Origin of the sequence: Streptomyces laurentii, from assembly GCF_040635425.1 — a bacterium.
Classification (GTDB): Bacteria; Actinomycetota; Actinomycetes; order Streptomycetales; family Streptomycetaceae; genus Streptomyces; species Streptomyces laurentii.
In genome coordinates this window covers 1-48,731 of sequence record NZ_JBEYHT010000059.1, presented here as the reverse complement: position 1 = coordinate 48,731, position 48,731 = coordinate 1, and the positions used below count along the sequence as shown (strand labels likewise).

Annotated in this window: 46 protein-coding genes; 26 read left to right on the top strand and 20 right to left on the bottom strand. The window is 72.4% G+C overall.

Going from position 1 to position 48,731, the window contains the following annotated elements:
• The 4 genes from ABZ693_RS28925 to mca form a co-directional block, all read right to left on the bottom strand.
• The coding region (locus ABZ693_RS28925) for a thioredoxin domain-containing protein (protein ID WP_359883181.1) at window positions 1-1,915 on the bottom strand (1,915 nt) is incomplete at its 3' end.
• A gap of 161 nt (window positions 1,916-2,076) precedes the next feature.
• Window positions 2,077-2,469, bottom strand: a complete 393-nt coding sequence (locus ABZ693_RS28920; protein WP_359883178.1) for a rodlin — start codon at window positions 2,467-2,469, stop codon at window positions 2,077-2,079.
• 409 nt (window positions 2,470-2,878) lie between these two features.
• Window positions 2,879-3,130: a hypothetical protein gene (locus ABZ693_RS28915; protein ID WP_359883175.1), complete on the bottom strand. Its 252-nt coding sequence runs from the start codon at window positions 3,128-3,130 to the stop codon at window positions 2,879-2,881.
• The gene (gene mca, locus ABZ693_RS28910) at window positions 3,123-4,004 is read right to left on the bottom strand and encodes a mycothiol conjugate amidase Mca (protein WP_359883172.1); all 882 of its coding nucleotides are present in this window, start codon (window positions 4,002-4,004) and stop codon (window positions 3,123-3,125) included. The genes ABZ693_RS28915 and mca overlap by 8 nt, the downstream gene beginning before the upstream one ends.
• A 95-nt stretch (window positions 4,005-4,099) precedes the next feature.
• Here mca and ABZ693_RS28905 point away from each other — a divergent pair, with 95 nt between their 5' ends.
• The 4 genes from ABZ693_RS28905 (at window position 4,100) to ABZ693_RS28890 (ending at window position 10,265) form a co-directional block, all read left to right on the top strand.
• Window positions 4,100-4,501 carry a DUF4307 domain-containing protein gene (locus ABZ693_RS28905; RefSeq protein ID WP_359883170.1) on the top strand — a complete coding sequence of 134 codons (402 nt, stop codon included), beginning with the start codon at window positions 4,100-4,102 and terminating at the stop codon, window positions 4,499-4,501.
• A 218-nt stretch (window positions 4,502-4,719) separates the two neighbouring features.
• A complete protein-coding gene (greA, locus tag ABZ693_RS28900; protein WP_359883168.1) occupies window positions 4,720-5,217 on the top strand; it encodes a transcription elongation factor GreA in 498 nt (165 codons plus the stop codon).
• A gap of 228 nt (window positions 5,218-5,445) precedes the next feature.
• Window positions 5,446-7,872, top strand: coding sequence for a protein kinase domain-containing protein (locus tag ABZ693_RS28895; RefSeq protein WP_359883166.1), 2,427 nt, complete (start codon window positions 5,446-5,448; stop codon window positions 7,870-7,872).
• Window positions 7,873-7,901: 29 nt separating this feature from the next.
• Window positions 7,902-10,265, top strand: a complete 2,364-nt coding sequence (locus ABZ693_RS28890) for a protein kinase domain-containing protein (protein WP_359883164.1) — start codon at window positions 7,902-7,904, stop codon at window positions 10,263-10,265.
• Window positions 10,266-10,289: 24 nt separating this feature from the next.
• Here ABZ693_RS28890 and ABZ693_RS28885 read toward each other — a convergent pair whose 3' ends face one another.
• The 3 genes from ABZ693_RS28885 to ilvA all read right to left on the bottom strand — a co-directional run bounded on the left by ABZ693_RS28885 (window position 10,290) and on the right by ilvA (window position 13,824).
• Entirely contained in the window at window positions 10,290-11,147 is an 858-nt protein-coding gene (locus ABZ693_RS28885) for an ABC transporter permease (RefSeq protein ID WP_359883162.1), read from the bottom strand.
• On the bottom strand, window positions 11,144-12,235 hold the full coding sequence (locus ABZ693_RS28880) for an ATP-binding cassette domain-containing protein (RefSeq protein ID WP_359883159.1): 1,092 nt from the start codon (window positions 12,233-12,235) through the stop codon (window positions 11,144-11,146). The genes ABZ693_RS28885 and ABZ693_RS28880 overlap by 4 nt, the downstream gene beginning before the upstream one ends.
• 263 nt (window positions 12,236-12,498) lie before the next feature.
• Window positions 12,499-13,824 (bottom strand): threonine ammonia-lyase, encoded by a 1,326-nt coding sequence (ilvA, locus tag ABZ693_RS28875; RefSeq protein WP_359883156.1) that lies wholly within the window; start codon window positions 13,822-13,824, stop codon window positions 12,499-12,501.
• A gap of 157 nt (window positions 13,825-13,981) precedes the next feature.
• Between ilvA and ABZ693_RS28870 the strand changes: the two genes are divergently transcribed.
• The 3 genes from ABZ693_RS28870 to ABZ693_RS28860 all read left to right on the top strand — a co-directional run bounded on the left by ABZ693_RS28870 (window position 13,982) and on the right by ABZ693_RS28860 (window position 15,394).
• Window positions 13,982-14,500, top strand: coding sequence for a MarR family winged helix-turn-helix transcriptional regulator (locus ABZ693_RS28870; protein ID WP_359883153.1), 519 nt, complete (start codon window positions 13,982-13,984; stop codon window positions 14,498-14,500).
• Window positions 14,501-14,765: 265 nt separating this feature from the next.
• The gene (locus ABZ693_RS28865; protein ID WP_359883151.1) at window positions 14,766-15,146 is read left to right on the top strand and encodes a sigma factor-like helix-turn-helix DNA-binding protein; all 381 of its coding nucleotides are present in this window, start codon (window positions 14,766-14,768) and stop codon (window positions 15,144-15,146) included.
• Window positions 15,143-15,394: a hypothetical protein gene (locus ABZ693_RS28860; protein ID WP_359883149.1), complete on the top strand. Its 252-nt coding sequence runs from the start codon at window positions 15,143-15,145 to the stop codon at window positions 15,392-15,394. The genes ABZ693_RS28865 and ABZ693_RS28860 overlap by 4 nt, the downstream gene beginning before the upstream one ends.
• Window positions 15,395-15,552: 158 nt before the next feature.
• Here ABZ693_RS28860 and ABZ693_RS28855 read toward each other — a convergent pair whose 3' ends face one another.
• A complete protein-coding gene (locus tag ABZ693_RS28855) occupies window positions 15,553-16,707 on the bottom strand; it encodes a cystathionine gamma-synthase (protein WP_359883146.1) in 1,155 nt (384 codons plus the stop codon).
• Between the two features lie 71 nt (window positions 16,708-16,778).
• Between ABZ693_RS28855 and ABZ693_RS28850 the strand changes: the two genes are divergently transcribed.
• Both ABZ693_RS28850 and msrA read left to right on the top strand, forming a co-directional pair.
• Window positions 16,779-17,897, top strand: coding sequence for a hypothetical protein (locus tag ABZ693_RS28850; RefSeq protein ID WP_359883143.1), 1,119 nt, complete (start codon window positions 16,779-16,781; stop codon window positions 17,895-17,897).
• Between the two features lie 126 nt (window positions 17,898-18,023).
• Window positions 18,024-18,692, top strand: a complete 669-nt coding sequence (gene msrA, locus ABZ693_RS28845) for a peptide-methionine (S)-S-oxide reductase MsrA (protein ID WP_359883141.1) — start codon at window positions 18,024-18,026, stop codon at window positions 18,690-18,692.
• 459 nt (window positions 18,693-19,151) lie between these two features.
• Here msrA and ABZ693_RS28840 read toward each other — a convergent pair whose 3' ends face one another.
• Entirely contained in the window at window positions 19,152-20,417 is a 1,266-nt protein-coding gene (locus ABZ693_RS28840; RefSeq protein ID WP_359883140.1) for a L,D-transpeptidase, read from the bottom strand.
• 282 nt (window positions 20,418-20,699) lie between these two features.
• On the bottom strand, window positions 20,700-21,110 hold the full coding sequence (locus tag ABZ693_RS28835; RefSeq protein ID WP_359883137.1) for a hypothetical protein: 411 nt from the start codon (window positions 21,108-21,110) through the stop codon (window positions 20,700-20,702).
• A gap of 109 nt (window positions 21,111-21,219) precedes the next feature.
• On the opposite strand from ABZ693_RS28835, the gene ABZ693_RS28830 reads away from it, so the two are divergent.
• The gene (locus ABZ693_RS28830; RefSeq protein WP_359883135.1) at window positions 21,220-21,537 is read left to right on the top strand and encodes a hypothetical protein; all 318 of its coding nucleotides are present in this window, start codon (window positions 21,220-21,222) and stop codon (window positions 21,535-21,537) included.
• 308 nt (window positions 21,538-21,845) lie between these two features.
• Here ABZ693_RS28830 and hutH read toward each other — a convergent pair whose 3' ends face one another.
• The gene (gene hutH / locus ABZ693_RS28825; RefSeq protein ID WP_359883187.1) at window positions 21,846-23,387 is read right to left on the bottom strand and encodes a histidine ammonia-lyase; all 1,542 of its coding nucleotides are present in this window, start codon (window positions 23,385-23,387) and stop codon (window positions 21,846-21,848) included.
• A 415-nt stretch (window positions 23,388-23,802) separates the two neighbouring features.
• Between hutH and ABZ693_RS28820 the strand changes: the two genes are divergently transcribed.
• From ABZ693_RS28820 to ABZ693_RS28805, 4 genes are all read left to right on the top strand, one after another.
• Window positions 23,803-24,150, top strand: a complete 348-nt coding sequence (locus tag ABZ693_RS28820; protein ID WP_359883184.1) for a VOC family protein — start codon at window positions 23,803-23,805, stop codon at window positions 24,148-24,150.
• 194 nt (window positions 24,151-24,344) lie between these two features.
• Window positions 24,345-24,815 (top strand): hypothetical protein, encoded by a 471-nt coding sequence (locus ABZ693_RS28815; RefSeq protein ID WP_359883132.1) that lies wholly within the window; start codon window positions 24,345-24,347, stop codon window positions 24,813-24,815.
• Between the two features lie 8 nt (window positions 24,816-24,823).
• Window positions 24,824-26,338 carry a hypothetical protein gene (locus ABZ693_RS28810; protein ID WP_359883129.1) on the top strand — a complete coding sequence of 505 codons (1,515 nt, stop codon included), beginning with the start codon at window positions 24,824-24,826 and terminating at the stop codon, window positions 26,336-26,338.
• Window positions 26,331-27,023 (top strand): hypothetical protein, encoded by a 693-nt coding sequence (locus ABZ693_RS28805; protein WP_359883127.1) that lies wholly within the window; start codon window positions 26,331-26,333, stop codon window positions 27,021-27,023. The genes ABZ693_RS28810 and ABZ693_RS28805 overlap by 8 nt, the downstream gene beginning before the upstream one ends.
• An 18-nt stretch (window positions 27,024-27,041) precedes the next feature.
• Here ABZ693_RS28805 and ABZ693_RS28800 read toward each other — a convergent pair whose 3' ends face one another.
• Window positions 27,042-27,311, bottom strand: coding sequence for a hypothetical protein (locus tag ABZ693_RS28800; protein ID WP_359883125.1), 270 nt, complete (start codon window positions 27,309-27,311; stop codon window positions 27,042-27,044).
• 244 nt (window positions 27,312-27,555) lie between these two features.
• Here ABZ693_RS28800 and ABZ693_RS28795 point away from each other — a divergent pair, with 244 nt between their 5' ends.
• The gene (locus tag ABZ693_RS28795) at window positions 27,556-28,170 is read left to right on the top strand and encodes an ADP-ribosyltransferase (protein ID WP_359883123.1); all 615 of its coding nucleotides are present in this window, start codon (window positions 27,556-27,558) and stop codon (window positions 28,168-28,170) included.
• A gap of 169 nt (window positions 28,171-28,339) precedes the next feature.
• Window positions 28,340-28,810, top strand: coding sequence for a DUF1877 family protein (locus ABZ693_RS28790; RefSeq protein WP_359883120.1), 471 nt, complete (start codon window positions 28,340-28,342; stop codon window positions 28,808-28,810).
• A gap of 31 nt (window positions 28,811-28,841) precedes the next feature.
• Here the strand turns inward: ABZ693_RS28790 and ABZ693_RS28785 are convergent, their stop codons facing one another.
• The 4 genes from ABZ693_RS28785 to ABZ693_RS28770 form a co-directional block, all read right to left on the bottom strand.
• Entirely contained in the window at window positions 28,842-29,966 is a 1,125-nt protein-coding gene (locus ABZ693_RS28785; protein ID WP_359883118.1) for a GGDEF domain-containing protein, read from the bottom strand.
• 105 nt (window positions 29,967-30,071) lie between these two features.
• Window positions 30,072-30,914 carry an enoyl-CoA hydratase/isomerase family protein gene (locus tag ABZ693_RS28780; protein WP_359883115.1) on the bottom strand — a complete coding sequence of 281 codons (843 nt, stop codon included), beginning with the start codon at window positions 30,912-30,914 and terminating at the stop codon, window positions 30,072-30,074.
• 66 nt (window positions 30,915-30,980) lie between these two features.
• Entirely contained in the window at window positions 30,981-32,129 is a 1,149-nt protein-coding gene (locus ABZ693_RS28775; protein ID WP_359883112.1) for an adenylate/guanylate cyclase domain-containing protein, read from the bottom strand.
• 421 nt (window positions 32,130-32,550) lie between these two features.
• Window positions 32,551-33,405, bottom strand: coding sequence for a biotin--[acetyl-CoA-carboxylase] ligase (locus ABZ693_RS28770; RefSeq protein WP_359883109.1), 855 nt, complete (start codon window positions 33,403-33,405; stop codon window positions 32,551-32,553).
• A 246-nt stretch (window positions 33,406-33,651) separates the two neighbouring features.
• Here ABZ693_RS28770 and ABZ693_RS28765 point away from each other — a divergent pair, with 246 nt between their 5' ends.
• From ABZ693_RS28765 to ABZ693_RS28750, 4 genes are all read left to right on the top strand, one after another.
• Window positions 33,652-35,256: an acyl-CoA carboxylase subunit beta gene (locus ABZ693_RS28765; protein ID WP_359883107.1), complete on the top strand. Its 1,605-nt coding sequence runs from the start codon at window positions 33,652-33,654 to the stop codon at window positions 35,254-35,256.
• Between the two features lie 32 nt (window positions 35,257-35,288).
• The gene (locus ABZ693_RS28760; RefSeq protein ID WP_359883103.1) at window positions 35,289-35,501 is read left to right on the top strand and encodes an acyl-CoA carboxylase subunit epsilon; all 213 of its coding nucleotides are present in this window, start codon (window positions 35,289-35,291) and stop codon (window positions 35,499-35,501) included.
• Between the two features lie 478 nt (window positions 35,502-35,979).
• Window positions 35,980-36,108 carry a morphogenic membrane protein MmpB gene (gene mmpB, locus ABZ693_RS28755; protein ID WP_359883100.1) on the top strand — a complete coding sequence of 43 codons (129 nt, stop codon included), beginning with the start codon at window positions 35,980-35,982 and terminating at the stop codon, window positions 36,106-36,108.
• A gap of 55 nt (window positions 36,109-36,163) precedes the next feature.
• On the top strand, window positions 36,164-36,769 hold the full coding sequence (locus ABZ693_RS28750; protein WP_359883098.1) for a nucleoside triphosphate pyrophosphatase: 606 nt from the start codon (window positions 36,164-36,166) through the stop codon (window positions 36,767-36,769).
• Between the two features lie 24 nt (window positions 36,770-36,793).
• On the opposite strand, the gene ABZ693_RS28745 is transcribed toward ABZ693_RS28750, so the two are convergent.
• The gene (locus tag ABZ693_RS28745; RefSeq protein WP_435842571.1) at window positions 36,794-37,261 is read right to left on the bottom strand and encodes a hypothetical protein; all 468 of its coding nucleotides are present in this window, start codon (window positions 37,259-37,261) and stop codon (window positions 36,794-36,796) included.
• A gap of 406 nt (window positions 37,262-37,667) precedes the next feature.
• Between ABZ693_RS28745 and ABZ693_RS28740 the strand changes: the two genes are divergently transcribed.
• The 3 genes from ABZ693_RS28740 to ABZ693_RS28730 all read left to right on the top strand — a co-directional run bounded on the left by ABZ693_RS28740 (window position 37,668) and on the right by ABZ693_RS28730 (window position 41,272).
• Window positions 37,668-39,422: an ATP-binding protein gene (locus tag ABZ693_RS28740; RefSeq protein ID WP_359883092.1), complete on the top strand. Its 1,755-nt coding sequence runs from the start codon at window positions 37,668-37,670 to the stop codon at window positions 39,420-39,422.
• 166 nt (window positions 39,423-39,588) lie between these two features.
• Window positions 39,589-40,134 (top strand): TetR/AcrR family transcriptional regulator, encoded by a 546-nt coding sequence (locus tag ABZ693_RS28735; protein WP_359883089.1) that lies wholly within the window; start codon window positions 39,589-39,591, stop codon window positions 40,132-40,134.
• Window positions 40,135-40,309: 175 nt separating this feature from the next.
• Window positions 40,310-41,272 carry a S1 family peptidase gene (locus tag ABZ693_RS28730; RefSeq protein WP_359883086.1) on the top strand — a complete coding sequence of 321 codons (963 nt, stop codon included), beginning with the start codon at window positions 40,310-40,312 and terminating at the stop codon, window positions 41,270-41,272.
• A gap of 156 nt (window positions 41,273-41,428) precedes the next feature.
• Here ABZ693_RS28730 and ABZ693_RS28725 read toward each other — a convergent pair whose 3' ends face one another.
• Complete coding sequence (locus tag ABZ693_RS28725) at window positions 41,429-42,421, bottom strand: DeoR/GlpR family DNA-binding transcription regulator (protein WP_435842570.1); 993 nt, start codon at window positions 42,419-42,421, stop codon at window positions 41,429-41,431.
• 245 nt (window positions 42,422-42,666) lie between these two features.
• Entirely contained in the window at window positions 42,667-44,106 is a 1,440-nt protein-coding gene (locus ABZ693_RS28720; protein ID WP_359883081.1) for an NAD(P)H-quinone dehydrogenase, read from the bottom strand.
• 254 nt (window positions 44,107-44,360) lie between these two features.
• On the opposite strand from ABZ693_RS28720, the gene ABZ693_RS28715 reads away from it, so the two are divergent.
• From ABZ693_RS28715 to ABZ693_RS28705, 3 genes are all read left to right on the top strand, one after another.
• Entirely contained in the window at window positions 44,361-44,798 is a 438-nt protein-coding gene (locus ABZ693_RS28715) for a gamma-glutamylcyclotransferase family protein (protein WP_359883078.1), read from the top strand.
• Window positions 44,799-44,991: 193 nt separating this feature from the next.
• Window positions 44,992-45,795, top strand: a complete 804-nt coding sequence (locus ABZ693_RS28710) for a purine-nucleoside phosphorylase (RefSeq protein WP_359883075.1) — start codon at window positions 44,992-44,994, stop codon at window positions 45,793-45,795.
• Window positions 45,796-46,193: 398 nt separating this feature from the next.
• Window positions 46,194-47,846 (top strand): phospho-sugar mutase, encoded by a 1,653-nt coding sequence (locus tag ABZ693_RS28705; RefSeq protein WP_359883072.1) that lies wholly within the window; start codon window positions 46,194-46,196, stop codon window positions 47,844-47,846.
• Window positions 47,847-47,931: 85 nt separating this feature from the next.
• Here the strand turns inward: ABZ693_RS28705 and ABZ693_RS28700 are convergent, their stop codons facing one another.
• Window positions 47,932-48,576, bottom strand: a complete 645-nt coding sequence (locus ABZ693_RS28700) for a PH domain-containing protein (RefSeq protein ID WP_359883070.1) — start codon at window positions 48,574-48,576, stop codon at window positions 47,932-47,934.
• Between the last annotated feature and the right edge of the window lie 155 nt (window positions 48,577-48,731).

Genomic DNA, 48,731 nt, shown 5'->3' with positions numbered 1-48,731 from the left:
AGATCCGGGAGGGCCTGTGGACGAAACTTTCATCCACAGGCTGTGGAAGAAAGTTGCCGGCCCGCAGGGCGGTCCGGCGCAGCTCGCGGAAGTCCTCGTCCTCGGGGTCGCCGACGACGGCGATCTCGCGCGGCCCGTCGCGCAGCGCCTCGGCGGCGGCCAGCCCCCAGCCGATGAACCGGGGCGCGCGCGGCCCCAGCGCCTTGACCACGCCCAGGGCCTCCTCGGCGGCGGCACGGTGCGCGGCCGATCCGGTGTGCGCCGCGTACGTGAGAAGCGCACTGGCCGCCGCGGTCCAGCCGGACGGGGTGGCGTTGTCGGTGGGGTCCTGCGGGCGGCGGATCAGCTTCTCGGCGTCGTGGGCGGTGTCGTAGAGCGCGCCGCCCTCGCCCCGGAACTGGTCCAGGACGATGTCGAGCAGCAGCCCGGCGAACTCCAGCCACACACCCTCGCCGGTCACGGACGCGAGCGCCAGGAAGCCCTCGGCGACGTCGCCGTAGTCCTCCAGGACCCCGGCGTTGGCGCCCACGCGGCCGTCCTTGGAGGTACGGGCGAGACGGGCGCCGTCGTCGAGGTGCAGCCGGACCAGCAGGTCGGCGGCCTCGGTGGCGCGCTCGACCAGGTCGGGGCGGTCGAGCAGGGCACCGGTCTCGGCGAGGGCGGCGATGGCGAGGCCGTTCCAGGCGGCGACGATCTTGTCGTCGCGGCCGGGGCGCGCGCGTTCGGCGCGCGCCGCGAGCAGCCGTTCCCGGATGCCCGCGATCCGCCCGGCGTCGGCGACGCCCGCGTCCTGCGGGAGCTGGAGCACGGAGCTGCCGTGCTCGAAGGTGCCCTCGTCGGTGACGCCGAAGTGGCGGGCGGCGTACGCGGCGTCGTCCTCGCCGAGCACGTCCGCGAGCTGCTCCGGCGTCCACACGTAAAAGGCGCCCTCGACATGCCGGCCGGTGCCGTCGTCCGAGTCGGCGTCGAGCGCGGAGGCGAACCCGCCCTCGGGGGTGCGCAGTTCGCCGACCATGAAGTCGGCGGTCTCCAGGGCGACCCGGCGGGCCAGATCGCTGCCGGTGGTCCGCCACAGGTGCGCGTACACCCGGCACAGCAGCGCGTTGTCGTACAGCATCTTCTCGAAGTGCGGCACGGTCCAGGAGCGGCCCACGGCATAGCGGGCGAAGCCGCCGCCGAGCTGGTCGTAGATGCCGCCGCGGGCCATCGCCTCGCAGGTGTCCGTCACCATCTGCAGGGCGCCCTCGGCGCCGGTGCGGGCGTGGTGGCGGAGCAGGAACTCCAGCGCCATCGACGGCGGGAACTTGGGCGCGCCGCCGAAGCCGCCGTTCCGGGGGTCGTACTCGCGGGTCAGCCCGAGCAGCGCCTGCCCGAGCTCCGCGTCGCCGGGGGCGCCGTCGCCGCCGTACGCGAGGGAGCGCTCCGCGAGATCCTTGACGATCTTCCCGGCGACCTCGCCGACCTCGTCGCGCCGCTCGGTCCACGCCCGGGCCACCCCGTCGAGGACGTCGGTGAACGACGGCATCCCGTGCCGGGCCTCGGGCGGGAAGTAGGTGCCGAAGTAGAACGGCTCGGCGTCCGGGGTCAGGAACACGGTCATGGGCCAGCCGCCCTGCCCGGTGGCGGCCTGCACGGCCTCCATATAGACGGCGTCGACATCGGGCCGCTCCTCGCGGTCGACCTTGACGGCCACGAAGCGCTCGTTGATGAGCGCGGCGGTGGCGTCGTCCGCGAAGGACTCGTCGGCCATCACATGACACCAGTGACAGGAGCTGTACCCGACGCTGAGCAGCACCGGCACGGCACGGCGCCGCGCCTCGGCGAACGCCTCGTCCGACCAGGGCCACCAGTCGACCGGGTTGCCGGCGTGCTGGAGGAGGTAAGGGGACGTCTCATGGGCCAGTCTGTTCGGCATGCTCCCCATCCTCGCGTACGCTCCCCGGCCCCGCCCACGCGCCGCGGAAGCCTGTACGGGTCGACGTGTTGCCGTGTGCGTGGTCGTGTCGGAACGGCGGGCGGCCCCGGCCCCGCGCCGTGTGGGCGTGGGGCCGGGGCCGCCGTGCGGGGGCGTGTGGATCAGCCGCCGATGTTGCCGTTCTGCGCGAGGACCTCGCCCAGGATGTGCGACAGCGCGTCGTCGCCCTTCTGCTGCACGGAGTTCTGGGTGCAGGTCTGGCCCGAGACCGGGTTGCCGAGGAGGTCCTGAGCGGCGACCGGGATGGCGATGACGCCGATCGGCACCTGGGCCTGGAGCTTCTGGATGTCGAAGCAGTTCAGGACGCCGCCGTTGACGAGACCGAAGTTCGGGCTCATGTAGCCACCGGTGGTGTTGGCGCCGATGGACTGCGTGGACGTGTTGCCGATGATGTTGGCGGTGCCGCCGTCGTTTCCGGCCGCCATCGCCGTGGTCGCGGACATGCCGGCGACGGTCGCCGCGACAGCAGCAGTTGCAAGAACCTTCTTGATCACGAGTCTTCCTTCTTGAGCTCGGTGGCCCGGAACTGCTTCGTGGACCGAAGCGTGACTGACTGCTTCGTGGACCGAAGCGTCCTGATCAACTGCCTCAAGAAGGATTGGTTCCGCCGCGTCACTCGGATGCGCTATTCAGCACATGAACGCCACCGGACGGAGACTCGACGGTCAGCCGTTCGGGTGCGGGCCGCGCAGGTCGGGGGCGTACCGCCGCCGGCGTGCGAAGAAACGGCCGGGCGCCCCCGCGCGCCGCGCACGCCTCGTACTCCTCGCACGAGGGTCGCGCGCACCTCGCGTGGCGTCCCGTGCGGACGGCCTGTCGGTACGGACGACCGGCCGTCCGCACGGCAGGCCACGCGGAAGCGGGCCCCGGCGGGTGGTGCCGGGGCCCGGGAAAACGCGGAGGCTACTTCCCCGCCGTCCCGCCGGCCGGAGTGCCGGCCGGAGCGGCGCCCGCCGCGGCCGCGTCCGGCGCCTCGGCGAAGTCGACCTTGCCCATGTGGCGGTTCATCGACTTCATCAGGCCCCAGACCGCGACGGCCAGGACCGCGAAGACGACGAACCCGAGGACGCCGGGAGTCACCTTGCTTTGGTCCAGGTCCTTCGCCGCCAGGGGGACGATCTGGGTCAGTACCAGGTGTGCGCTCATGTCAGTCATTGTCGCGGATGCCCGCGAAGAGGTCGCTCTCGGGGAGGGCGGTGTCGACGAAAGACTTGCTGAGCTCGTATTCCTCCGTCGGCCAGACCTCCTTCTGGATCTCCATGGGCACCCGGAACCATCCGCCGTCGGGGTCGATCTGGGTGCGGTGGGCGATCAGCGCCTGGTCGCGGGTCTCGAAGAAGTCCGCGCACGGCACGAAGGTGGTGAGCGTGCGCTCCTTGCGCTCGAAGTCGTCCCAGCGCTTCAGCCAGTCCCCGTACGGCGACTCCAGGCCCCGGTCGAGCAGCGCCTGGTGCAGGGCCTCGGTGCGCGGGCGGTTGAAGCCCTGGTTGTAGTAGAGCTTCCGCGGCTGGTACGCGGGGCCGAACTCGTCCTCCGGGTACTTCACGGTGTCGACCGCGCCGTCGAAGGCGGCCATCGTGACCTTGTGGGTCATGATGTGGTCGGGGTGCGGGTAGCCGCCGTTCTCGTCGTAGGTGGTGACCACCTGGGGACGGAAGGCGCGGATCTTGCGGACGAGCCGGCCGGCGGCCGCGTCCACGTCCTCCAGCGCGAAGCAGCCCTCGGGCAGCGGCGGCAGCGGGTCGCCCTCCGGCAGACCGGAGTCGACGAATCCCAGCCACTCCTGGCCCACGCCGAGGATCTCGCGCGCCGCGTCCATCTCCTTGCGGCGCACCTCCCGGATGTTCGCCTCGACGTAGGGGTCGCCCTGGAGCTTCGGGTTGAGGATGGAGCCGCGCTCACCGCCCGTGCAGGTCACCACCATGACCTCCACCCCCTCGGACACGTACTTGGCCATGGTCGCCGCGCCCTTGCTCGACTCGTCGTCGGGGTGGGCGTGAACGGCCATCAGTCGCAGCTGCTCAGTCAAGGCTCGATCCTCAGTGATTCGTCGCTTGGGAAGGTCTCTATAGTGACGGAATCGGGGGTGGGAAAATTCCGGCCCCGACGGCGAGAGGAACGATCATGAGCGCGGTGCGAGAGTCGCTGCCCGAGGGGCGCTACGGCCGCTCCGCGGACGAGCGCGCCGACCGCAAGCTCAAGATCGTCGGCTCCGTGCTCGGCGGCCTGATGGTGATCCTGCTCGGCTGGTTCGGCTGGTACTACGTCGTCGGCAGCAAGATCAGCGCCGAGGTGATCCGGTTCCAGGTCACCGGCGAGAACGAGGTCCAGGTCCACCTGGAGATCCGCAAGGACGACGACGTGACCGGCGTCTGCACGGTGCGCTCGCAGTCCGAGGACGGCGCCGAGGTCGGCCGCAAGGACCTCCCCGTCGACGAGCGCGGCACCCGGCTCGACAAGATCTACACGATCCGTACGACCGCGAAGGCGACCAGCGCCGAGCTGCTGGGGTGTACGGCACGGTAGCGGTGGGTAGGGAAGCGGGCGACAGCGAAGCCCCGCCGGTTCACCCCGGTGACCTGGGGTGACGTAAAGCTCGTGGTTTATGTCCTCCCGCTTTTCGCCACTCATTGTTAGGCTCGTGGTTTCGTCCGTTCGAAAGGCGCACGCTTGAAGCAGGAGCTTCGGCGCGCGCCTTCCGTGCAGGGCGAGCTCTTTATTCCCAGTACCTACGAGGAGCACCTGTGACCCAGACCAGCGACAACGTCACCTGGCTCACCCAGGAGGCGTACAACAAGCTCAAGGACGAGCTTGAGTACCTGTCTGGTCCCGCGCGTACCGAGATCGCCACCAAGATCGCCGCTGCGCGCGAGGAAGGCGACCTGCGCGAGAACGGCGGGTACCACGCGGCCAAGGAAGAGCAGGGCAAGCAGGAGCTCCGGGTCCGCCAGCTCACTCAGCTCCTGCAGAACGCCAAGGTCGGCGAGGCCCCGGCGGACGACGGCATCGTCGAGCCCGGCATGGTCGTGACGATCGCGTTCGACGGCGACGAGGACGACACCCTGACGTTCCTGCTCGCCTCCCGTGAGTACGCCAGCGACACCATCGAGACCTACTCGCCGCAGTCCCCGCTCGGCGTGGGCCTCAACGGCAAGAAGGCCGGTGAGGACGCCGAGTACGAGCTGCCGAACGGCAAGATGGCCAAGGTCAAGATCCTCAGCGCCAAGCCGTACACCGGCTGAGCGGCGCTGCCGACGATCGCCTGACCTCGGCCGACAGCGGCCGACAGCGCGGCTGACAGCGGCTGCCGGCGGACGGGCCGGATCCCCCTGGACGGGGGTTCCGGCCCGTTCGCGTACCCCCGGCGAGGCCCGGTCCCGGCCCCCGTCGCGTTCGACATGCCCATGCAATGATCAAGGGCCGGCCGGACATGGGGACCGCCGGACCAGGGACAGGGGGCGACGGGGCTGATGCTGGGACCGCTGCGCGAGGGCGCGCCACGGCGGATCGGACCGTACGAGATCCTGGCGCGGCTCGGCGCCGGCGGCATGGGCGAGGTGTACCTGGGGCGGCGGGACGACCCGGACGCCCCTTCCGGTGCGTACGCCGCCGTCAAGACCGTACGCCGTGACGTGGCGGGCGAGCCCGCCTTCCGCGACCGCTTCCGCCGCGAGATCCAGGTCGCCCGGCTGGTCCGCAGCGCGTACGCCGCCGCGCCCGTCGGCGGGGACGCGGACACCGGACTGCCGTGGCTGGCCACCGCGTACGTCCCCGGGCCGAGCCTGTCCCAGGCCGTCCGGCGCGGCGGCCCGCTGCCGGTCGCCACGGTGCGGGCGCTCGGCGCGCGGATCGCCCGCGCGCTCGCCGATCTGCACGCGGCCGGGGTGCTGCACCGCGACCTCAAGCCCGGCAACGTGATGCTCGCCGTCGACGGGCCGCGCCTGATCGACTTCGGCATCGCGCGGGCGAGCGGCGCCACCACCCTGACCGCGACCGGGATGATGGTCGGCACGCCCGCCTTCATGTCGCCCGAGCACGTGGCGGGCGCGCGGCGGGTGACCGGGGCCTCGGACGTCTTCTGTCTGGGGTCCGTCCTCTGTTACGCGGCGACGGGCGAGGATCCGTTCGGCGACGGGCCGCTGGCGGCCGTCCTCTACCGTGTCTCGCAGGCCGAGGCGGACCTCGAACGGGTGCCGGAGGAGCTGCGCGGGATCGTCGCCGCCTGCCTGGCGCTCGACCCGGCGGACCGGCCGGACCCCGAGCGGCTGGTGGAGCTGCTCGGCGGCGTCGGCGGGCGGATGCCGGCCTGGCCGGAGGCCGTACGGGAGCACATCGGCGCGTACGGGACGGAGCTGGCGCAGCTCGTCGCGGCGGGCGGCCCGCTCCTGGAGGTGCCGGCGGCGCCCGCCCCGGCCGTCCCCGCGCCCGGCCCGCTCGACCCCATCGACCCGCACGCCGCGCCGACCATGGGCCCGGCCGGGGCGCCCGCCCTTCCGCCGGCGCCGCGTCCGAAGCGGCGCGGGCTCATCGCCGCCGTGGTGGCCCTCGCGGTCCTGGGCGGCGGGCTCGGCACGTATCTGCTGTGGCCCGGGGCGCGGCCGGAGCTGATGCCCGCCGAGGCCGACCCCGCCGCGCCCGCCACCGGTCCGCGGGTGCCGGGCGTCGACGACCGGGGGCTGATGGACGCGTCCGGGGTCGTCCCGCAGAACCTCACCCAGCGGCCGGCCGGCTGGAAGCCGTGGCGCGCGAAGCTGACGGCTCCGGCGTTCGGCTGCTCGGCGAACGAGAAGGCGCTGGTGTGCCGGACGACGGACGGGCGCTACGAGGCACTGGACCCGGCGAACGGGAAGCCGCTGTGGCAGGCCGACCTGGTCGAGGACGAGCGGGACGACCGCAGCTTCATCAGCGGCACCGGCGGCCTCTTCATCGCCGGGAGCACGGCACGGCCGGTCGTCCACGACGGGCTCGTCGTCCTGGCCTCCGACGGCCGGATCCAGGTGCGGGACGCGCGCGGCGGCGCGGTCGCCTGGGAGAAGCGGGGCGGGGGCTCGACGGGCGAGGCGAGCCGCCCGATCGTGGCCGACGGCATGGTCTTCACCCTCACCCAGGCTCCCGGGGCCGCCACCCTGGGCCGCGCCGGCCTGGCCGCCTACGCGCTGGCCGACGGCAGGAAGCTGTGGGAGAAGCAGCTCACGAACGACGTGACCGCGAAGGTCGACATGCGGCATTTCGAGCCGCTCGCCTACGCGGCGGGCACGGTGTACGCGCTGAGCGACGGCGGGCTGATCGCGTACGACGCCAGGACCGGCGCCGTACGCGGCCAGGTGGACGACGACGCCCGTGTCTGCGAGGTGGTCAAGGTCCTCGGCACGCGCGCGTACTGCACCGGCATCGTGCGCCAACGCGGGGCGGCGCCGGAGGCCCATCTGCTCGACGCGCCCTCGCTCGCGACCCGGGCGAACCTGCCGGCGCCGGTCGCGGACCTGGACCCGGCCGTGCTCACCGAGCGGACGGCGGCCGGCCTCGACGGCGAGGCGGGCGCGCTGAAGGTCTTCGACCCGCGCGACGGGAAGGAGCTGGGCTCCTTCCCGGTCAAGGCCGCCCCGGCCGGGCTCGCGCAGGCGTTCTCGGCGCCGCTGCTCGCGGGTGACCAGGTGGTGTTCGCCGACTACTCTGCGCTGTACACGGTGCGGCTGGGCAAGGGCGGGAAGCCGGTCGGGCTGCGGACCGCATCCGTCCCAGGGGCACCGGGGGCGCGGGCCGAGAAGAGGCCGGACCCGGTGAACGGGATGGACTATACCGACATGCTGCGCGGCCCGGAGGTGCTGCCGGTCGGCGGGATCGGCTACCTCGTGTACGACCAGGGGGTCGTGACCTCCCTGGAACTCCCCCGGTGACCCCTCTCGGCGGAAAGGCGCACTGACCCATGCTCGAAGCACTGCCCGCCGGGCCGCCCCGGCTCGTCGGCCCGTACCGTCTGCTCGCCCGGCTCGGCGCCGGCGGCATGGGCGAGGTCCATCTGGCCTGCCGGACGGACACGCCGACGGCCGATCCGTACCGGATGGTCGCGGTGAAGACCGTCCGCGAGGACCTGGAGGTCGACGGGGACTTCCGGACCCGTTTCCGGCGCGAGATCACGGCGGCGCGGGCGGTGGACAGCCCGTACGCGGCCCGGCTCGTGGACGCGGACGCCGAGGCGGCCGCGCCGTGGCTGGCGACGGAGTACGTGCCGGGGCCCTCGCTCGCCGAGGCCGTCGTACGGACCGGGGCGCTCCCGGTCGCGGCGGTACGGGCGCTCGGGGCCGCGCTGGCGCGGGCACTCGACGCGGTGCACGGGGCCCAGGTGCTGCACCGGGACCTGAAGCCGGCGAACGTGCTGCTCGGCGCGGGCGGGCCGAAGCTGATCGACTTCGGTATCGCGCAGGCCTTCGAGGCGACGGCGCTGACGTCGACGGGCCTGGTCGTCGGCTCGCCCGGGTTCATGTCGCCGGAGCATCTGGTGGGCAACCGGGCGGTGGTGCCCGCCTCGGACGTGTTCTGTCTGGGGGCGGTGCTGGCGTTCGCGGCGAGCGGGCGGGGGCCGTTCCACGACGACGAGATGGCGGCGGTGGTCTTCCGGATCAGCCGGGCCGAGGCCGACCTGGCGGGCGTGCCGGAGGAGTTGCGGCCGCTCGTGGAACGCTGTCTGCGGCTCGATCCGGCGGAGCGGCCGTCGGCGGCGGAGCTGGTGGGGCTGCTGGGCGGGGACGCGGGGGCGGAGCCCGCTTCGGGTTCCGGGGCGTTCCCGTGGCCGGGCGGGGTGCTGTCGCTGCTCGCGGAGTACGGGGAGGCGGCGCGGCTGGCCGGGGAGGCGGCCTCGTCGGGCGCGGGCGTGGCGGATCTGCCGACGCTGGGGCCCGCCGTGCCGTACTCCCCCACGGCGGTGGGCGCGCGGCCGGTGGGCGCCGCCTCGGAGCCCGAGGCGCGGCGGCGGCCGTGGGGCGCGCTCGTGGCGGGCGCCGTCGCGGTGGCGGTGCTCGCGACGGCGGGTGCGGTGCTGCTGGGCCGGCAGGGCGACCAGGACGGCTCGGGCGGTCAGGGGGCTCGGGGGCCGTCGGCCGGGTCCGGTGCCGGTGCCGGTGCCGGACCCGGTGCCAGTGGGTCGCCCGCGGTGAAGGTGCTGGACCATGTGGTGCTGCCGTACGGCGGGGAAGGGCACCCGGGCGACTTCGGGACGGCGGGCACGGACCGCGCGGCCCGGCCGGCGGGCTGGTCACCGTGGGCGACGAAGACGGATGTGGAGGTGAGCGCCTGCGCGCTCACCCCGAAGACGCTGGTATGTGCCGGGAGCGGCGGCGCGGCGCTCGGCCTGCGGGCGTCGGACGGGAAGAAGCTGTGGTCGGTGGCGCGCCGGACGGCGCCCGAGGACTTCGGGGTGCGGTCGTCGCCGGGCTATCCGGCGGTCGTCGGCGACACCGTGTACGTCACCGGCCGGGACGGGGTGACGGCGTACGGGGCCGACGACGGCAAGGAGCGCGGGAAGGTGGCGGCGCCCGGTCCCGAGTGGGCGCCGAAGGGCTCCGACCTGCTGGACGGTGTCCTCTACTCCGGCTTCCTCCACCGCACCGACGAGACCCGGGGCCTGGCGACCGCCGTGAAGCTGGACGGCAAGGGCGGCGGCACGGAGCTGTGGCGGCGCGAACTCGGCGGCATCCCCGAGCAGGTGGTCGCCGCCCGGGGGCGGGTGTACGTGACGGTCAGCGGGGTCGTACCGGTGGCGCTCGACGCGGCGACCGGCAAGGAGACCGCCCGCGGCGCGGGTGATGTGCAGTGCGCCACGATGATCGTGCACCGGGACGCGGTGCTGTGCCACACCTCCCGGGACGGCGGCGTTCCGGTGCTCGACGCCGAGACCCTGAAGCCGCGGCGCACCCTCGCCACCGGCTTCCCGGTCGGCGCCGGCCCGGCGGTGAACGCGGACGGCACGGTGGCGGTGGTGGGCGGCCTCGACGGCGCCACCGTGATCACCTACGACCTGGCGAGCGGCCGGGAGTCACGCCGGGTGCCGAACTCCCGCCTGGACACGGCGGACGCGGTCTTCTTCGCGGGCGACCGGGTGCTCGCCGCCGCCAAGCAGTCGGTGCAGTCCCTTCCGGTGTCCGGCCGGGTGGAGGCGGTGAGACGCACCCGTAAGGCGCCGGTCCCCGACGGCGTCGACGCGGCCCTGCTGACCCGCGCCGAGGCCGTGATCAGCGGCGGGGCCCTCTTCCAGCCCTTCGACGGTCTGGTGGTCTCCGGCTATCTGCCGTGACCGGGCGCCGGTCGGTCACGGGCATCACCCCGCGGCCGACCGGTACTTGCGCACCGCCAGGGTGCGGAAGACCACGACGATGAGCAGGGACCAGAGCAGCGAGGCCCAGACCGGGTGCTGCATCGGCCAGGCGTCGGACGGGGACAGGCCGGGGTCGCCGAAGAGCAGGCGGCAGGCCTGGACGGTGGCGCTGAACGGGTTCCAGTCGGCGACGTGCTGCAGCCAGGGCGTCATCTGGCTGGTGTCCACGAAGGCGTTGGAGACGAAGGTGACCGGGAAGAGCCAGATGATCCCGCCCGAGGTCGCCGCCTCCGGGGTGCGGACGGAGAGGCCGATCAGCGCCCCGATCCAGGTGAACGCGTAGCCGAGGAGGAGCAGCAGGCCGAAGCCGGCCAGGATCTTCGCGAGGTTGGTCGGCGCCTCGGAGCCGGGGCGCCAGCCGACGATGAGCGCGACGGCCGCGAGGACGAGCAGGGTGATGGCGGTCTGCACCAGGTCGGCGAGCGTACGGCCGGTCAGGACCGCGCCGCGCGCCATGGGCAGCGAACGGAAGCGGTCGATGAGGCCCTTGTGCATGTCGTCGGCGATGCCCGCGCCCGCGCCGGCCGTGGCGAAGGTGACCGTCTGGGCGAAGATGCCGGCCATCAGGAAGTTCTTGTACACGGACGGGTCGGTGGTGCCGCCGATCTTCATCGAGCCGCCGAAGACGTACGTGAAGAGGATGACGAACATGACCGGCTGGATGACCCCGAAGAGCAGCATCTCGGGAATCCGGGTCATGCGGATCAGGTTGCGCTGGGTGACGACGAGCGAGTCGCCGATCGACCGGGCGAGCGCGCCGCGTACGCGGGGCTTCGCCAACGTGTCGGTGGTCGCGGTCACTTGACGGCCTCCTTCCGGGCCTTGGCCTTGCCTCTTCTGCCAGGGCCGTCGCCGCCACTGCCGTCCTTGCCGCCCTTGCCGTCCTCACCCTCCGCCTCGTTCTCACCGTCCGTGCCGTTCTCGGACTCCGCCCGCTCGGCGACGTGGCCGGTCAGCGAGATGAAGACGTCGTCGAGGGTGGGGCGGCGCAGTCCGATGTCGTCGATCTCGGCGCCGGCCGCGTCGAGATCACGGATGACCTCGGCGAGGATCCTGGCGCCGCCGGTGACGGGGACGGTCAGTTTGCGGGTGTGCTCCTCGACGGAGATGTCGCCGTGCCCGAGGCCGGGCATCGCGTAGCGCGCCAGGACCTCCCGGGCGGGAGCGATCATCTCGCGGCCGTGCACGACGACTTCGACGCGCTCGCCGCCGGTCTGGGCCTTGAGCTGGTCGGAGGTGCCGCGGGCGATGACCCGGCCGTGGTCGACGACGCAGATGTCGTGCGCGAGGTGGTCGGCCTCCTCCAGGTACTGGGTGGTGAGCAGGAGGGTGGTACCGCCCGCGACGAGTTCCTGGATGACCTCCCACAGGGCCTGGCGGTTGCGCGGGTCGAGGCCGGTGGTGGGCTCGTCCATGAACATGACGGGCGGGGAGACGACGAGCGCGGCCGCGAGGTCGAGGCGGCGGCGCATGCCGCCCGAGTAGGTCTTGGCGGTGCGGTCGGCCGCGTCGGCCAGGCCGAAGCGCTCCAGGAGCTCGTCCGCGCGGGCCTTCGCCCCCTTGGCGCTCATCTGGTAGAGCCGGCCGACCATCCGGAGGTTCTCCCGGCCGGTCAGATACTCGTCGACGGCCGCGAACTGGCCGGAAAGCCCGATCGCGCGCCGCACCTCGTCGGGGTGCTTGAGCACGTCGATCCCGGCGACGACGGCTCTGCCGCTGTCGGGTGTGAGGAGGGTGGTGAGCACGCGTACGGCCGTCGTCTTCCCCGCGCCGTTCGGCCCGAGGAGACCGAGGACGGTGCCTTCGGGGACGTCGAGGTCCACGCCGTCCAGAGCTCGTACGTCACCGAAGGCCTTGACCAGACCTTCGGCGTGGATCGCGCCTGGCATGTGACTCTCCCTGTGATTCCAGAGATTTCCGCGTCAGATCGGGCCGTGTGCGGGAGTGTCCGCACAAGTCTAGATACGCCGAACGGACAGCGCTCAGCGGAGCTGTGACCCGGAGCACACCCTAACGCGATACATCGCGATATACAAGCCGTATAGGCCGAACCCGATTTCGCAAGTCCTTACTCCACCGCCCGCCCTCGCCCCTTGGCCCGCACCCCTCCGACCACGCTTCCGCTCCCGGCTGTCAGCCCCGGCCCCGGCCTTCAGCCCATCACCGGATAGCCCGCGTCCCGCAGCGCCGCCGTGACCTCCTCGCAGTGCTCGGGCCCCTTCGTCTCCAGGTGCAGCTCCACCTCCGCCTCGGTCAGGCCGAGCCGCGGATCGGTGCGTACGTGGCTCACGTCCAGCACGTTCGCGTCCACCACCGTCAGCACCGCGAGCAGCGTCGCGAGCGCCCCCGGACGGTCCGTCACCCGCAGCCGCAGGCTCAGATAGCGCCCCGCGGCGGCCATGCCGTGCCGCAGCACCCGTTGCAGCAGCAGCGGGTCGACGTTCCCGCCCGACAGCACCGCCACCACCGGCGCCCGGCCCCGGAACGCCTCCGGATCGGCCATCAGCGCCGCCACCGGGCTCGCCCCGGCCGGCTCCACCACCAGCTTCGCCCGCTCCAGGCAGAGCAGCAGCGCCGAGGCGAGCGCGTCCTCGGAGACGGTGCGGATCTCGTCCACGTACTCCCGCACCAGCCCGAACGGCACGTCGCCGGGCCTCCCCACCCGGATCCCGTCGGCCATCGTCACCGGCGCCTCGACCGCCACCGGATGCCCGGCCGCCAGCGACGGCGGATACGACGCCGCGCCCTCCGCCTGCACACCGACCACCCGTACGTCCGGCCGCAGCGACTTCACCGCGAGCGCGATCCCGGCCACCAGACCGCCGCCGCCGACCCCGACCACGACCGTCCGCACCTCCGGGCACTGCTCCAGGATCTCCAGGCCGACCGTGCCCTGCCCGGCGATGACGTCGGGATGGTCGAAGGGGTGGATGAAGACCGCGCCGGTCTCGCGCGCGTACGCCCCGGCCGCCGCGAGCGCCTCGTCGACGACATGCCCGTACATCCGGACGTCCGCCCCGTACGCGCGTGTGGCGGCCACCTTCGGCAGCGGCGCGCCCAACGGCATGAAGACCGTCGCCCGCACCCCGAGCAGCTGCGAGGCGAGCGCCACCCCCTGCGCGTGGTTGCCGGCGGAGGCCGCCACCACCCCGGCCGCCCGCTGGTCGGGCCGCAGCCCCGCGATCCGTACGTACGCGCCGCGCACCTTGAACGAACCCGTCCGCTGGAGGTTCTCGCACTTGAGGTGCACCGGCCCCGCCACCAGCGCGGACAGATGGCGGCTGCCCTCCAGGGCCGTCGTCCGGGCCACCCCGGCGAGTGTCTTGCGCGCCCCGCGCACATCGTCCAGGACCACCGCGCCGGCACCGGCGCCCGGGGCCGGATACCGCGCCCCGGCGTGCTCCCCACCGGGCTTTCCGCTCCGGTCTCCGAAGCGGTCGCGCCCGGGACCGGAGAGGTCAGACGTACCGAAGCTCATGGCCGCAGTCTCCCAGTCCGGCGGCCTCCCGGCCTGTCGGGCGAGCGGCCGCCTTACCCAAATCCGAGCCGGTTCATGCAGCCCAGGTACGGACATCGTCCGGTCCGCGTACTCTGTCCCCCACCACCAGCCCTCCCCACGAGAGAGCCTCACAGCCATGCCCTCGTCTCCGGACATGACGACAGCGCTCGACCCCGGTCTCCTCGACGCCCTCCAGCACCAGGTGGCCGTCTTCGCCCGGAGGGCCGAGCAAACCCGGCTCGGCGGCACCGGGCAGCTGCGCACGTCGATGGACCGCGCCGCGTATCTGCTGCTCAACCGGCTCGACCGGGAGGGCCCGATGGGCGTGAAGGCGCTCGCCGCCGGCATGGGCATCGACTCCTCGACGGTCACCCGCCAGGTCGCCCCGCTCGTCGACACGGGCCTGGTCAAGCGCACCTCCCACCCCGAGGACGGGCGCGCCGTGGTCCTCCAGCTCTCGGCCCGCGGCCGGGCCCGTCTGGAGGAGGTCCGGGACTCGCGCCGCCAGCTGATGGCGGAGGTCACCGAGGGCTGGACGCCGGACGAGCGGGAGTCGTTCTGCACCCTGCTCACCCGCTTCAACTCCGCCTTGTCGGCACGGCAGTCGGGCACTCCTCCACACGCTCCGCACACGCAGTCCGTGCCGACGTCTTGACCCTGGCCCGGCGCTGTTCTCAGATGAGGACGTGCGCGAGTCGAACAGTGGCCGATTCGGCAGCCAGGCAGGAGGCCGGATCGGCGGCCCGGCCGGCGGCGGAGGTCGGGGCAAGAACAGGGCCAGAGGAAAGACCGGGGGGCGATCGGCCGGGACCGCCCCCGGGAGCGGCGCGGGCGCCCGGCCGGGGTCCGGGCCGGGACCCGGGCCGCAGGCTGAGCCGGGGGGCGAAAACGCCGCCCGCAACCGGGAGTTCGGCGCGTTCGTGTCCGGTGCGGCCGGCCGGCTGCTGCATGTCGCGACCCTGCTGACCACCGAGCCCGCCCACCGCAATCCGCTCGCCCAGGAGCTGCTGACCGCCGCCCTCGCCCACACCTACGCCCGCTGGGACCGGCTGCGCGGCGAGGACCCGTACAACGAGACGCGCGCCGATCTCGCCACCCGCTTCGCCCGCACCGCCTGGCGCCATCACCGCGGCCGGGGCGGCGTGCTGTCCGCGCTCACCCCGCAGGAACGTCTCGTCGTCGTGCTGCGGCTGCACGAGGGGGTGGCCGAGGAGCAGACGGCGGCGCTGCTCGGCCTGCCCGAGGAGCGGATCCGGGCGGTGTGCTCGCGCTCCGTGAGTCATCTGCGGGAGGCCTCGTGAGCCGCCACGAACGCAAGGAGGACGAGGTCCGCCGGATGCTGGACGGCTCCTATCCGCACGTCCCGGGCGACCTCGGCGTCCGCGCCGTGACCCGCGGGATCCGGCTGCTGCGGCGGGACCGCGTGGTGCGGCGGATCTGGTGGGCGCTGCTCGCGGTGGCGGTCGTCGCGTTCGTCGTCTGGGCGTCCCTCGCCCGTCCCTGGGAGGTGCCGCCGGCGGGGACGACGCCCCCGCTCGACGGCATATGACCGTTCCACGGCCACCGCGGCTCGTCATAGGACAGCCGTGGGACATCCGTACGGCCACCGCGTGGAAGCCGTACGGTACGGGCCCCGAGCCGCGAGCCGCAGCCGCAGCCGAGGAACCCGTACCGTACAGAAGGCCGGAGGACCGGCCGGGACACGACCTAGCCCAGCGCCTCGCGCAGGTCCGCGATCAGGTCGTCCGCGTTCTCGATGCCGACCGACAGACGGACCAGGTCCGCCGGGACCTCGAGCGCCGAACCGGCCACGCTCGCGTGCGTCATCCGGCCCGGGTGCTCGATCAGCGACTCGACGCCGCCCAGGGACTCGCCCAGGGTGAACAGCTTGGCGCGGTTGCAGACCTGCACCGCCGCCTCCTCACCGCCCTCGACGCGGAAGGAGATCATGCCGCCGAAGGACCGCATCTGCTTGGCCGCGGTCTCGTGCCCGGGGTGCTCGGCGAGGCCCGGGTAGAGGACCTGGGTGACCTTCGGGTGCCGGGTCAGCATCTCGGCGACCTTGCCGGCGTTCTCGCTGTGCCGGTCCATGCGCACCGCGAGCGTCTTGATGCCACGCAGCACGATCCAGGAGTCGAAGGGGCCGGCCACGGCGCCCATCGCGTTCTGGTGGTACGCCAGTTCCTCGCCGAGCTCCGCGTCGGCCGTCACCAGGGCGCCGCCGACGACGTCGGAGTGGCCGCCCATGTACTTGGTGAGGGAGTGCACGACGACGTCCGCGCCGAGCGCGAGCGGCTGCTGGAGGTACGGCGAGGCGAAGGTGTTGTCGACGACGAGCTTCACCCCGGCGTCGGCGGCCACGCCCGCCACGGCCTCGATGTCGGTGATGCCGAGCAGCGGGTTGGAGGGGGTCTCGACCCAGATCAGCTTGGTGCGGTCGTTGACGGCCGCGCGCACCGACGCCAGGTCGGACGTGTCGGCCACGGAGAAGTCGACGCCCCAGCGCTGGACGACCTTCGCGAAGAGCCGGAAGGTGCCGCCGTACGCGTCGTTGGGGATGACCACGTGGTCGCCGGGTGCCAGCAGCGTACGCAGCAGGCAGTCCTCGGCGGCGAGCCCGGACGCGAAGGCGAGGCCGCGGCGGCCGCCTTCCAGGGCCGCGAGGTTCTCCTCCAGGGCGGTACGGGTGGGGTTGGCGCTGCGGCTGTACTCGTAGCCGCCGCGCAGTCCGCCCACGCCGTCCTGCTTGTAGGTGGAGACCTGGTAGATGGGCGGGACGACCGCGCCGGTCAGCGGGTCGGCGGTGTTGCCCGCGTGGATGGCACGGGTCTCGAAACTCTGGTGACTGTGCTGGTCGCTCATGGTCAAGGAGCGTAGTCGCGCGGGGCCCCGGCCCGCCCGTGGTCTCACCCTTCGTACGGAACAATGGACACATGGAGATTCTCTGGTTCCTGATCGCGGTCGGGATGATCGTCAGTGTCGTGGGCCCCTTCGTGTGGCGGCGCGGGCGAGGAGCCGGGCGCGGCGTCATCCGGCAGGTGGCCCCGGGCTCGCCCGACGCGGCGGACCCGGAGGTCTACGGCTTCCTGCGCCAGGAGGACCAGGACGTCCGGCTGCCGGGGCCGGACCGGGATCTCCTCGATGTCCTCGACGTCGTACGGAAGACGCAGGACTGGCGGGCCGCCTCGCAGCTCCTGAAGGGCACCGAGCAGGAGGGCGAGACGCGCTGGCAGCGGGTCCAGGCCTTCGCCGGGGCGGCGTCCCTCGAACTGGCGGAGCGGCCGGGCGAGGGCGGCGGGTGGCTGCGCGCGTGGCATGCCGACGCCCCCAAGGATCCGGGCGGCGCGCAGGTGTACGCGGAGTTCCTGGTGCAGCAGGCGTTCCGGACGACGACGTCCGGCAGCCGGGACTTCGGGATCATCCTGGAGGAGGCGCGGGGCGCCTGCGAGCAGGCGGCGGCGCTGACGCCGGGCGACCCCGTGCCGTACATCTCGCAGCTGGCCGTGGCGCGCGGACTCGGTTACTCCGGCGAGGAGTTCGACCTCCTGTGGGCGAAGATCATCGACCGCGCGCCGGCGCACATGGGGGCGCATCTCGCCGCGCTCCTCTACTGGTGCGAGAAGTGGCACGGCTCGCGCGCCGAGGCGGACCGCTTCGCGACCACCGCCGCCGCGCGCGCCCCGCACGGGTCGCTGCTCGCGGCGCTGCCGCTGTTCGCGGTCTTCGAGAACCGGCCGGAGATCGTGGTCGGCGTGGACTTCTTCCGTACGGCCGTGGTCACGAAGGCCGTCGAGGGCGCGATGTACGCGGTCCACTCGGCGCGGCCGGACGACCCGATGCTGGCGCACGTACGGCATCTGCTGGTGCGCTTCCTGATGGGCGCGGAGCGCTGGACGGAGGCGATGACGCTGCTGCTGCGGGTGGACGGGTACGTGGGCGCGCTGCCGTGGACGCTGGCCGAGGACCCGGCGTTGGAGTACACGGTGCACCGGAACCTGGTGGTGGCCGGGTTCGAGTCGACGGGCGGCAGCCCGGCGACGCTGGCGGGCTGAGGGCGGCGGCGGGCGGGCAAGGGCTCGCGGACAGGGGATCGCAGGCGGGGGGAATCCTCCGGGTGTGGGGTGCGTTGTTCCTTTCGCGCCGACCGCCGAGGGCCGACCGCCGAGGAGAGATGCCGTATGTTCCTGTCCCGCCCCACGCCCGTCCTCCCGACCGCCGACCAGGCCCTGCGCGGGCGCCCCGAGCCCGGATTCCCCGTCCCGGAGCGCCACACGGTCCTCGGCACCCGCCTGCTCGGCCCGTACCCCGAGGGCCTGGAGACGGCGGACTTCGCCCTGGGCTGTTTCTGGGGCGCCGAGCGGAAGTTCTGGCAGACGGAGGGCGTGTACACGACCCTCGTCGGCTACCAGGGCGGCTTCACCCAGCACCCGCTGTACGAGGAGGTCTGCTCGGGCCTCACCGGCCACACCGAGGTCGTCCGCGTGGTCTTCGACCCGTCGGTGGTCTCGTACGAGCGCCTGCTGAAGCTGTTCTGGGAGTCCCACGACCCGACCCAGGGCTACCGCCAGGGCAACGACGTCGGCACCCAGTACCGCTCGGCCGTCTACACCCACTCCCCCGCCCAGGCCGCCACGGCCGGAGCCTCCCGCGACGCCTACCAGCAGGTCCTGACGGCCGCCGGCCACGCCGCGATCACCACGGAGATCGCGCCCGCCGACGCCCACGCCTTCTACCCGGCCGAGGCGTACCACCAGCAGTACCTCGACAAGAACCCGGCGGGCTACTGCGGCATCGGCGGTACGGGCGTGTCCTGCCCGGTCGGCATCGCGCAGGCGCCCGGGGAGTGAGCGAAGCGCCCCTTCCCGGTCCCTGATCAGGGCGTCGTCCGCGGGTCCCGATCAGGACGTCGTCCGGCGGCGGCCGGTGAGGACCAGCAGGCCGCCGAGAACGGCGAAGGCCAGGAGGACGGCACCGAAGACCGTGGCCCCGCCGGCCAGGCCCACCGCGTCGCGTCCGCGTCGCCGGCCTCGACGCCCTGTTCCCCGGCCTGCTCGCCCTGGTGGCCGCCCGGACCCCGGCCGAGGCCTGACGGGAACACGGCCCGACGGGACGCCGGACCGGACGCCCTCCCGGCGGACCGGATTCAAGCGCGGGTGCCGGTGCTGGTGCCGGTGCGCGTGCGCGCCGCCGTACGTGGTCACGCAAAAAACATGCCGGGGCATGTCCCCCGGGGGCGGTTGCCCCGGTGGTCATGCCCCGGCATGTGCGTAAGGGAGAAGCTCCGCTGGCGAAGCCCCGGCGTCGGGTCAGGCGACCGAGCCGGCCTTCCAGGTCGCCCAGTCCATGTTCCAGCCGTTGAGGCCGTTGTCGGGGGCGATCGTCTTGTCCTTGGAGTTCTTCACGATGACGACGTCGCCGACGATCGAGTTGTCGAAGAACCAGGCACCCTGCTGGTTCGGGTCGCCCGCGCCCTTGGCGTCGGCGAGGCCCACGCAGCCGTGGCTGGTGTTCACGCTGCCGAAGATGGAGCGGGAACCCCAGTAGTTGCCGTGGATGAAGGTGCCGGAGGTGGACAGGCGCATCGCGTGCGGCACGTCCTTGATGTCGTACTCGCCCTTGCCGTCGGAGTCGGTGAAGCCGACGGTGGCGCCGTTCATCCGGGTCTCCTTGAACTTCTCGGAGATCACCATCTGACCGTTGTAGGTGGTGTTCTCCGGGGAGCCGGCGGAGATCGGGATGCTCTTGACCGTCTTGCCGTCCTGGGTGACGGTCATCATCTTCGTGGCGACGTCGACCGTGGAGACCTGGTTACGGCCGATCTTGAAGGTGACGGTCTTCTGCTGGACGCCGAAGACGCCCGGGGCACCCTCGACGCCGTCGAGGTCCAGCTTGAGGGTGACGGTCGAGCCCTCGGCCCAGTAGTTCTCCGGGCGGAAGTCGAGGCGGGTCTGGTTGAACCAGTGCCCGACGACCTCCTGGCCGGAGCTGGAGCTGACGCTGATGCCGCCCTGGACGGCCTTCTTGTCGCTGATCGACTTGTTGAAGTTGATCGAGACGGGCATGCCGACGCCGACGGTCGAGCCGTCCTCCGGCGTGAAGTTGCCGATGAAGCTGTTGGCGGCCGAGACGGTCGTGAACGAGGAGTTCTCGTGCGCCTCCAGGCCGGCGGCGTCCTTCGCGGTCGCGGCGATCTTGTAGACGGTGGCACGCTGGAGGGCGGTGCTCGGCTTCCAGCTCAGACCGTCGGCGGATATCTCGCCCTGCACGGCCTTGCCCTCCCCGGAGGTCATGGTGACCTCGGTGAGCTTGCCGCTGCTGACGGTGACCTTGGCGTCGTTGTTGATCGAAGCGTTCTGGGCACCGTTCTTCGGCGCGATGGTGATCTGCGCCTTGGACGTCTTCTGCGCGGCGGCCTCGTCGACCTGCGCCTGCGACTGGCCGCTCTGCGAGGCGCCGGTGCCACCCGTGTCGCCGTCGTTGCACGCCGTGAGCACCAGAACGCCGCCGAGGACCGCGGCCGCCGCCGCCAGGCCCTTGCGACGCTTGCCGTCCGTCATCACACGCTTCTCCATCGTCGCCGAAAACCTGCCACTAACCACTGAAACACCCCTGCGAGCCCACCCGGTTCCATAAGCGGGGGGTTTGTGGGGAACACCACTGATCATCACGTACTTCAGGAGCCTTCGGTTCCCCTCATGGCCGCTCTGACACCGGTGTGGCCGGTCTGTGGCTGGTCCGTGGCCGATCCGTGGCCGTCACCTGGCCGATACGGATCCGCAATGGGTTCCGGTACGGGCTCCCGTTCGGGCCCCCCGGGGGTGCCGCCGCCCCAGAGGACCCGTAGGGGAAGCGGGTCAGGCGCGCCGCTCCGTACGCCCCTCCTCCTCGTACTCGCCCTCCTCCTCTTCGTCTTCCTCTTCGTCGTCGCTGTCGTCCGCGGTGTCGTCGTCCTCGTCGAGGCCCTCGTCGAGGTCCCACATCCCCGCGTCGGGGTCGTACTCGACATCCTCGCTGCTCCAGGACGCCTGGACGAGTTCCACCCCGGGCACCGTCGCGACCAGGTCGAAGGGGTCCACGAGGTACGCGAGCGCCTCGGCGGCGTCCTCGTCGACGGCGGCCCGGGTCTGCGTGCGGTCCTCCGCCGGCAGCGACGGGTCGGCGTCGATCCGGCCGACGGCGGCCTCGGACAGGGCTTCCGGACCGTCGATCTCCAGCACGAGGTCGACGCGAAGCCGTACATAGCGTGATGTCTCGGGAGTACTCATAGCCGGAGCGTAGAGCGCCGAGGGGCCTCCGATTTCGCGCGACCCGCTGCGTTCATTAGCATCGAAGTACCCGTCAATTCCGGGTTTCCGCAAGGGGGATCGCAACATCGTGTCCATCGCCCGACGCCCGCTGCTCACCGCCATCGCCGCGGGGATACTGCTCTGCGCGCTGTGGTTCGTGCCGTCCGCGAAGACCGCCGGGGGCGAGGGCAGAACGGACGGCACCGAGTCGGCCACGACGACGGACATGGCCGACGTGACGAGCCTGGGGGCCACGGACTTGGCGGACGACGGGGACTCCGCGCCGCCTACCCCGGCCAGTACCGCCGGCATCACTCCGTACGTCCTCGGCGGAACGATTCTGCTGGGCCTCGGCGCCGGTTCCGTGACACTGGCGACCCGCCGCGTCGGCGGCACCCGTACCTGATCCCGCCGCGAGCACGGCGAAAGGCGCGGCGAAGGGCACGGCCCGGCGGTTCGTCCATCGGACACCCACCGTCGGTCCCCGGCGTTCAGGCGGTCTCGGGCGTGGCGCGGCACTTCGACGCTCACCGGCGCCTTGTCGCCCGGCTCCCGTGTGCGTCCACGCGCCCGGAGAGCGCGAGGTGATGGCCGCGCCACTCGAACGCGACCATCACCTCGTCCGCGCCAAGCAGATGATCCTCGCGGACAAGGCTTCGACAGGAAGGGATGCGAAGCCTTACGGGTACGAGAGGGGGGTGACGGGTGACGAGGTCACGCCAGCGGCCCCGTCACCGGCTCGACGGCCGCGACCAGCCGGCCCGCGCGGACGAACGCGTCCGAGGCGGCCAGGTCGGGCGCGAGGAAGCGGTCCGGGCCGGGGCCCGCGACGCCGGCCGCGCGCAGGGCGGCGATGGCGGCGGCGGAGGCGGGCGCCGGGCTCAGGCCGTGGCGGAGCTCGATGCCGCGCGTGGCGGCGTACAGCTCGACGGCGATGACCCGGGTGAGGTTGTCGATCGCGGTGCGCAGCTTGCGGGCGGCGGACCAGCCCATGGAGACGTGGTCCTCCTGCATCGCGGAGGACGGGATGGAGTCGGCGGAGGCCGGGACGGCGAGCCGCTTCATCTCGCTGACCAGGGCGGCCTGCGTGTACTGGGCGATCATCAGGCCGGAGTCGACGCCGGCGTCGTCCGCGAGGAACGGCGGCAGGCCGTGCGAGCGGTTCTTGTCGAGCAGCCGGTCGGTGCGGCGCTCGGCGATGGAGGCGAGGTCGGCGGCGGCGATCGCGAGGAAGTCGAGGACGTACGCGACGGGGGCGCCGTGGAAGTTGCCGTTGGAGCGGACCTCGCCGTTGGCGAGCACCACCGGGTTGTCGACGGCGGCGGCCAGCTCGCGCTCGGCGACCAGCCGGGCGTGCGCCATGGTGTCACGGCCGGCACCGGCGACCTGCGGGGCGCAGCGCACCGAGTAGGCGTCCTGGACGCGCGGGGCCTCGCCGCTCTGGTAGTGGCCGGTGAGCTCGGAACCCTTGAGCACGGCGAGCATGTTGGCGGCGGAGTCGGCCTGGCCGGGGTGCGGGCGGATGGCGTGCAGCTCGGGTTCGAGGACCTTCTCGGTGCCGAGGAGGGCTTCGAGGGAGAGGGCGGCGGTGACGTCGGCCGACTTGTAGAGGGTGTCGAGGTCGGCGAGGGCCATGATCAGCATGCCGAGCATGCCGTCGGTGCCGTTGAGGAGGGCGAGGCCCTCCTTCTCCTTGAGCGCGACGGGCGCGATGCCGGCCGCGGCGAGCAGGTCGCCGGCGGGCTTGACCACGCCGTCGGGGCCCTCGGCGTCGCCCTCGCCCATGAGCGCGAGCGCGCAGTGGGAGAGCGGGGCGAGGTCGCCGGAGCAGCCGAGGGAGCCGTACTCGTGGACGACCGGGGTGATCCCGGCGTTGAGGACGTCGGCCATGGTCTGCGCGACCTCGGGGCGTACGCCGGTGTGGCCCGAGGCGACGGTCTTCAGCCGCAGGAACATCAGCGCGCGGACGACCTCGCGCTCGACGCGCGGGCCCATGCCGGCGGCGTGCGAGCGGACGATGTTGCGCTGGAGCTGGGCGCGCAGGTCGTGGCCGATGTGGCGGGTGGCGAGGGCGCCGAACCCGGTGGAGACGCCGTAGACCGGTTCGGGCTTGGCGGCGAGCGCGTCCACGGTGGCCCGGGCGGCGGCGAGCGCCTCGACGGCGTCGGATGACAGCTCGACGCGCGCGCCGTGGCGGGCGACGTCGACGACGTCCTGCGGGGTGGTGCCGGACGTCCCAAGGACGACAGTCTGCATATCCATATTCAGCACCCTACGGACTGAAGAGCGCCATGTCACTAGTCGACTTGCTCAGTCTGTCGGGTCCGCTCCCCACCCCTCCGGAACGGCACAGGTCGGGGTCCCGGGACACGCCGTTCACCGGTCCCCCGCTCCGGCTGGACCGCCATCGCCACCGCTGTCGCCATCGCCGCGCGGTGTCAGGACGGAGGCGGGCCGGAAGGAGCCGACACCCGTGCTCGGGCCGCGGCGCGCACCTCGGGCGTCTCCATCGGATCACCGCTCAACACGGCGATCCGCCTCAGAACCTCTGGGCTCACGGGTGCCGAGGTGATGGCCGACAGCCGTGCCGTCTCCTCGCGGTCCCAGAGGGACTCGGTGAGGACGAAGTCCAGGCCGCTGCGATCGATGGCGATCAGCGCTTCGAGGCACGCTGTCCGCTCGCCGTGTCGTGCCGATCATCCGGTCGGAAGCCGCGCAGGAGAGCCGGGAGTTCTACGGGCTGCTGGGCTTCGAGGAGGTCATGAACCACGGCTGGATCATGACGCTCGGCTCCCCGGCCGCCCCCGCCGCGCAGATCAGCGTCATGACCGAGGACGCGACCGCGCCGGTCACGCCCGACATCAGCGTCGAGGTGGACGACGTGGACGCGGCGTACGCGGCCGTGCGGGCGAGCGGTGCGGAGATCGTCCATCCGCTGCGGGACGAGGAGTGGGGCGTACGGCGGTTCTTCGTCCGGGACCCCAGCGGGCGGGTGGTCAACGTGCTGAGCCACCTCTGATCGACCCCCGGACCGGTCGAGAGGTCGCGGGCGGCCCGGCTGAGGTGTGTGCTGAGGTGTGTGGGGCTGGTGGAGAGTCGTGTCGCACCCCCGGCCCATGCAACCGCGCCGCCGAAATCAGCGACTCTTCTTGTGCGTTGCATGGCAGGGTGGCCGGGAGTCGGTGTCCGGCCGACCGAAGAGACGGGGGTCTCATGGCATGGGAAGAGTGGGAACAGGCCAAGGCGGCGGTGGCGGCCTCAGGCGGGGGCGATACCGGGATGCGGCTGAACTCGGTCGGCCCCGGCGAGAGCGGCGGCGCGGATCTCGTCGTACGCCAGGACGATCTGGGCGCTGTCGGCCATGAGGCGTTCATCCTCCATGGCGAGCTGAACAAGAAGGGTGACATCGCGGCGGCAGGTTCCGGGAACGGCTCCTCGGGGTCCACCATGCAGGCGGCGGCCGCGCTCAAGAGCCATCATCTCGGGCTCGGTTCGGAGCTGGAGACGACCGTCGAGATGTGGACCTCGCAGGTCAAGCACGTCCTCCAGGCATGCGCGCATATCTCCAACCACCTTGATTTCAGTAAGAAGATGAGCCAGAACGACGACGAAGCCATCGCCGCCAGCGTCAGTGGTCACAGCGGGCCGGTGCCCGTTTCCGCGCTGAACGATTACTTCAAGTAGGGGCAGCCATGGGGAACTTCACCTACTCCGATCTCATCGCCTTGGACCTCGGCAAGCTCGGCACGGCGGCGGCCGACTGGAAGACGATGGCCGGGGAGCTGTCCAAGCTGGCCACCAGCGCGCGGGACGGTCTGACCGCGAAGTCCGAGGGCGCCCAGTGGACCGGCGTCAACGCGGACGTCACCCGTGAATTCGTACGCAAGACGGCCAAGGAGTTCGGCGACCTCCAGTCGGAGGCGGAGAGCATCGCCGCCGTACTCTCCGATGCGCACGTCGAATTGACGGCCTACCAGAAACAGGCGAAGAGCCTCACCGACGACGCGAACAAGGGCAATCCCTCCCACGACCCGCCGGACCCCGGCTTCTTCGTCACGGACGGGCCGAACGGCACCGTCAAGGTGATGGAGATGCTGTGCACGCCGGAAGGCCCGAATCAGCGCACCAAAGACTTCATGCAGTACTACGCCGACACGCTCACCGGTCTCGTCCAGCACGCGGCCGAGGTCGACGCCGCCGCGGTCAGCGCGCTGCGCAAGAGCCACGGCAACGATCCGAACAACGCCGGGCACGCCACGTACACCTCCCTCGACGGGGAACAGCTGCCCCGCGCGAAGGAGTTGGCGTCGAAGGGCGGCAAGGCCAACGCCGCCGAGCGGGCCGAGCTGCAACGCTTGTGGGAATCGCTGAGCCCCGAGGCGCGGGCCACGCTCTGGCTGGAGAAGAAGGACGACCTGCTGGCGGCCGGCGTGCTGAGCCCGACCGCGCCGCAGGTCGCGGCCGACGCCGGGGCGGGGCGGCACGGCTCGGAGTCGGGCGGCTTCGACGAGTGGCTCACCAAGCGCAAGATGGAACTGATCGCGGAAGGCGCCGACTGGAAGGGCATGACGGACGCGTCCCGCCACATGTCGCACTACCTCGGCAACAGCGGCAAGCCGATGGACCTGCCCGTCGACAAGATGATGGGGGATGTCCCCGAGTTCAAGCAGTACGTCGACGAGACGGTGCGGCTCAACCAGGACGCCTGGCGCCAGCAGGCCCTGGACGAGTTCCAGAAGAACGGCGGAAAGCCGGTCGCCATCCCTGTGCAAGCACGGCAGGACGAGGGCTTCTACTTCGGCCCGGACGTCGACTCGAACTGGTTCTACGCGGTGGGTGGCACCAACAGCAATGTGACGGGCGTGGTCACGGCCGTTCCCGACGCCGACGGCAAGCCGAAGATCAGCATCGACTACCAGGCGAACGTCTGGGACCGCTACAACTGGGACGAGGGCAAGGGAGTCGACATCGGTCCGCTGAACGTCCCGGACGGAGAGATGGCCAAGCTGCACCGGACCGGAAACGCCCAGGAGTTCGACATGTCGGGCAGCAGCAGCGTCAAGCACTACGATCTCGGCTCCGCACAGCCCAACGGCGATCCGCTGCCGAACCCCGACGACAGCAGGGACGGCCGCCTCGACCCGGGCCGCGAGCAGCGACAGGGCCGCACGGACGGCACGGAACCGAGCAGGATGCCAGATGAATGATTTCTCCCCCTACGGGGCGCCCGAGAGTCCGGCCGGCGACCACGGCACCCACGGCCGCGGCCGCCGGCGGGGATGGCTCCCGGCAGGTGTGGCCGCTGTCGCGCTGATCGTGGCCGGTGCCACGATCAGCGCGTGTTCACCCGGGAGCGGCGGCGGCACCAACGGCAACCGGGCGACCAGCGGCAATTCGAGCGAGGAGGCAGGCAGAGTGAGGGACGGACGCTGGGTCGAGGGCATCACGCCCGCGTGGATGAGCGAACACATGCGCTTCGAGGTCCCGGCCACGGCCCAGGACGCGCAGGCCGCCTATCGGGTCACGTCCCAGTTCGACACCGGGATCCTCACCTTCACGCTGACGCGGGCCGAGGCCGACGCCTACCTCAAGAAGCATCCGTCGTCCGGGAAGTGGCTGACGCCGACGGCGACCGCGCAGCCCACCACGCGGTCGAAGGACTTCACGCCCCTCGGGCTGCCGGAGCCGGAGACGCTCACGGACGGCGTGCGATACGGCTACGTCTGCCCCAGCGGCCCGAAGGACCTCACCAACCCGTACGACACCTCGGACGAGAAGTGTTCCCGCCTGTACGCGCACGAGTACTCCCCTGACCGCACCCGTATCTATCTCCGCACCCACTTCGAGCCCGGCATCAGCCCGCTCCCGACGCCTTCCGCCAAGGGCCACTGACGGGGGGAGGCGAGGCGCTCAGCGGCGGCTCTGATCGCCGCGGCCGGTGTACGCGTCCAGCAGGCTCGGCTTCTCCGGGGCGAACGGGGTGCCGCCGCGCAGGCCGCGGTAGCCGATGACGAGCGCCTCGCCGAGGAAGCCGACGCCGATGGAGAGGTTCATCGGGCGGGCGTCCTCGCTTTCGGCTTCGTCCGGTTCGCCGGACGCGGACACCTGGTCCCCCAGCGGTCCCGCGGCCGTCTCGCCGGAGTAGCCGAAGTCATCGAAGAAGCCCAACAGCTTCAGCACGCGCCCTCCCCTGAGCCGAGCCGAGCCGAGCATACGCAGGCCGAGGCCCGGATCGGGGGCGTCCGTGGTCTCACTGGCGAGGCGGGAGCCGAAGGCGGAGGGGTTCGTTCACGAGCGACGGTTGCAGGGGCAGTGGAGACTCGTCACGGGTGTCCCGAACAGGCGTTGCACACAAGCTCGTTGACACGCCGCCGAACGAGTGAAGATCCCCGCCCCGAGCCACGCGGCCGCCAGGATTTCCCGCATGATCTCCACTCCTGTACGGCGCCGCGCCGCCGCCGTCGTCCTGTGTCTGACCGCCGTAGCCGCCACCTCGGCGGCTTCCCCGGCCCCCGCTGCCGCTCCGGCCCCTGCCGCCGCTCCCGCCCTCAAGGCGCCCAAGTGCCCCCAGTTCGCGGACAAGCTGACGGCCGCCGCCGAACACGACGTCGATGTCGACCGCATCACCCCCAAGCCGGCCTGGCGCACCACCTGCGGCACCCTCTACCGGAGCGACAGCCGGACGCCCGAGCAGATCTTCCCCGTCGGCTTCTTCCCCAAGGACGTCAACGGCCAGTACGACGTCGAGAAGTACGTGCTGGTCAACCAGCCCTCGCCCTACGTGTCGACGACCTACGACCACGACCTGTACAAGTCCTGGTACAAGTCCGGCTGGAACTACTACATCGACGCCCCCGGCGGCGTGGACGTCAACAAGACCATCGGCGACGACCACAAGTACGCCGACCAGGTCGAGGTCGCCTTCCCCGGCGGCATCGCCCGCCGGTTCATCATCGGCGTCTGTCCGGTCGACAAGGTCAAGAAGATCGAGATCATGGACGACTGCGAGAGCAACCCGTACTACGAGCCCTGGCACTGACCGCCGGTCCCGGCTCGACCGTCGTCGGCCGGCGGGTGACCATGAACTCGGCGTCCGCGGGGTGACCTCCGTCGCCACTGACGCGATGCCGAGGACGCCCTCCGGCCGAAGGCGGGCGCCGGCGGGGGCGGTACGGCATCGCGTCAGTGGCGTCCCTTACGCTCGGCCCGTGAGCATCCACCTGCACTTCCGGGCGGTCGCGGAGACCGGGATACGGGACGACCACGCCTGGCTCGCCGCGTTCATGTCCGAGGCGTGGGACCGCCGCGCCGACGAGCACGAGGCGGGTGTCTCCACTTCTTTCGACAAGGTGTCCGGCCTCGTCGCCGAGTTCTACTCCGCCGCCGAGGCGGACGACCGTGAGCTACCGGTCCACGGCGGCCGTCCCGTGGCGAACGACACCGGTTTCGACCCGCCCCTGATGCTCATGGACGCCCCGGAGGTGTCCCGGGCCGCACGCTTCCTCACGGCCGTCTCCTTCGACGACCTGTGGCGCGCCGCCGGCCCCCGGTTCCGTGCGCTCTGCCCCGACGAGGAGTCGAACCGAGAGGAGTTCCGCTCCTACCACCACGGCCTGCGGGCCTTCTACGCGCAGGCGGCGTCAGCGGGCCATGCCGTGGTCAAGGCCGTCTGGGCCTGAGGGGCGCACACCCCGCCCCCCCCCCGGCGCGTCAGGAAGGCGGTACGGGTGGCGCGTCGCGGAAGCGGCGGCGGTCGCGGGTTTCGGGTGGGGTGTCGGCGAGGGGGATGACCGTACCGTCGCGGCCGGCGACCACGGGTTTGGTGGAGCGGGCCGCCTTGGCCTGGTACTGGGCGGCGTCGGCGAGGCGGAAGAGGCGGCGGGCGGACTTCAGCGGGCCGATCGGGTCGCCGGTCGAGGCGACCCCGCAGGCGACGCCCTCGCCCAGCTCCAACTCGGCGGCGCGTACGCACAGTTCCTCGGCGACGGCGACGACCTCGTCCGCGCCGGGTCCGACCGTCAGCAGACAGAACTCGTCGCCGCCGAGGCGGGCCGCGAGGGCGCCGGGAAGCATGGCGCCGCAGCGGGAGAGGACGGAGCCGAATCGTTCGAGCAGGCGGTCGCCGACCGCGTGCCCGTGCGTGTCGTTGACGCTCTTCAGGCCGTTCAGGTCGCAGACCACCAGGCTCACCACGGAGCCGTCGGCCCGGTAGCGCTCGATGGCCTCGTCGAGGCGGGTGTCGACCGCGCGCCGGTTGGCCAGTCCGGTCAGCGGGTCGGTGAAGGCGAGTTTGCGGACCTCCTCCAGGCGCTCGGCCTGCGCGACCCCGGCCGCGACGACCGCCGCGAGGACGGTCGCGAAGGCGGCGTCGTCCTGGTCGAAGACGGGCGCGCCGGCCGGCCGGGCCACGTACAGCTCGCCCCAGGCCCGGCCGTGCAGCACCACCGGCGCCACCACGCAACTGCCGCGCCCGCGCCGCCGCAGGCCGGCGACCCGGGCGGTGGGCACCTCGTCGTCGGCGGTCTCGACCCAGGCGTCCGGCGCGCCGCCGCCCGCCCACCGTTCGTGCAGGAACTCGGTGATCTCCGGGAACCGGTGCACGGGATACGTCTCGGAGTCCGGGAACTCCTCCTCCCCCGCCGCCCGCGCCCCCGCGTTCACCAGGACCTTCAGCCGGCCGCGGTCCCGCTGCCAGACGGAGAGCGCCGCGAAGGAGCCGCCCAGCGCGTCGCACGCGCCCTGCGCGCCGGCGTGCCAGAACTCGCGCGGAGTGTGCGCCGCCGACATCCCCTGCGCCAGCGCCACGACGGCCCGCAGGCGCGCATCCTCAGCCATTCCTCCAGCTTAGGGAGGTTTGATCTGTTTTCCCTTCCGGGACGTCACAAAAAGTCACACATCGTGAAAAACGGCACCCCTGGCGAAACCGATGGGCTCTCCGGCTCATTCGCCCGGCCAGGCGGGCTTCCGCTTCTCGTTGAACGCCGCCACGCCCTCCGCCCGGTCCCCGGAGAAGGCCACCGACCGCCAGGCCGCGTCCTCGACCTCCAGGCCCGCCCGCAGGTCCAGGCCTTGGCCGAGCCGCATGGCCTTCTTCGCGGCCCGCAGGCCGACCGGCGAGTTGCCCGCGATCCGCCCGGCCAGCTCCAGGGCGGCATCGCGCGCGTCCCCCGCCAGGATGTCCACCAGGCCCAGCTCGCGCGCCTCCGCGGCCTCCACCCGGCGCGCCGTGAAGACCAGCTCGGCGGCGCGCGCCGCGCCCACCCGGCGCGGCAGCAGCTGCGTACCGCCGCCGCCGGGGATCACGCCCACCGACACCTCCGGCAGCCCGACGACGGTGCTCGCGTCGGCCACGATCACGTCGCAGGACAGCGCCAGCTCGTACCCGCCGCCGAGGGCGAAGCCGTGCACGGCGGCCACGGTCGGCATGGGCAGTTCCAGGACGCCGGTGTACGCGGCGCGGGCGACGGGCCGCTGCCGGACCAGGTCGGCGTCGGTGAAGGAGTTGCGCTCCTTCAGGTCGGCGCCGACGCAGAAGGCCCGGTCGTTCGAGGAGGTCAGCACGGTGACCCGGACGGTCGGGTCGGCGGCGAGCGCGGCGCAGGCGGCGCCGAGGGAGCGGGCCATCTCCGAGGAGACGGCGTTCATGGCCTTGGGCCGGTCGAGGACCAGCTCGGCGACGTGGCCCGCGCCCTCCCGGCGTACCGCGACGAACTCCCCGAAGCGCACCTCGGTCCGCCCCTCCGACGACTCCGACGTCTCCGCCTGCCCCGACTGCTCCGTCATGACCGCACACCCTCCCAGCCGATCCCGGACCCTGTTAACGAGTGTTAACAGGGGTTCCCGGAGATCTTAGGCCGGACGGCGGCTCAGCAGCCAGGGCTCCACGACCCCGAGTCCGCGTACCGGACGCTGCCACATCGGCCGGAGCGCGAAGCGGTACGCGGGGACGGGCTCGCCCTCCGCGTCGGCGCGCGCGGCCTCCTCGGCCGCCTTGGTCTCGGAGACGGGCGCGTCGCCGGTGCGGGTCAGCTCCTCGGCGAGCGCGCTGTCGACGAGGACCGCGTCCTTCGGCGCTATCGAGGTGAGCCGGCTGGCCAGGTTCACCGTGGTGCCGAAGACGTCGCCCATCCGGGTCGTGACCGTGCCGAAGGCGAGGCCGACGCGCAGCGCGGGCATCGTCTCGTCGTGCCCGAGGGTCTCGATCAGCCGCAGCCCGATCTCGGCGGCGGTGCCCGCGTCGTCGGCGCAGTAGAGGACCTCGTCGCCGAGGGTCTTGATGAGCCGGCCGCCGTGCGCGGCGACCAGGTCGGCGCAGGTGGTCTCGAAGGCCTCGACCAGTTCGCCGAGCTCCTCCTCCTCCAGACGGCGGGTGAGCCGGGTGAAGCCGACCAGGTCCGCGAAACCGACGGCGAGCCGGCGGTCGACCATCTCCTCGTCGTCGGCGGCCTGCACGACCCGGCCGGTGGCGGCGGCGAGCTGGCGCCGCCACACGTAGATCAGGAACTCCTCCAGCTCCGGCAGGAGCAGTTCGACCAGGGGGTACGTGACCTCGGTGCGGGTCATGCCGGGCTCGGGCGGCTCGGTCAGGCCCTCCAGGAAGGAGTCGATCTGCCATTCGGCCAGCCGGGCGGTGGTCTGGCCGGTGGAGCGGGCCACCTGGATGGCCATCGGCTCGCTCAGCAGCCCGGCCTCGACCAGACCGGCGAGCCGGCGCAGGGCGAGCACGTCGGCCTCGGTGAGGGCCTTGGCCTGGCCGATGTCGGCGAAGCCCATGGCGCGCCAGAAGCGGGAGGCCAGTTCCATGGAGACGCCGGCGGTGCGGGCGGCCTGGAAGGGCGTGTAGCGGCGGTCGGCGCCGAGGATGAGTTGTTCGAGGCGGATGGCGAGGGGGTCGTCGGTCGGCTCGGCCGTGTGGTCGACGACATGGTGGGGCGTGGGGTAGGCCGGTGGTCCGGCCGGTTCCGTCCCGCCGCCGTTGTTCGCGTCGTCGACGGTCACCGGCCGCCTCCTGCCCGTTCCCTGCCCACTGTCCTGCCGTTCTGTCGCGTGCGTCGCGCCGCGTGCAGCACGCTGCCGCGAATCGACCCCACGATACGACAGGTGTGGGCTGGCTCACGCGGGAACCGGTCGCGCGGTGCGCGGAAGGGGTGCGGATGGGGCAGAAAGAAGGGGCAGGTGAGAGGGGCAGGTGGGAGGGGTGGGGCCGGTGGGGAGCCGGTGTGGGCCGTACGGGCCCGGGGCCCCGTCCCTCGTCCGGCACGGCCCCGGCGCCCGTACGCGCGGGACCCGCCCCGTACCGCCTCCGCGAAGCCCGTACAGATCCCGCGAAGTCCCCGTACCGCCCTCGTACCGCTCCCGTACGCCCGCGCCCGTACCGCTCCCGTACCGCCCTCGTACCGGCCCCGCCCGGCCCCGGGTCTCAGCCCACCGCCCGCAGGTGCACGATGTCGCCCGCCGCCACGGCCTCCGTCCCGCCGCCCTCCGTCTCCACCACGATCCGGCCGTCCCCGTCGACCGCCACCGCGTCGCCCTCCAGCGTCCGCTCGCCGGGCAGCTCCACCCGCACCCGGCGGCCGAGGGTCGCGCACTTCTCCGCGTACGCCCGCTGGAGCCCGGAGGCGGCCGGGTCGCCGTCGCTTCGCTGCCACGTCTCGTACCAGCGCTCCAGCGACCGCAGCACGGACCGCAGCAGGGTGTCGCGGTCGGTGGAGACGGCGTTGCCGAGCAGCAGCGAACCGGCGGTGGGGACCGGCAGCTCGTCGGCGCGCAGGCTGACGTTGAGGCCGAGGCCGACGACCACGCCGTGCCCGCCCGCGCCCTCGGCGAGGATGCCGCCCGTCTTGCGTTCCTCGCCGTCGACCCGTACGAGCACGTCGTTGGGCCACTTGAGGGAGAGGTCCACGCCGGCCGCGCGGCCGAGCCCGGTCGCCACGGCCACGCCGGTGAGCAGCGGCAGCCAGCCCCAGCGGTGCATCGGCACCTCGGGCTTGAGCAGGACGGAGACGAAGAGCCCGGAGCGGGGCGGGGCGGTCCAGCCCCGGTCGAGCCGGCCGCGCGCGGAGGTCTGCGCCTCGGCGACGAGCACCGCGCCCTCGGGGAGTTCACCGGCGCGCGCGACGAGGTCGCTGTTGGTGGAGCCGGTGGACTCGACCACGTCGAGGGAGGTCCACAGGCCGCCGTCGGGCAGCACGAGCGCGCGGCGCAAGGCGGTGGCGTTGAGCGGGGGGCGGTCCAGGTCGGACCAGCGTCCGGCGGAGTCGTGGGAGGTCGTCATGCAAGTCAGCGTAGGTGTGGCAAACGCCGCACTGCCGAACCGTAAGGGCGCCGATACGCTACGGGTCAGTAGCCCAGCAGTAGCCCATTCGAGGTCACTTCGCCGCTTTTCACGAGGTTTCCCCGTCTCCTTTTACGCTTTTCCCGTCTCCACCCCCGTTTCACCCCCGCTCCACCCCCGTCTTTCCCCGTCATCCGAACCAGCAGTCCACGTACCCCCCGTGACCAGGCAGGGAGCCGCATCCCGATGTCCGAGCCGGCAGAGCACCACGAGATCGACATTCACACGACCGCGGGCAAGATCGCGGACCTGCAGCGCCGGACCGGCGAGGCCACGCACGCCGGCTCGGCGCGCGCGGTGGAGAAGCAGCACGCGAAGGGGAAGCTGACGGCGCGCGAGCGCATCGCGCTGCTCCTCGACGAGGGGTCCTTCGTCGAACTGGACGAGCTGGCCCGGCACCGCTCCACCAACTTCGGCCTGGAGAAGAACCAGCCGTACGGCGACGGCGTCGTCACCGGCTACGGCACGGTCGACGGCCGTCCGGTCGCGGTCTTCTCGCAGGACTTCACCGTCTTCGGCGGCGCCCTCGGCGAGGTCTTCGGCCAGAAGATCATCAAGGTGATGGACTTCGCGCTGAAGACCGGCTGCCCGGTCATCGGCATCAACGACTCCGGCGGCGCCCGGATCCAGGAGGGCGTCAGCGCGCTCGGCATGTACGGCGAGATCTTCCGCCGCAACACCCACGCGTCCGGCGTCATCCCGCAGATCTCGCTGGTCGTCGGCCCCTGCGCGGGCGGCGCGGTGTACTCCCCCGCGATCACCGACTTCACGGTGATGGTCGACCAGACCTCGCACATGTTCATCACCGGCCCCGACGTCATCAAGACGGTCACCGGCGAGGACGTCGGCTTCGAGGAGCTGGGCGGCGCCCGGACGCACAACACCACCTCCGGTGTGGCGCACCACATGGCGGGCGACGAGAAGGACGCCGTCGAGTACGTCAAATCCCTTCTGTCGTACCTGCCGTCGAACAACCTCTCCGAGCCGCCGGCCTTCCCCGAGACCGCCCCGACCGAGGCGACGGACGAGGACCGCGAGCTGGACACGCTGATCCCGGACTCCGCGAACCAGCCGTACGACATGCACACCGTCATCGAGCACGTCCTCGACGACGGCGAATTCCTGGAGACCCAGGCCCTGTTCGCGCCGAACATCCTCACCGGCTTCGGCCGGGTCGAGGGCTTCCCGGTGGGTGTGGTCGCCAACCAGCCGATGCAGTTCGCCGGTTGCCTCGACATCGACGCGAGCGAGAAGGCCGCACGGTTCGTGCGCACCTGCGACGCGTTCAACATCCCGGTGCTCACCTTCGTCGACGTCCCCGGCTTCCTGCCGGGCGTGGACCAGGAGTACGGCGGCATCATCCGGCGCGGCGCGAAGCTGATCTACGCGTACGCCGAGGCGACCGTCCCGCTGATCACCGTCATCACGCGCAAGGCGTTCGGCGGCGCGTACGACGTCATGGGCTCCAAGCACCTGGGCGCCGACCTCAACCTGGCCTGGCCCACCGCGCAGATCGCCGTCATGGGCGCGCAGGGCGCGGTCAACATCCTGCACCGGCGCACGCTGGCGGAGGCGGAGGCGAACGGCGAGGACGTCGAGGCGGTGCGCACCCGGCTGATCCAGGAGTACGAGGACGCGCTGCTCAACCCGTACGTCGCGGCCGAGCGCGGGTACATCGACGGCGTGATCCTGCCGTCCGACACCCGCGTCCAGATCGTGAAGGGGCTGCGTCAACTGCGCACGAAGCGGGAATCCCTGCCCCCGAAGAAGCACGGCAACATCCCGCTGTAAGCCCACTCCAGGACTCCGGGAGGGACGTCACGATGATCAAGGTGGTACGAGGCAACCCGACACCCGAGGAGCTGGCCGCCGCACTGGCGGTGGTCCAGGCCCGGGCCGCGGCCACGGCGGCGGCTGCCGCCGCGGACGGCGGCCCGAAGGGACCCGAGGGCTGGTCGGACCCGGCGCGGATCGCCCAGGGCGTCCGGCACCGGCCGGGCCCGCGCGCCTGGGCGCGGTCCTACTGGCCCGCCTGACGGACGGGAAGAACCGAAGAGTCGCAGTGCCGCAGGAGGCCGGACCCCGGACGGGTCCGGCCTTCCGGCATGTCCGCGCGTCGATTCGCCGGTGCTTCCGTTGCACGTGCGGCTGAAACGTCCCTGGAGATACGGGAGTTGGAGGCATACCCTCGCGGGCGCCGGGGTCGCTCGGCCCTGCCGCCCAGCGCCCGAAGCGCACCACTCACACCACTCACACCACCCGCTTCACCCCGCTCCGCCCGCTCCGGCGCGACGGAGATCTCGTGGAAGTCACCCTGGAGGTCGCCGGGCCGGACGGCTCGGCGGTCGGCCGTGCGCGACACATCCGCTGAGCGTCGACGCCGAGCAGTGGAGAGCCCTGTTCCCGCGTCTGGAGCGCCACGAGTCCTGCCCGGGCGGCGGATGAGGAGATGAGGACCCGTCTGAGTACCCGTACTCAGGCGCGCCGGGTCCGGTCGGTCCCAGGATCGGACGCATGCTGTGGTCCGACCCCGAGAACGAGCCGCCCAAGGAACTCCGCGACATGGTCGCGACGCTGCGGCGGGCCGGCGTGCTGCTCGCGGTGACGATCGTGGTGGCCATGTTCGTGGTCGCCGCGCGCTGACGTCCCCCCGTACCGGGAAGCAGGCGAGGCGCGACGCGATCGCTAGGCTTCTGCCATGACTGCTGATCGCCGCCGTGTCGTGCTCGCCTCCGCCTCTCCCGCCCGGCTCGGACTGCTCCGGCAGGCCGGGCTCGCCCCGGAGGTGATCGTCAGCGGTCTCGACGAGGACAAGGTGCACGCGCCGACCCCGGCCGAGCTGGCGCTCGCGCTCGCCGAGGCGAAGGCCGCGCACGTCGCCGCGCGGCCGGAGGCGAGCGGCGCGCTGGTGATCGGCTGCGACTCGGTCCTGGAGCTGGACGGGCAGGCGCTCGGCAAGCCGGCCGACGCCGAGGAGGCCACCGCCCGCTGGAAGTCGATGCGCGGCCGGGTCGGCATCCTCCAGACGGGTCACTGCGTGTACGACACCGAGGCCAAGCGCTACGAGTCGGCCACCGCGTCCACCCTCGTCCGCTTCGGCGAGCCGACGGACGCCGAGGTCGCCGCGTACGTGGCGAGCGGCGAGCCGCTGCACGTGGCGGGCGCGTTCACGCTGGACGGCCGTTCGGCGCCGTTCATCGAGGGCATCGACGGCGACCCGGGCAATGTCATCGGCCTGTCCCTGCCGCTGCTGCGCACGCTGCTCGGCAAGCTGGGCGTGTCGATCACCGACCTCTGGGCCTGAGCCGCGGGGGCCTCGCTCCGAGCGTCACGCCGTGACGGCGGGGGCCTCGGGCGCCGGCTCCGGGCCCTCGCCGCGCGGCGCCCCGGGCTTCGGGGCCGCCGCCGTCTCGCCGTACGCCACCAGGGTGAGCACGATCAGCGCGACCACCAGCATCAGGTACCCGAAGACGAGCCAGCCGAGCAGCCCGACCGCCACCGCTCCGAGCAGCCCGTGCACCACGGCGCAGCCGACGAGCAGCGCCCGGCCGGCGCGGCCCGGGCGGCGGTCGCGGATCGCGGCGATCAGCGGGACGAGGGCGCAGAGCAGCAGCAGCGCGCCGGAGCCGATACCGAGGGCCCAGGTGCCGGTGTACAGGAGCTCGGGGTCGAGGCCGTCGAGGGACATCGACTGGGCCCGCACGAAGCGGGCCATGATCGCGTTGACCGCCACGATGCCGGGCGCTTCGAGGAAGAGCACCGCCGCCGTGAGGAGCGCTATCGGTCTGCGGGCCACCTCGGCCACCCCCTGGATCCCTGAATCCCTGCATTGTTACCTGCGGTACGGACGACAGCGCGAAGGCTACTGGCCGGTAAACCGGCGAACAAGACCCGGCCAAGGGTCGGACAAGGGTTCGCGCGCACGAGGAGGACTCCACCGCGAGAGCAAAGAATGGTTGCGCCATTCGTAGGGACTCCACAAAGAAACCCTTTTCGCGACTGGCCGCACGAACAGAGACCTGCGCCACACCGCGGAGCTACTGTGCCGTAAAGAATCCCTGCGTACCGTGGTGCGACAAGGGATTTCACGACCCGAGCACGCCTCTTATCACGCTCCGTGTGGGCAAGCTCACCACTGGGGATGGGTCGAAAGGCCGTGTCGGCAGTCCCTAAACTCAGCTTGTTTCAAGGAGGGAGCCATCGTGCGCAAGGTGCTCATCGCCAACCGAGGCGAAATCGCTGTCCGTGTCGCCCGTGCTTGCCGGGACGCCGGGATCGCGAGCGTCGCCGTCTACGCCGAGCCGGATCGGGACGCTCTGCACGTCCGTGCGGCCGACGAGGCGTTCGCCCTGGGCGGTGACACCCCGGCCACCAGCTATCTGGACATGGCCAAGGTGCTGCAGGCCGCCAAGGACGCGGGCGCCGACGCGATCCACCCCGGATACGGCTTCCTCTCCGAGAACGCCGAGTTCGCCCAGGCCGTCCTGGACGCCGGCCTGATCTGGATCGGCCCGCCGCCGCACGCCATCCGCGACCTCGGCGACAAGGTCGCCGCCCGGCACATCGCGCAGCGCGCCGGTGCCCCGCTGGTGGCCGGCACGCCGGACCCGGTCTCGGGTGCCGACGAGGTCGTCGCCTTCGCCGAGCAACACGGTCTGCCGATCGCGATCAAGGCCGCCTTCGGCGGCGGTGGCCGCGGTCTGAAGGTGGCCCGCACCCTCGACGAGGTGCCGGAGCTGTACGACTCCGCCGTCCGCGAGGCCGTCGCGGCCTTCGGCCGGGGCGAGTGCTTCGTGGAGCGCTACCTGGACAAGCCGCGGCACGTCGAGACCCAGTGCCTGGCCGACAGCCACGGCAACGTGGTCGTCGTCTCCACCCGTGACTGCTCGCTCCAGCGCCGCCACCAGAAGCTCGTCGAGGAGGCCCCCGCGCCGTTCCTCACCGAGGACCAGAACGCCCAGCTGTACGCGGCGTCGAAGGCCATCCTGAAGGAGGCCGGCTACGTCGGCGCCGGCACGGTGGAGTTCCTCGTCGGTACCGACGGCACGATCTCCTTCCTGGAGGTCAACACCCGGCTGCAGGTCGAGCACCCGGTGACCGAGGAGGTCACCGGCATCGACCTGGTCCGCGAGATGTTCCGGATCGCCGACGGCGAGGAGCTCGGCTACGGCGACCCGGAGATCCGCGGTCACTCCTTCGAGTTCCGCATCAACGGCGAGGACCCGGGCCGCAACTTCCTCCCGGCCCCCGGCACCGTCTCCCTCTTCGCCCCGCCGACCGGCCCCGGTGTCCGCCTCGACGCGGGCGTCGAGACCGGCAGCGTGATCGGCCCGGCCTGGGACTCGCTGCTCGCCAAGCTCGTCGTCACCGGCGCGACCCGCGAGCAGGCGCTGCAGCGCGCCTCGCGCGCGCTGGCCGAGTTCAAGGTCGAGGGCATGGCCACGGCCATCCCGTTCCACCGGGCCGTCGTGGTCGACCCGGCGTTCACCGCCGACCCGTTCCACATCCACACCCGGTGGATCGAGACCGAGTTCGTCAACGAGATCAAGCCGTTCGCCCCGGCGGGCGGCGAGGCCGACGAGGACGAGGGCAACCGCGAGATCATCGTGGTCGAGGTCGGCGGCAAGCGCCTGGAGGTCTCCCTCCCGTCGTCGCTGGGCATGTCCCTGGCCCGTACGGGCCTGGCGGCGGGCGCCAAGCCCAAGCGCCGCGCGGCGAAGAAGTCCGGCCCGACCGCGTCCGGCGACACCCTCGCCTCCCCGATGCAGGGCACCATCGTCAAGGTCGCCGTCGAGGAGGGCGCCGAGGTCGAGGAGGGCGACCTGATCGTCGTCCTGGAGGCCATGAAGATGGAGCAGCCGCTCAACGCGCACAAGGCCGGCACCGTCAAGGGCCTGTCCGCCGCGGTCGGCGCCTCCGTCACCTCCGGCGCCCTGATCTGCGAGATCAAGGACTGACGCACCGGCAGCGTGCCGATGTGACCGTATGACGGATCACCGGCCCGGCGGACCCGCCGGGCCGCCGGACCGGCACCGGTACCGTACGAGGGGCCCGTGGGCATACGCCGCCCGCGGGCCCCTCGCGGTACCCGGACCCGCCCCGGGGCCGGTGGAAGGAGTACGGATGCGTGCCGACGCGCGGCGCAATCACGAGCGGCTGCTGGCCCAGGCCCGGACGGCCTTCACCGAACAGGGCACGGACGCCTCCCTGGAGGACATCGCGCGCCGCGCCGGGGTCGGCATCGGCACCCTCTACCGGCACTTCCCGACCCGCGAGGCGCTGCTCGGCGCCGTCTTCCAGGACGCGCGCGACGCGCTGCTGCGGCACTCCGCCGAACTGGCCGGGCACCCCGACCCGTGCGAGGCGCTCGGACGGTGGCTGCGCGCCCTGGTGGCGCACGCGAGCGAGTACCGCGGCCTGTCGATCGCGCTCATGTCGGCCTCGGCCGACCGGGATTCGGCGCTGTCCTCCTGCCGGGAGCCGCTGCGGGAGGCGGGCACGGTGCTGATGGCGCGGGCCCGGGCGGCGGGCGCGGTGCGCGCGGACGTGGCGATCGGCGATCTGATGCAGCTCACCAACGCCATCGCGCTGGCCGCCGAACGCTCCCCGGAGGACCCGGAGTTGGCGGACCGGCTGCTCGACCTGACACTGCGGGGCCTGCGCGCCTGACGGCGAGAGGCGCGTACGGGCACCTCGGATCGGACAAGGCCCGCCCTGGGGCAGGCGTGCCCGGCTCAGGGGGGTTGTCCGCAGGACCGGCCGGCATGCTGCCCGGATGGTCCGGCTTGTCGCGAACGGCGAGGCTACGGAGGCAAGGAACCACCGAGCGCCAAGGAATCCCTCTGTGTTCAGCTTCGAGCCGTCCCCCCGCCGTACCGCCCGGGCCGCCGCCGTCGGCGTGCTCACCGCAGTGGCCTGCGCCACCGCCATGACCGGCAGCGCGCACGCCATCGTCAACGGGTCCGACTCCACGGAGGACTACCCGTTCATGGCGGTCATCCCGGAGTCGGCCCCGGACCAGGGTCTGCTCGACGGGAACTGCGGGGCGTCGCTGATCGATCCGCGATGGGTCCTGACGGCCGCGCACTGCGTGAAGGTCGAGGGCCTGAAGCTGGACGGCATCGTGCGGGTCGGCACCGACCGCCGCACGTCCGGCGGCACCGTCCGGAAGATCGACCGGATCGTCGCCCACCCCGGCTACGTGAACGGCGGCAACAAGGCCGCCAACAAGGACGACCTCGCGCTGATCCGCCTGGACCGCCCGGTCACCGAGCGGCCCATCAGGATCGCCGAGCGGCCCGGGAAGCCGGGCACGCCGACCCGGCTGCTGGGCTTCGGCACCACCGTCGACGGCACCTTCACGTTCCCCGAGCGGCTCCAGGAACTGGACACCCGCAGGGGCGCGGTGTCCGAATGCGCGCCGGGCTACGCCAACGGGGACAGGCTGTGCACCGTCACCACCAAGCCCAAGGCCATGGCGTGCTTCGGCGACTCCGGCGGGCCGCAGGTCCAGAAGGGCCGCGACGGCCGCTGGGAACTGATCGGCGTCACCTCGGGCCCCGGCGCCCCGGGCGTGCCGTGCTCGGAGGGCCCCGGCCTCTACACCAGCGCGCCCGCCTACGCGAACTGGATCCACAAGACCCTGAAGGCGGACAGCGCCCGGCCGGCCGCGGCCAAGGGCGCCGGCCTCGCCGAGACCGGTGCGAACGACGCCGCGGCGATCGCCGCGGTGGGCGCCGTCCTGATCGCCGCCGGGGGAGGCGCCTCGTTCGCGATCGCCCGCCGCAAGGCCCGCCGCGCCGCCTGAGCGCGACCGCCGTCCGCGCGCGCTCGGGACTCACGGCCCGCCGTACGGGAGACGACGACACCGGGCCCGCCGTACCCGACCGGCGTACCCAATCGCCGCACCCAATCACCGTACATACCCCACGCGTTGACGACTCGGCGACGACTCGGCGGCGGCTCAGCGGCGGCGCAGGTCCGCGACTCTCATCGGCCGCTCCGGTCCGAGCATGTCGTTCGCGAGGCCGGCCGGGCCGACCGGACCCACGTGACCGCCCGGGCCGTTGAGCCCCCCGGGGCCGCCGTGGACGCCCGGCCCGCCGCGGTACGGCCCGGACGGACCCGGCAGCCGGGCGGCACGCTGTCCGGGCAGGGGGACGTCCCGCCGTGGCCGGCCGCTCGGGGGGTGCGGCTCGGCCGCGTGCCCCGCGGTCCCGGCGACGGTGATCTGCACGCCCTGGTCGGCGAGGGCCTGGAGCTCGGTGGCGGCCCGCTCGTCGTGGGCGGGTGGCTCGTCGGTGACCAGGCGGGTGATGACGTCCGTCGGCACGGTCTGGAACATGGTGTCGGCGCCGAGCTTGGTGTGGTCGGCGAGGACCACCACCTCGGCGGCCGCCTGCACCAGGGCCCGGTCCACGCTCGCGGAGAGCATGTTGGAGGTGGACAGGCCGCGTTCGGCGGTCAGGCCACTGCCGGAGAGGAAGGCGCGGGAGACCCGCAGCCCCTGGAGCGACTGTTCCGCCCCGCTGCCCACCAGCGCGTAGTTGGAGCCGCGCAGGGTGCCGCCGGTCATGACGACCTCGACACGGTTGGCGTGGGCGAGGGCCTGGGCGACGAGCAGCGAGTTGGTGACGACGGTGAGACCGGGGACGCGGGCGAGCCGGCGGGCCAGCTCCTGGGTGGTGGTGCCGGCCCCGACGACGATCGCCTCGCCCTCTTCCACGAGGGTCGCGGCGACGTCGGCGATGGCGGTCTTCTCGGCGGTCGCGAGATGGGACTTCTGAGGGAAGCCCGACTCTCTCGTGAACCCACCCGGGAGCACCGCACCACCGTGCCGGCGGTCGAGGAGTCCTTCTGCCTCAAGGGCCCGCACGTCTCGCCGTACGGTCACTTCTGAGGTCTGGACGACGCGGGCGAGCTCACGGAGCGACACGGCTCCGTTGGCGCGCACCATTTCGAGGATCAATTGGCGACGTTCTGCAGCGAACACGAAACTGACAGTAACGTGCGCGTCACCGTTTTTTCAGCTCTATGCACCGAATTGCGGAAGATACGCACAAGCGGGGCCCCTCTGTGCTATGAGGGGCCCCGCTGCCGTTCGTCCTATGCCCCGGCTTGCCGGGGGTTGTCCGGGTCGGCGAACCGTTCCCGCAGGCGGGAGCCGGGCGGGAACGGGCCGGCCGTGCCGGTCGGCGGGCCCTACGCCTCGCCGGTCGCCTTTCGGGTGTGCAACTGCCGTGCCACTTCCGCGATCGAGCCCGACAGGGAGGGGTACACAGTGAAAGCATTTGCGATCTGCTCGACCGTCAGATTGTTGTCGACCGCGATCGAGATGGGGTGGATCAGCTCACTGGCCCGCGGGGCCACGACCACACCGCCGACCACGATCTCGGTGCCCGGCCGGCAGAAGATCTTCACGAAGCCGTCCCGGATGCCCTGCATCTTCGCGCGGGGGTTGCGCAGCAGCGGCAGCTTGACGACCTTGGCGTCGATCTTGCCCGCGTCCACGTCGGCCTGGGTGTAGCCGACGGTGGCGATCTCCGGGTCGGTGAAGACGTTGGAGGAGACCGTCTTGAGGTTCAGCGGGGTCACCGCGTCGCCGAGGAAGTGGTACATGGCGATACGTCCCTGCATCGCCGCCACCGAGGCGAGCGCGAAGACGCCGGTGACGTCGCCGGCCGCGTACACGCCGGGCGCGGAGGTACGGGAGACCCGGTCGGTCCAGATGTGCCCGGAGTCCTTCACCCGGACCCCGGCCTCCTCCAGACCCATCCCGGAGGAGTTCGGGATGGCGCCGACGGCCATCAGGCAGTGCGTGCCGGAGATGACCCGGCCGTCCGACAGGGTGACCTCGACGCGGTCGCCGACCCGCTTGGCGGACTCGGCGCGCGAGCGGGCCATGACATTCATGCCGCGGCGCCGGAACACGTCCTCCAGGACGGCCGCCGCGTCCGGGTCCTCACCCGGGAGCACCCGGTCGCGGGACGAGACCAGCGTGACCCGGGAGCCGAGCGCCTGGTAGGCGCCGGCGAACTCGGCGCCGGTGACACCGGAACCGACCACGATGAGCTCCTCGGGGAGCTCCTTGAGGTCGTAGACCTGGGTCCAGTTCAGAATCCGCTCGCCGTCCGGCTTGGCGTCCGGCACCTCGCGCGGGGTGGCGCCGGTGGCGATCAGCACGGCGTCGGCGGTGAGCGTCTCCTCGCTGCCGTCGGCGGCGGTCACGATCACCTGACGGGAGCCGTCGAGCGCCTGCCGTCCGGCCAGCCGGCCCCGGCCGCGCAGCACCCGGGCACCCGCGCGGGTGACGGAGGCCGTGATGTCGTGCGACTGGGCGAGCGCCAGCCGCTTCACACGCCGGTTGACCTTGCCGAGGTCGACACCGACGACGCGAGCGGTCTGCTCGAGCGGCGGGGTGTCGTCCGCGACGATGATGCCCAGCTCCTCGTACGAGGAGTCGAAGGTGGTCATCACCTCGGCCGTGGCGATGAGGGTCTTGGACGGGACACAGTCGGTCAGGACGGACGCGCCGCCGAGGCCGTCGGAGTCGACGACGGTCACCTCCGCGCCGAGTTGGGCGCCCACCAGGGCCGCCTCGTATCCGCCGGGTCCGCCGCCGATGATCACGATCCGGGTCACTGGGATCTACGCCTCGCGCTCTCGTTCTGCCGGGGGGTCACCCCGCTGGGCTGCAGTGCGTACGCCATTGTCCCGCACGCTTCAAGTGCGTAGCCCATTGTCCCGCACCCTCGGCGAAAGGACGCGGCGGGGGCGGGACGGACTCCCCCGCACGCCCTCCCGTGCCTTCTCCCGTCCTCCTCCCGTGTCCCTGCCGCACCTCCTCCACCACGGACTTCGCCCCGGACCGCGCGGCCTCCCGTACCCTCGGTCCCATGTCGCTCTACGCCGCCTACGCCGGCAACCTCGACGCGCGGCTGATGAGCCGCCGCGCACCGCACTCGCCGCTGCGCGGCACCGGCTGGCTGAACGGCTGGCGGCTGACCTTCGGCGGGGAGCAGATGGGCTGGGAGGGAGCGCTCGCCACGATCGTGGAGGCACCGCGGTCCCAGGTCTTCGTCGCGCTGTACGACATCGCTCCGATGGACGAGGAGTCCATGGACCGCTGGGAGGGCGTCGGCCTCGACGTCTACCGGCGGATGCGGGTGCGGGTGCACACCCTGGACGGCGACGAGCCGGCCTGGATCTACGTGCTCAACGCGTACGAGGGCGGGCTGCCCTCGGCCCGCTACCTGGGCGAGGTCGCGGACGCGGCGGAGTCGGCGGGCGCGCCGCACGATTACGTGATGGAACTGCGCAAGCGCCCCTGCTGAGGCATATGCCAAATACCGGCCCGTGCGGGGCCGTTCCCGGACGTGTCCGGATCTTGAGGGAAACGACAAGACAACGATCATGCCGCTTCGGGGCAATCATCTACGCGCGTAGGGTTTCTCGGGCTACGCTGCTGCGCGTGACAAATCCGTCCGGGGCTCCCCTCGGACCCCCCTCCCCGAGGCGAGAGAGCCAGTGAACGCAACTGCCACCCCGTACGAGGCCGCCGATGCCGCAGCCACGCGCCTGCGCGAGCTGACCGGAGCCGAGAAGCACGACGTCGCCCTGGTCATGGGCTCCGGCTGGGCGCCGGCCGTCGACGCGCTCGGCGTCCCGGAGGCCGAGTTCCCGGTCACCGAGCTGCCCGGCTTCCCGCCGCCGGCGGTCGCGGGCCACGGCGGCACGATCCGCTCGTACAAGATCGGCGACAAGCGCGCCCTCGTCTTCCTCGGCCGCACCCACTTCTACGAGGGCCGGGGCGTCGCCTCCGTCGTCCACGGCGTCCGCACCGCCGTCGCCGCGGGCTGCGAGACGGTCGTCCTCACCAACGGCTGCGGCGGTCTGCGCGAGGGCATGCGCCCGGGCCAGCCGGTCCTGATCAGCGACCACATCAACCTGACGGCCACCTCGCCGATCGTCGGCGCGCACTTCGTCGACCTCACGCACGTGTACTCGCCGCGGCTGCGCGCGCTGTGCCAGGAGATCGACGCGACGCTCGAAGAGGGCGTCTACGTCCAGTTCCCCGGGCCGCACTACGAGACCCCGGCCGAGATCAACATGGTCCGCGTCATGGGCGGCGACCTGGTCGGCATGTCCACCGTCCTGGAGGCCATCGCGGCCCGCGAGGCGGGCGCGGAGGTCCTCGGCATCTCCCTCGTCACCAACCTGGCGGCGGGCCTCTCCGGCGAGCCCCTGAACCACGAGGAGGTCCTCCAGGCGGGCCGCGACTCGGCGGCGCGCATGGGCGAACTCCTCACCCAGGTCCTCGCCCGGATCTGATCCACGCAGGACGGCCTCTCGCCCCTGATCCCGCGAGGGGTCGGGGGCGCGGGTCTTAAGCCCTCCGGGTCATCCCCCGGCGGCCAGGGCCCCACGGACCCGCACCCCCCACCCACCTCGCTTCACCTCCCCCGCGGGCGAGGGGCGGGGCACCACCGGACGGGAGCGGGGGACGGGGAGGGGGTCGACGTTCGAAACGTAGAGCGTGATGTGTGGCGCGGGACATGGACCCGGGGTACTCGTGAAGGGTGTCCGCGCCGTACATCACGCGGTGCGGAACGCGCCCCCTCCCCGGCCCCCGCGCCACCCACCGCCCCCGGCCCACCCCGCGGCCCGCACCACCCCCACACAAAAGCCCGCACCCCCCACCGCCCGCACTTCCCGAAAGGCACACCACCGTGACGCAGGACGACCTCCTCGCCCGGGCCCAGGCGTGGCTCGCCGAGGACCCCGACCCGGAGACCCGTGACGAGCTCGCCGCGCTCCTCGACCGCGGCGACCGCGACGAGCTGGCGGCCCGTTTCTCCGGCATGCTCCAGTTCGGCACCGCCGGCCTCCGCGGCGAGCTGGGCGCGGGCCCGAACCGTATGAACCGCGCCGTCGTCATCCGCGCCGCCGCCGGCCTCGCCGCGTACCTGAAGGCGAAGGGGCGGACGGACGGTCTCGTGGTCATCGGCTACGACGCCCGGTACAAGTCGGCGGACTTCGCGCGCGACACGGCCGCCGTGATGACGGGCGCGGGGCTGCGCGCGGCGCTGCTGCCGCGCCCGCTGCCGACGCCTGTGCTGGCGTTCGCGATAAGGCATCTGGGCGCGGTGGCGGGTGTCGAGGTGACCGCGAGCCACAACCCGCCGCGCGACAACGGCTACAAGGTGTACCTGGGCGACGGTTCGCAGATCGTGCCGCCGGCGGACGCGGAGATCGCGGCGGAGATCGACGCGGTGCGGGCGCTGGCGGACGTGCCGCGCCCGGACGGCGGCTGGGAGACGCTGGGCGACGAGGTGCTGACGGCGTACCTGGAGCGGACGGACGCGGTCCTGACGCCGGGCTCGCCGCGCACCGCGCGGACCGTGTACACGGCGATGCACGGCGTCGGCAAGGAGACGCTGACGGCGGCGTTCGGCCGGCACGGCTTCCCGCCGCCGGCGCTGGTCGCGGAGCAGGCGGAGCCGGACCCGGCGTTCCCGACGGTGGCGTTCCCGAACCCGGAGGAGCCGGGTGCGATGGACCTCGCGTTCGAGGCGGCGCGGGCCGTGGACCCGGACCTGGTGATCGCGAACGACCCGGACGCGGACCGCTGCGCGGTGGCCGTCCCGGACGCGGCCGTCGAGGGCGGCTGGCGGATGCTGCGCGGCGACGAGGTGGGCGCGCTGCTCGCGGCGCACCTGGTGGCGAAGGGCGCGTCGGGTGTGTTCGCCGAGTCGATCGTGTCGTCGTCGCTGCTCGGCCGGATCGCGGCGGCGGCCGGGGTCGGGTACGAGGAGACGCTGACCGGCTTCAAGTGGATCGCCCGGGTGGACGGTCTGCGGTACGGCTACGAGGAGGCGCTGGGCTACTGCGTCGACCCGGAGGGCGTCCGTGACAAGGACGGCATCACGGCGGCGCTGCTGGTGACCGAGCTGGCGTCGGTGCTGAAGGAGCAGGGCCGTACGCTCGCGGACCTGCTGGACGACCTGGCGGTGGCGCACGGGCTGCACGCCACGGACCAGCTGTCGGTGCGGGTGCGGGACCTCGGGATCATCGCGAACGCGATGGCGGCACTGCGCGAGAAGCCGCCGGTGCGGCTGGCGGGCCTGACGGTGGCGTCGGCGGAGGACCTGGCGAAGGGCACGGAGTCGCTGCCGCCGACGGACGGCCTGCGCTACCACCTGGAGGGCGACTACAAGGCCCGGGTGATCGTCCGCCCGTCGGGCACCGAGCCGAAGATCAAGTGCTATCTGGAGGTCGTGGTGCCGGTCGCGGACGCGAGCGCGCTGGCGCCGGCGCGGGTGACGGCGGCCGAGCTGCTGGCGGCGCTGAAGCGGGACCTGGCCCAGGCGGCCGGTCTCTGAGACCGGCGGGGAACGCCCGAAGGGCCCGTACGGGATGGCGCGAGCCTTCCCGTACGGGCCCTTCGGCGTCGTGTACCAGGCGTGGTCAGCCGGTCATCGCGAGGATGATCCACAGCACAAGCCCGACCACGGCCGGCACGATCACCTCGTACGCCCAGCGCACCTGCGCCTCGCCCTGCGCCTCCGGCTTCCCGCCGAGCCGCTCGGCCGTCTCGCGCAGGTCGGCCACCGTCCGGTCGGCGGGCGCGACGCGCGCGTCATGGTCAGAGACGCTGGCGCTGACGGAGGTACGGCCGTGCGGGTCGTCCTGCGAGGCGCGGGCGGCGCGGCGGGAGGCCCGCTTGCGCTGGCGCAGCGAGACGGGGACGGCCCACAGCTGGTACTTGCCGCCGTCCTGGGTGAACGCCTCGCTGGAGTAGCCGGCGCGGATGTCGGCGACGGTGCCCCAGGGCAGCGTGATGGTACGGAAGGGGTTGCGGATGCGCAGCCGTACGCCGTTGACCTGGACGACCGGCCGGAAGGTGAAGGCGACGATCAGCGGGATCACCAGGATCAGTCCGGCGATGGCGATGAACGGCGCGTTGCCGTGGCCGTTCAGCATCGAGTCGATGCCGAAGAACACGGCGAGGAGCAGCAGGAAGACTCCGCCCGCGACGCCCAGCGGCGATCGGAAGACGCGGTCCTCCTGGTCGGACTCGGAGGGCTGAGCGGAAGGGGTCGGGCTCGTCATGCGCCCGATTCTGCCTCAAGGTCGCCCGTTCGGCGCAGGCACCGTGTCCGGTCCCGGCTCAGAAAGTGTTGGGTAATCGGGTGATTACTCGTTCTTGAGGTCGTCGGCGAGGCGGCGGGCTGCTTCGGTCTCGATGGGGCCGTGTGGTTCGATCG

Bases quoted from the DNA above. Each gene is read 5' to 3' on its own strand.
- ABZ693_RS28905 (WP_359883170.1), top strand. From the start codon at position 4,100: ATGAGCGCGGTGCGAGAGTCGCTGCCCGAGGGGCGCTACGGCCGCTCC.
- ABZ693_RS28735 (WP_359883089.1), top strand. From the start codon at position 39,589: ATGCGTGCCGACGCGCGGCGCAATCACGAGCGGCTGCTGGCCCAGGCC.
- ABZ693_RS28750 (WP_359883098.1), top strand. From the start codon at position 36,164: ATGACTGCTGATCGCCGCCGTGTCGTGCTCGCCTCCGCCTCTCCCGCC.
- ABZ693_RS28850 (WP_359883143.1), top strand. From the start codon at position 16,779: ATGGAGATTCTCTGGTTCCTGATCGCGGTCGGGATGATCGTCAGTGTC.
- ABZ693_RS28725 (WP_435842570.1), bottom strand. From the start codon at position 42,421: ATGGTGCGCGCCAACGGAGCCGTGTCGCTCCGTGAGCTCGCCCGCGTC.
- hutH (WP_359883187.1), bottom strand. From the start codon at position 23,387: ATGCAGACTGTCGTCCTTGGGACGTCCGGCACCACCCCGCAGGACGTC.
- ABZ693_RS28915 (WP_359883175.1), bottom strand. From the start codon at position 3,130: ATGACTGACATGAGCGCACACCTGGTACTGACCCAGATCGTCCCCCTG.
- ABZ693_RS28870 (WP_359883153.1), top strand. From the start codon at position 13,982: ATGCCCTCGTCTCCGGACATGACGACAGCGCTCGACCCCGGTCTCCTC.
- ABZ693_RS28895 (WP_359883166.1), top strand. From the start codon at position 5,446: ATGCTGGGACCGCTGCGCGAGGGCGCGCCACGGCGGATCGGACCGTAC.
- ABZ693_RS28785 (WP_359883118.1), bottom strand. From the start codon at position 29,966: ATGGCTGAGGATGCGCGCCTGCGGGCCGTCGTGGCGCTGGCGCAGGGG.
- msrA (WP_359883141.1), top strand. From the start codon at position 18,024: ATGTTCCTGTCCCGCCCCACGCCCGTCCTCCCGACCGCCGACCAGGCC.
- ABZ693_RS28815 (WP_359883132.1), top strand. From the start codon at position 24,345: ATGGCATGGGAAGAGTGGGAACAGGCCAAGGCGGCGGTGGCGGCCTCA.
- ABZ693_RS28805 (WP_359883127.1), top strand. From the start codon at position 26,331: ATGAATGATTTCTCCCCCTACGGGGCGCCCGAGAGTCCGGCCGGCGAC.
- ABZ693_RS28835 (WP_359883137.1), bottom strand. From the start codon at position 21,110: ATGAGTACTCCCGAGACATCACGCTATGTACGGCTTCGCGTCGACCTC.
- ABZ693_RS28700 (WP_359883070.1), bottom strand. From the start codon at position 48,576: ATGACGAGCCCGACCCCTTCCGCTCAGCCCTCCGAGTCCGACCAGGAG.
- ABZ693_RS28840 (WP_359883140.1), bottom strand. From the start codon at position 20,417: ATGGAGAAGCGTGTGATGACGGACGGCAAGCGTCGCAAGGGCCTGGCG.
- ABZ693_RS28810 (WP_359883129.1), top strand. From the start codon at position 24,824: ATGGGGAACTTCACCTACTCCGATCTCATCGCCTTGGACCTCGGCAAG.
- ABZ693_RS28770 (WP_359883109.1), bottom strand. From the start codon at position 33,405: ATGACGACCTCCCACGACTCCGCCGGACGCTGGTCCGACCTGGACCGC.
- ilvA (WP_359883156.1), bottom strand. From the start codon at position 13,824: ATGAGCTTCGGTACGTCTGACCTCTCCGGTCCCGGGCGCGACCGCTTC.
- ABZ693_RS28760 (WP_359883103.1), top strand. From the start codon at position 35,289: ATGATCAAGGTGGTACGAGGCAACCCGACACCCGAGGAGCTGGCCGCC.
- ABZ693_RS28880 (WP_359883159.1), bottom strand. From the start codon at position 12,235: ATGCCAGGCGCGATCCACGCCGAAGGTCTGGTCAAGGCCTTCGGTGAC.
- ABZ693_RS28780 (WP_359883115.1), bottom strand. From the start codon at position 30,914: ATGACGGAGCAGTCGGGGCAGGCGGAGACGTCGGAGTCGTCGGAGGGG.
- ABZ693_RS28765 (WP_359883107.1), top strand. From the start codon at position 33,652: ATGTCCGAGCCGGCAGAGCACCACGAGATCGACATTCACACGACCGCG.
- ABZ693_RS28715 (WP_359883078.1), top strand. From the start codon at position 44,361: ATGTCGCTCTACGCCGCCTACGCCGGCAACCTCGACGCGCGGCTGATG.
- ABZ693_RS28855 (WP_359883146.1), bottom strand. From the start codon at position 16,707: ATGAGCGACCAGCACAGTCACCAGAGTTTCGAGACCCGTGCCATCCAC.
- ABZ693_RS28890 (WP_359883164.1), top strand. From the start codon at position 7,902: ATGCTCGAAGCACTGCCCGCCGGGCCGCCCCGGCTCGTCGGCCCGTAC.
- mmpB (WP_359883100.1), top strand. From the start codon at position 35,980: ATGCTGTGGTCCGACCCCGAGAACGAGCCGCCCAAGGAACTCCGCGAC.
- ABZ693_RS28795 (WP_359883123.1), top strand. From the start codon at position 27,556: ATGATCTCCACTCCTGTACGGCGCCGCGCCGCCGCCGTCGTCCTGTGT.